Below are 57,671 nucleotides of genomic sequence, written 5' to 3'. Positions count from 1 at the left end.
CCAACGCTCGATCTGCTCCCACCACTTGCTCAGGGCGACATGGTCAGGCCGCTGCTCGCCCCCGCGGATCACCTCGATCATTTCCTGTAGCACCGGAGCCGCCTCGCCGACCACGGGGATGTCCACCCGGACCGTCTTGGAGATGGAAGCCGGATCCACGTCGACGTGGATGATCTTGGCATGCGGACAGAACTCAGCGATCTTGCCGGTGATGCGGTCGTCAAAGCGCGCGCCGGCCGCGAACAGCACGTCGCATTCGTGCATGGCCATGTTGGCTTCGTAGGTGCCGTGCATGCCGAGCATACCGACGAATTGCCTGTCCGTGCCCGGATAGGCGCCCAAGCCCATGAGGGTGTTGGTGATCGGATAACCCAGCAGGCGGGTCAATTCGGTCAGTTGTTGCGATGCCTCGCCCTGGACGATGCCACCGCCGCTGTAGATCATCGGGCGCTTGGCGCTCAACAGCAGATCCACCGCCTTCTTGATCTGCCAGCGATGGCCTTTGACCGAAGGATTGTAGGAGCGCAGGCTGACGGTCTTGGGGTATTCGTACGGAACCTTGATGTTGGGGTCGGTCAGGTTCTTGGGCAAGTCGACGACGACCGGCCCCGGCCGGCCCGAGGCCGCGATGTAGAACGCCTTCTTGATGGTTTCGGCCAGCTTGGCGACGTCCTTCACCAGAAAATTGTGCTTCACGCAGGGGCGTGTGATGCCGACGATGTCGGCCTCCTGGAAAGCGTCACTGCCGATGACGGGCAGCGGCACCTGGCCGGTGATGACCACCAGCGGAATGGAGTCCATATAAGCGGTGGCGATACCGGTCACGGCATTGGTCGCGCCCGGCCCCGAGGTGACCAGCACCACGCCGGGCTTGCCGGTGGCGCGGGCGTAGCCGTCGGCCGCATGGGTCGCACCCTGTTCGTGGCGCACGAGAATATGCTTGACGGCATCTTGCTTGAACAGGGCGTCGTAGATGTGCAGCACCGACCCGCCCGGGTAGCCGAAAATAAATTCAACGCCCTCGTCTTTCAGACACTGGACTAGGATTTCCGCGCCGCTGAGCTCCACGATTTTCACCCTGTAAAAACGAATCGGGGCGCTGTAGAAAACGCCCTCATCTTGGCTGACCGCACGGGTCAAAATGGCCGACAAAACTACTAGGCTTGTCGATTTCAGTCAATAGCGCCGACACGCTCCCCCCGGGACGACACAGAAATCCGGTGAAGTTATCGGACGAGTCCGGTATCGTAACCGTCCCGATCCCCGTATCGGTCCGACAACATCGAAAACATTGAAGTGGAGGATAATATGCTAGGTGGTCTGGTCGCCGTCGCCATCACGATATGGTTTTACAAAATCGCTGCATCCAAGGGCGTTCCAGCGGCCCAATGGGGCATCGCGGGCCTGATTTCGTTTTACGTGCCCAACTTCATCTGGAGCTTGCTGGTCGCCAAACCCTGGCTGGCCTCCCTCCACAACCAGGGAGCGGCATTCAAGTCCAGCCTGGTCGGTCATTCCTCCATTTTCGTTGGCGCCGCGGTCGCCTATGTCGTCTGGCTTGTATTCTTGCGCAACGCCAAGAGCGCCGAAACACCGTCGACCTGAAGCTTGCGCATAAAAAAACGCGCCGGGTCACGGCGCGTTTTCATGCGAGCTTAAAGCCTCGATTACAGCTTGTCGGCGTTCTGGCTCAGGTAAGACGCGATGCCTTCGGCATCGGCCTTGAGGCCAGCCTGGCCCTTGTTCCAGCCGGCGGGGCAAACTTCGCCATGCTCTTCGAAGAACTGCAGGGCGTCGACGATGCGGATCAGCTCATCGATGTTGCGGCCCAGCGGCAGATCGTTGACGACCTGATGGCGGACGACACCGGACTTGTCAATCAGGAAGGTGCCGCGATAAGCCACCGCCGCGCCTTCGACTTCCACGTCGTAAGCCTTGACGATTTCATGGCTGAGATCGGAAACCAGGGTGTACTTGACCGGGCCGATGCCGCCCTTGTCGACCGGCGTGTTGCGCCAGGCCACATGGGAGAACTGCGAATCGACCGACACGCCGATCACTTCCACGCCGCGCTTCTTGAATTCTTCGATGCGGTGATCCAGGGCGATCAGCTCGGTGGGGCAGACGAAGGTGAAATCCAGCGGATAGAAGACCACGGCGACATATTTGCCCTTGGTTTCCTTGGAAAGCCAGAAGCTGTCGACGATGGAGCCGTCTGCCAGAACGGCCGAGGCCTTGAAATCGGGTGCCTGCTTGCCAACTAAAACGCTCATTTAAATCTCCTGCTTGATAGTGCCAGACTGGGGTTGCCCTGACGCGCCGCGCGGCGCGCGCCCCGAAAAATCGGGGCCGGGAGAATTGAAACAGCGTCTTGGATTGTACACAAAAACACTCGGGAATAGACAAGGCCAAATTGCGCGCCCGGGCGCCGTCACCCCACGCGCGGAACGCCCTGGCCGCGCCCCATCGCGTAGCTCATCAGCAGCCTCTTTGCCGCGGGAAGATTGTCCAGCACCAGCATGCCCGCATTACGCAGCCCCGCAGCCCACGCGCCCTCCGTGGAGAAGACGCGAACCAGGCTGTCGGTCATCCGGATCACCGCGTCGAGATCGCTCCGGCGGGCACCGGCGTAACGATCGAGAAACTCTCTATCGCCGATATCCGCCGCAAACCCCAACTGCGCGTCGACATGCCCCGCCAACACGGCGACATCGCGCAAACCGAGATTGAAACCCTGCCCCGCCACCGGATGCAACTGGTGCATGGCATTGCCGATCAGGACCACGCGCTCGTCCACCATGCGCCCGGCCCGCACCAGTTTGAGAGGGAAGCATTGCCTCGGGGTAAGCGGCGAGAGTTCGCCCAGCCAATAACCGAAGGCGGCCTGCAGCCGGGCGATGAACGCCTGCTCCGGCTCGACCCGCAATGCCTCGGCCTCTTCCGGCGCCAGGCTCCAAACCACGGAACACCTGCGCTTGCCCACCGGCAGAAAAGCCAGCGGCCCGCTGCGGGTAAAACGTTCGTAAGCCACGCCGCGGTTGTTCCTCTCGGTCGCCACCTCGGTCACGAGCGCGGTCTGCCCGTAGTCGCGTACCGTCTGGGGAATTTCAAGCAAGGACCGGACCGTGGACAAACCGCCGTCGGCGGCGACCAGCAGACGGGCGGACCGGGTGTCGCTTATGCCATTCCGGTTGAGACTGACATGCGCCGCATCGGGACCGGCCTTGACGCCGACCACCCGGGCCGGACACAGCCACTCCACCGGACCCTCCTGGAGCAGTCGGGCGATTTCCGCTTCCAGCACCTTGGCCCGCACGACATAACCCAGTGCGGGCATGTCGACGCGATCCGCGCTCAGCCGAGTCTTGCCGAAATGCCCACGGTCCGACACATGGATGCGGGTAATGGGTGTCGCCTGCTCCGCCGCGCCGCGCCAAATCCCCAGTTGCTCGAGGATCTGGACGGAACCCCAGGACAGGGCGAGGGCACGTTCGCCAGCCGGCGCAGCAAGCCTCTGCGCTTCGGGCTGCGACTCGACGATGCCGATGCGCAGACCGGTATTGCGCAGGGCGAGAGCCAGACTTCCGCCGACCAGACCGCCACCGGCGATCAGCAGGTCGAAGTCGCCGCTCACATCTCCGCCCGCATCAGCGCTTCGATGTCTGCCACGCTCTTGGGTACCGCCGCGGTAAGCACTTCGCAGCCTTTTTCGGTCACGAGGACGTCGTCCTCGATGCGTATACCGATGCCGCGCCAATGTTCTTCCACGTCCGCGCAGGACTCGGAGACATACAGACCAGGCTCGACGGTCAGCACCATGCCGGGCTCCAGGACGCGCCAGTCGTCGCCGGCCTTGTAATCGCCCACGTCGTGCACATCCATGCCCAACCAGTGGCCGGTGCGGTGCATGTAGAACTTCTTGTAGGCTTCATCATGGATCAACTTGGCAACGCGCCCCCGCAGCAACCCCAACTTGACCAGTCCCTTGGTCAAGACCTGCACGGCCGCTTCGTGAGGCTCGTTCCAGCGCCTGCCGGGCCGGATGCTTGCGATGGCCGCCGCCTGCGCGTCGAGCACCAGCTCGTAAAGCTGCCGTTGCGGCGCGGTGAAGCGGCCGTTGACGGGGAATGTGCGGGTGATGTCGGCGGCATAGTTGTCGCATTCCGCGCCCGCGTCGATGAGCAGCAGATCGCCGTCCTGCAGCACGTCTTCGTTATGGATGTAGTGCAGGACACAAGCGTTGTTGCCGCCCGCGACGATGCTGGAATAAGCGGGCGAGCGGAGACCCTGGCGCGTGAATTCGTGCAGCAGCTCCGCCTCGATCTCGTACTCCCGCAAGCCCGGCCGGCAGATGCGCATGGCGCGGCGATGCGCGGCGGCCGAGACCTCCATCGCCCTGCGCATGCTGGCCAATTCGGCGGGACTCTTGAACAAGCGCATCTCGTGAACCAGGCCGTCGAGATCGATCAGGGCCGACGGCGGACGCACGCCCGCGCGGGCCCGTTCACGCAAAGCCGCCAGGATCGTGGAGATACGGGAGCGCAAGCCCTCGTCGCCCAGTGGGTAATAGAGGCGCTCCCGGCCGTCCATCAGGCTCGGGAGCACTTCGTCCAACTTGCCTATGGGATGGGCTTCGTCCGCGCCAAACTGCTCGCGCGCGCCGTCCAGGCCGGCGTGCCGGCCGGTCCAGATCGCCATGGTTTCGTCGTATTCCCGACAGAACAGGATGAACTCGCCCTGTTCGCGCCCCGGTATAAACACGGCGACGGCGTCCGGTTCGTTGAATCCGGTCAGATAATAAAAGTCGCTGTTCTGCCGGTAGGGATATTCGGCATCGCGGTTGCGCCTGGCCGCCGGTGCGGCGGCTATCAGGGCCAGGCTCCGTTTCTTCATGCGCCGCATTAAGTGCTTGCGGCGTTGCTTGAATTCGCTGGAAATCGTCATGGTCAATGCAGGATAGGGGAAGTGGCCTGGTTCAAATCCGCCCTCACCAGGTAAACGCCCATGCGGACGAATTCGGTGATCTCGGCGTAAGCCTGTTCGTCGGCCTCGCCAGAGACTTCGAAGTCCAGCCGCGTAACCTCCACCAGGTCACGCAACACCTCGCCCGCGTCCGCCGGCCACTCCGCGTTTCCGCGCGAGAACCCCACCCCGTACAAAAAGCCTCGACACCAGTCGCCCAATGCTTCGGCCCGCTCGCTCAGCTCGCTCTCTTCGTCGGGAAGCAATAGTTCAAAACTGTAATCGGCGTCGGCCAATTGAGTGCGGGTCTGCTCGCACAAGTCGCTCAAGAGCGCCAGCCCCCGGTCGTCCGGCCCCTTGCCCGCGCCGTCGCTGAACAACAAGGCCAACCATTGGTCGCAAAGCGCCCGCGCATCCACGCATAGCAAACCGGCCAATATGCCGTGTCCTTCCGCGACGCTCATGGGGGCGGAAGCCCGGGACATTGCGTCCTGCGCTTCTTCATACGATATATCGGAGATCATGGCTTGCCTTGTGACGCCGCTACGATTTTATTATCCTAACACCTTGGCATAATGACCCGAAAGCCAGTGTCTTGAGAGGACGGGAACCTTGAATTCCGAATACGCCGGCCTCGACACGGAGCTGATCCGGCTGCAAGAAAAAATCGAGGCGCTCGTGACACTCTGCGAGCAGCTTCGGAAAGAAAATGTCACCCTCAAAGCCCGTTTCGAGGATTGGTCCCAAGAACGCGCGCTGTCGGCGGAAAAGACCGCCCTCGCGAGAAACCGAATCGAAGCGATGATCACCCGCCTGAAATCGATGGGACAAGAACCATGAGTGAATCGCGCCCGCCCGTCAACGTCTTGATTTTGGGCAAGGAATATCCGGTTGTTTGCCCGGACAACGAAGAGCACGAGCTGCTGCTGGCCGCACGTTACCTGGATGGAAAAATGCGCAAAATCCGCGACACCGGCCGCGTGATCGGGACGGAGCGTATTGCGGTGATGGCGGCGCTCAACATCGCTCACGAACTCACCCAGTTGCGCCGCGAGAACAAGGAACTGGCCGGCGAACTGGGCAACCGGGTCTCGGCCATGCACGACCGCATAGACTCGGCCCTGAATGAGGAATAATCGTATGACGGGCATTTGCAGCCGGACGCCGAACGAGTAGAATTAAGCACGTATTCCCTGCAGCGCTCGAAGCACTCTGGGTTTTTTCTTGAGCCTAATTCTTAACCCCGGGAACGTTCCGGCCCGCGATGTGCGCAGGTCCGCTCCGCGCGGAAAGCCTTATTCGCGGCTTACCGTTCCCACCTGAACCAACGGTTCAAGGGCGAAAGTGTGTTACGGCGCAGGCGGGGAATACGTCTCCATTCGGCCTTTGGCGAACCCTCAGTGCAGCCGCACGGCGGGAATCCCATGCGCCCCGAAGGGCCTTGCGTCATATCGGCAGTGAGCACCCCGCACAGACAGCTTCATCCAGGCCTCCCCGGGGCCACGTTCGACGCCCGTAAGCGGGCTTTTTCCATATCTCCTACCGTACGCGCCTATGTCAGATAAAGAACCTGCGTATACGCTCGATAATCTGCCGGACGACATTCCCGCCAATCCCGGCTGGAAGCCCTTGGCCTGGTTTGCAGGCATCATCCTGCTCCTCATCGGACTGGGCGAAGTTCTGGTCGTGTTCGGTTGGGAACTGCTGGAACTGATAGGGGAAGGGATTTTTCTGGCGGTCGAAGGCAGCGAGGAGTTTCTCGAAGACGCGGTCGAGGGCTGGTTCGGCCTCGAACCCTGGGAAGCGGAGATGTACACGGCCTGGGTGACCTCCCCCATCAAGCTGGTGCTCGCGTTTTTCATACTGCGGGCAATCTGGCGCTGGAAAAAGCGCAAGGTGCTCCCCGCCGCCAAACGTTGGCTGGCGCGCCGCTGGCTCATCATCCGACTCTCCTGGCGCGGTCTGTGGTGGCCCTGGAAAGCCGGCGTGATGTCCTTGGGCGTCGGCCTGCTGTTCATCCTGATCTGAGCCTTAGTCGACGGGCGGAACACGCTGTTTCCGCATTATGCGCAAGCGGTTGACGGCCAGCGCGTTAAGGTTTTTTGCCGGCTTCCCGGCCATCAATTCCAGCGCCTCGTCTACCGTGGCCACCGAGTAAACTCCGAACTCCCCCCGCTTGGCGGCCTCGACCACCTCGACATCCAGCAAGAGGTTGGCCCGGTTGGCCTCGGGGATGATGACACCTTGCTCCCCGGTCAGTCCACGTGCCTGGCAAAGACGAAAGAAGCCCTCGATCTTTTCGTTGACACCGCCCACGGCCTGCACCTCGCCATGCTGATTGATGGAGCCGGTGACGGCCAAAGACTGGCGCAATGGCCTTCCGGTGAGCGCCGAAATCAGCGCCAGCACTTCCCCCAGCGATGCGCTGTCGCCGTCGATATAGCCATAGGACTGTTCCAGGGCGAGCGTGGCGCTGATCGCCAGGGGCAGGTTGCGGGCATACCGGTGGCTCAGATATCCGGCGAGTATCATCACGCCCTTGGAGTGGATGGCCTGACCCAGCGCCGCCTCGCGCTCGATGTCCAGCACACCGCGCCCGCCCGGTGAGACCGTTGCCGTGATGCGGGCCGGCGAGCCGAAACGGCTGTCGCCGACCTCCAGCACGGTCAGGCCATTGACGCGCCCAACCGCCACTCCCGCGGTATCGATCAGGATGACCCCGTCCAGCATGTCTTCCAGCAAGCGCCGGCCGATCCGGTCGAGGCGCTCGGCCTTGCCGCGCAAAGCATCCTCGACGTGGGCACGGCTGATCACCGGCTCGTCCTTGCCCGCGCGTATGATCTCTGCTTCACCGGCCAGCTCCAGCAGTTCGCCCACGCGGACCGACAAGCGCCCCCGATACTCGCCCAGGCGGGCCGAGTACTCGATCAACCGGGCGGCCGCCCCCGCGGTCAGCGGTCGGAATCCGCAGGTTTCCGACCGGCTGTGTATCAGCCGTATCATGGCCAGCACGGTTTGCTCGTCTCTGGGCAACCAGTCGTCGAAATCGGCCATCACCCGGAACAGTTCGGTGAATTCGTCGTCCAGCTCCTGCAGGAGGTAATAAAGCGAACGTTCGCCGATCAACACGATTTTCAAGTCCAACGGCACCGACTGCGGACTCAGCGTCATGGCCGCCCCGGCAGACTGATCCTGGCCAGGGTTTTCGATGCGTATGCTCCGGCTCGTCAGGGCTCTCTTGAGCGCAGGCCACACCTGCGGGTCACCTATCAGTTTGTCGACCTCCAGTATCAGATAGCCGCCGTTGGCGAGATGCAGCGCCCCCGGATAGATCAGCCGATGACGGGTGACCAGCACGCCCTGCTCGTTGAGATATTCGATGCGCCCGAACAGGTTCTGATAGGTCGGGTTGGCCTCGTGCACGACCGGCGCGCCGCCGGCGGGGTCGTGCGACACCAGGAGTTTGGGCGCGTAGGTCTCGATCAGCGCGGACCGCCGGGCCGCCTCTTCGTGGGTGCCCTGGGGATGATCCTCCAGCAAGGTGTCTCCGACCACCCGCAACAGGTTGTGGCGCAACGCCTCCAGATAAGCGATGACGCCGGCCCGCTCCGCGTATTTCGCGACCAGCGCGGCGAGCAGCGGTTCCACCGCGTGATCGAGGGTGTCCTGATTGAGCGTACGCAGACGCTGGACGGTTTCCCGTTTCCACTGGGGCAGCTCGAGCAGCACCTCACCCAGATATTTTTCCAACGCCCTGGCCTGCTTGAAAAAAAGATCCCGGATGTCCTCGGGAATTCCGGCGAACTCCTCTTCGCCGACCACGGCGCCATTGAGCATGGGCATGAAGGAGACCGTATCGCCTTCATGCAGGACCCCCACGCTTTTTTCCTGCGCGCGCTTGCGCACCTTGTCGATCGCTTTTTCGTAGCGCTGGTTGAATTCGCGCTCTATGGCCGCCTTGCGGCGCTGGTAACCGGGGTTTGCGACGACCGCCGGCAGGGTGGCCAGCAGGTTGTCCACCAGCGTTTCGAGATCGGCCAGCAAGGCCTTGCCGTCACCGGCAGGCAGGCAGAGCACTTGGGGTTCGCGCGGTTCGCCGAAATTGTTCACGTAAAGCCAATCGCACGGCGTGGCCTGCCGCGTGGCTTGATCGCGCAGGTAGCGCGTGGTGAGGGACAAGCGTCCCGAACCCGGCTCGCCCATGACGAAGATGTTGTAGCCCGGTCGGTTCATGCCGACGCCGAACGCCAATGCGCGCATCGCCCGCTCGTGCCCGAGCACGCCGGTGAACGGCTCCAGCTCCGCCGTGGTCTCGAAAGGGAGGTCGGCCGGGTCGACCGGGGCTGACAAGCATTCATGCGGCAGTGGGCATGCGACGGCGGACATGGTCGGGCTTCCTGTTGGTCTTAGGTTGGCGGCGCCGGAACGCTCTCCGCGGAGGACAAGCATGTTTTCCGGCTTATTCTAGGCCGCGGCCGCCTGCGCGTTGCGGCGTCGTTTACTCAGCTTGCCTCGCGCGGAAGCCCGCGTCCACCGTGCTTGACGACACTGGGCTGCCGTCTCATGATGAGACCTGAACGCGGGGCCTGATCTTCCCGAATGCCCGAACTAACCCGCGAGGCTGTTGGAAATCTCCCTGAGCCTTGGAGGCATTTATGAAACTCTCATATGCCCGCGTCATCGTTGCAATGCTCACCAGCCTGTTGCTGTGCGGTCTCGGGTTTCCCCGCATCGCCGGCGCCGCAGCGTCGGGATCGCGCATCTGGCAGAAGCTCCAGCAAAACGCGCTCCTCGACGCCTATTTTCCCGATGCCACCCGCGAAGTCGCCGAGCCTCTGGTGCGGGCCTCCGGGGGACAATGGCAGGGCGTGCAGATCAACGGGGCCTATCGGAGCGGATGGCTCAATCTTTACACCGTCGACGCCGACCGTCTGGAAAGCGACGCCGTGCTGGCCGACGCAGGCGTGGACAACTTCACCCGGGAAAACCTGCAGGGCGGGGCGCTGACCCAGGTCGACACCGGCATCGTTTTTCTGAATACCGCGGCCTGGAAACGCCTGGCCGCGGCGACCTACCTGACCCAGTACAAAATCCAGCCCGATCTCACCGCCGCGTTGGCCTATGTCGACGCCGTCGGACTGGCAGCGACCCGCAAGTATTGGGATGAAAGCACGCTGTCCCTGGACACCCCGCAAAATCAACGAGTCGGTTGGCTGCTGCGGGGCGCGGCGGCTTTCGTGCTGGCCCATGAAATGGGCCACATGCGCATCGACGACGTGGCATCGGACCCGGCGCCCGCAAAGCTCCCCTCCAACCTCACCCAGCGGCAAAAAGACGAGCGCAACGCCTGTCCGGAGGCCTTGTTGCCCGAATTCCGGCAACGCCAGCAGATCGAGCGGTCGGCCGATCTTGCCGCCGTCGGCCTATTGGGCAAACAGTGCTCGATCGGCAACGACGGGCAGCTGCGGCACGCAATCAACATGCTCGGCACCTCCTGGTACTTCCTGGCCGCGATGAGCGACAAGCTGCTGCAGATGGGGCGCAATTCCTCCAGCCCCACCATAGCCCGGGCCTTGCGCATGAAAATCGGGCCGGAACTCTATGAACGGGTCGTGGCGGCACGCGCGGCCGCCAATCCCAAGGGAGCCGTCAAGTCCGCCTACCCCTCCACGCATCCCCCCGATACGGAGCGCATGCGGGCGATCGAAACGGCGTTGCAATCCACGCCTTGCGGAGGCGGCAACCTGGACAGCAGCGGTGCACAAATGCTGGAAATGTTCAGGCTGCAAATGTGCCGCAGTTTGATCGGACAGGGGGACGAACAGTGAACGCCGACACGCGGGTACCCGCCGGGCTGGGCAAGCGACGGGCGGGGCCAACCGGCGCATACCGGAACGACAAGGTTTTGCTGACCGGCTTGCAGATCGGCCTGCTGGCGCTCATGGCCTTGTACCAAGCCCGGGCTCGCGCCGAGGACAGCGCGCGCTTCGACACGAGTTTTAAACGCCAGTATGAGCAAGTGAGGTCTTTGGCGCCCGACATCATCGTTCTTGAATTGCGGGACCGCATCGAATTGGTCGCCAGCCGCGGAAGCCAGGTGAACGCGGCCTCCTATGAACGGCGCGTGCGGGGTTTCGAGTCGGCCTTGCTGCGCAATCTCGACGCGCCCGTGTGTAAGAGCGCCTCGCCGGCGGGAACGCCCTCCCCCGCCATCATCGCTGAAAACGTCAAGCTCGCCGCGAATTCGCAGAGTTTGCGCACGAGCGACGAGGATGTCGCGGAGTTGAGCGCCCTGACCCAGGGCTTGATCGACGGCCTGACACTCTCACGCTGGTGCCGGCTCAAATCGCTGGACGAGATACGGTGAAGGCGCTCGTACGGGGGGTGACATGCGGCCTGGTGGTCGCGTGCTGCTCCCGGGTCTCCCTCGCGGATGCGCCCGGAAAGCTCTCCGTCGAGCAAGCCTATCTTGAGATCGGCCGCTCGGGCGAACTCAGAGATATCCAGATCGACGGGAATATCGACCTGGCGCGCCTGCAGCCGCCGGCGGGTGTCACTCGCATCATCCTGCAAGGCGTGCAGGTGTCGGGAAAGCTCCATGTCAGCGGCGACGGGCCTAAAGCGGCGCTGTGGATCGATCACGCGACCCTGCAATCCATCGACCTGTCGCATGGCCATCTGCAGTCCTCACTCGAGATCGAAAACAGCACCGTCGACGGTGTCGCTCGCTTCGAGGGCGCCCGCTTCGATGGCCCATTTGCCTTGCATTCGTGCGTTTTCAACAACAAGGCCGTTTTTCGCAAGGCCCATTTTTCCGGACCGGTGGAAATCGTCGCCAGCCAATTCCACGAGCCGGCCGGGCTGAAGGGCGGCGTGAGCTTCAGCGATACCCGCTTCGCGGCGCCCGCCCGCTTCGATCGCAGTCACTACTACACCGACCTGCGCTTCGACACCAGCCGTTTCGACGCCGACGCCGCTTTCCTGAGACTAACGGTCGACGGCCATGCCAGTTGGCGCAATGTCATATTCGCCGACGATGCGGAATTCCGCTTCTGTCGTTTGGGTGAGGCCGATTTCGGCGACGACGAACAAATGTCCGTTTTCAAGCACATGGCCGATTTCAGAGGTTGCGTCATGCGCTCGATACGCCTGGATTACGCCGAAATAGCGGGCGACGCCCTCCTGGTCGACATGCGCGTCTCGCCCGGCAACCTCAGTTTGCGTCAGGCCTCGCTGCGAGGCGACCGTACGGACTTCAAGGGCTTGCAGGTGGCGGGTCTGATCTACCTGCAACAGGCCTATATCCCCAATCTGCATTTTCTATGGGTTGAAATCCGGGACGCGCTGCTGCGCGGCAGCCCAAGCAGCGATGTGCTGCGCTCCTTAAAACATCGGCTGGAAGCCTTGGGTGACGAGGACGGTGCGAGAGAGGTCGGTGCCGCACTGGAAAGCCATGTGATCGAGGAAAAGCTCGCACGCATGGATGTGGCCCTATCGGACAGGCTGACCCTATGGCTGGAAAAAGCCGTCTGGGGCTGGCCGACCGGCTATGGCACACGCCTGGATCGCATCCTCGGACTCGCCCTGGCATCCTGGCTCAGCCTCTCGCTGCCGCTCGCATTCGGTCGCGGCCTGCGGGTGGCCCGGCTGCGCAACGATGCCGACCTGGCGATGCCACGGCATAGTCCGGCGCCGCGCGACGCCTTGATGAAATCCACCCCCTCGACGATAGGCCGCTACCTGGCGTCTTATGCCTACGGGTTCGGACTGATGTTCGCCATGCCCAACCTGCGCTTGCGGCCCACCGAGCCTCTGCCGGCCTTTATGGGCTTCTATCTCGTCTTTTTGCGCTTACTCGGCGCCGTGCTGCTGGCACTGACCGGTCTCACGCTCGCCAAGGTGAGCCCCATCATCCAGGCTTTGCTGGGCAAAATCGTACACTGAACACGCCTCGAGCTCTGACCGGTCGCTCACCTCGGAGACAGCGCTTCCTCAAGGCGCCGAACGGCGCCTGACAACGAGCGGAGAATTGCTTTAGAACCGGTACACCAGTTTCACGCGGAAGGTGCGACCGTCCTGGGGTACCGTGATTGCGCCCAGGGAGTCGCCGAACAAGTCGTCGGGAGAGAGTTCGCGGCGCAGGTCGCCGAACAAATCGTACACCGTCGCCGACAGATCGAGATTGCGTAGCGGCTGATACGACAGACTCAGATTGACGCGTGTATAAGCGGGCACGCCGGCCGATGCCGACTCCCGCCGGGATACCATCTGCAATTCCGCCCCACCGTGCCACTGATCGCTGAAGAGCGGAGCCATGGCGTTCAACTGCAATAAATGGCGCGGCGCGTTGGCGATGGCCTGCCCGCTTTCCGTTTCCGCGAAATAAAGGCCGTAACTGCCGCGCACCATGGCGCCGTTACTCCACTGCCGCCGCAGTTCGAGCTCGCCCCCGTATCCGCGCTCGGCTTCGTGGTTGACGACCTGGAAGTAGTTCGCGTCGACCGTCCGTTTGCGAAAAAGGTCGTGCATATGCAAGTAGTAGGCGCTCGCCGTCACCTGCCAGGCGCGAGCGATGGTCTGCTCCCAACTCAGCTCCCAGGTTTCGATCTGTTCGGCTTTTAAGTTCGGGCTGGCCAGCCTGCCGGTGGTCGACAGGCCGCCAAATTCGTCGTAAACGGGCGGGAAGCCGTAGTACAGATGCGACACATTGGGGGCGCGGAAGGCCTGGCTGTATTGCGCCTTGATCACGGTGTCGCCGAAGGGACGATAATTCACGCCCAGGCGTGGACTGAACTGGCTGGCGGATATCAGCGAGTTATTGTCGAAGCGCCCTCCCAGACTCACGCTCAACTCGTCCCACAGGTGGTAATCGTCCTGCAGATAGACACCGATGCGCTGGCTGTCGCGCTTGTCGTCCAGATAGGTGGCCGCCGGGGATAGGTCGAAATTCCTCTGGGCCTGCAGCCAGTTCTCCTGTATCTCCAAACCGCCGACGACCGTATGCCGGTCGATCTGGCGGGAAACCAATCGCAGCTCCAGCCCCGTCCACCAGCTATGCGCCAAATCCAGGTTGGTGACCTCGCCGTATCGATACACGCCCTTGTAATCGTTGTCGCCGTAAAAGAATCTTCCGGTGAAATCCAGCTTCGGGGTCAAGGCGGCCTGATACTGGGCGTTCACGAAAGCTTCACTGTCCTGATAGCTGTTGGCCGGATCGTCGAAATTGGTGCCGAAAGCCCCGCCGGGCAATCCCTTGTAACGTCGCCCGTATCCGCCCTCGACGCTGAAACCGCCGTAACTCGCCTTGGCGAAAAACTGCTTGCCGTGCTCGTCGTTGGTCCCGGAAGTCCTGCCTGGACCCGATGCGTCATCGAACTCGGGATAGCGCAAGGTCGGTCCCGCACTGTTCAAATCGGTTCCGGAAAGCAGAAACTCCAGGCCGCTGCCCAGCTTGCGGCCGTAACTGAAACGGCCTTTGTAGGTATCGAAGCTGCCGTAAGAACCGGCCAGTTCGCCACCGCGGTAGTCCGCGCCGCTCCGGGTAATGATGTTGATCACGGCGAAAAACGCGTTGTTGCCGTAAATGGACGAACCCGGACCGCGCAGGACTTCCACCCGCTCGATCAGGTCCACATCCACCGGAAACTCGGTCCCGGTGAATCCCTGATCGTAGATCGCGTCGTTGATGCGGTTGCCATCCACCATCACCAGCATGCGCCCGTTGTAATCGCCGGACTGGTCGAAACCGCGGATGCCCACGTTCTCGTACATGCGGTCGGAAGACACGAAAAACCCGCGCACGCTGCGCAGCACATCGCCGAGCGTGCGATGGCCGAATTGTTTGATCTGGTCCTTGCCGACCACGGTCAAGGACGTGGCGATATCCGACGATTTCTGGCGATATTTGGACGCGGTTTCGACCTCCACTTCCAGGCTCATGAGCTGCTCCAGGCTCATATCGCTGAGCTCGACCACGTCGGCGGCGGCTATAGGCCGGGCCAGACACAAGAAAGGCAACATCCACGCCGGCAGACGAGCGCTGCGGGATGCGTGCAGGCGTACGATCGGACTCAAGGGCAACCTACCAGCGGTGAAGCCGCTAACGCGGCAATATGATCAAGCCTTGATGAAGTGCTCGCGGTAGTATTTCAGCTCGGCGATGGATTCGAGGATGTCGTCCAGCGCGAGATGGGAGTTTTTCTTCTTGAACCCCTCCTTCAGCGTCGGGGTCCAGCGTTCGGCCAATTCCTTGAGGGTGGAGACGTCGAGGTTGCGGTAGTGGAAATAGGCTTCCAGCTTGGGCATGCAGCGATAGAGGAAACGCCGGTCCTGACAAATGCTGTTGCCGGCCATGGGCGAGCCGCGTTGCGGCACCCACTGCGAGACGAATTCCAGGGTCAGGCGCTCGGCCTCAGCCTCGTCTATCCGGCTGTCGCGCACCCGCTGGACGAGGCCGGATTCGCCGTGCTGCTTACGGTTCCAGTCGTCCATGCGGCCCAACACCTCTTCCGGCTGATGGATGGCGAGCACCGGTCCTTCGGCCAGCACGTTCAGATCCTTGTCGGTAATGACCGTCGCGATCTCGATGATCGAGTCGTTTTGCGGGTCCAGACCGGTCATCTCCAGGTCTATCCAGATCAGATTTTGCGGATCTTGTGCCATGTTTTGCGCCGAGTTGATTGGGTTGTCAGGCATTTTAGCAAAGGCTAAGCTGTACCGCCGTTTGCCCCACCCCCCGGAAGCCGCCGCCCATGAACGCGTTCACCCTGATCTTCCTGTTCGCCTTAGCCCTGTCGTTTGCCGTCGAGTTCTGGCTGGCGCGGCGCCAGTTTGCCCATGTGCTGGCGCATCGAGACCAAGTGCCCGAGGCCTTCCGGGCCAATATCGCCCTGGAGGCCCACCAGAAAGCGGCCGACTACACCCTGGCCAAGGGCAAACTGGGCGAGATCGACCGCGCCATCGGCGCGGCCTTGCTGCTGCTCTTCACCCTGGGCGGGGGCATCGACCTGATCGCGGGGCTTTGGCAGAAACTGGATATCCCGGCGATCTGGACCGGGGTCGGCGTGATACTCTCCACCCTGATACTGATGCAGCTGCTGGAACTCCCGCTCGCCGTTTACCGGACCTTCGTGATCGAGCAGCGCTTCGGCTTCAACCGCAATACCCCCCGGCAATTCGTCACCGACCTGCTGCTGCAGAGCGCGCTCAGCGTGGCCATAGGCGGACCGCTGCTGGCCTTGATCCTGTGGGTGATGGACGGTGTCGGAACCTATTGGTGGGTGCTGGCCTGGGCCATCCTGCAGGGATTCTCCGTGCTGTTGAGCTGGGCCTACCCCACCTTCATCGCCCCGCTGTTCAACAAGTTCAGCCCACTGGAAGACCAGACCCTGCGCCAGCGTATCGAAGCCTTGCTGGCCCGCTGCGGCTTCCACAGCAAGGGCATCTTCGTGATGGACGGCTCGCGCCGCTCCGGCCACGGCAACGCTTATTTCACCGGCCTGGGCAGCAACAAGCGCATCGTTTTCTTCGACACCCTGGTCGAATCGCTCAGCCACGACGAGCTGGAAGCGGTACTGGCCCATGAACTGGGCCATTTCAAGCGCAAACACGTGCTGAAGATGCTGATCGCCAGCGCCACCATCACCCTGCTGGGTTTGGCGCTGCTGGGCTGGCTGATGGGCAAGGCCTGGTTCTACGATGGCCTGGGCGTAAGCGCGCACGGCAACGCCACGGCGCTGTTGCTGTTCATGCTGATTTCGTCGCCCTTCACCTTGTTCCTGCAACCGGTGATTGCCTATTTTCAGCGCAAGCACGAGTTCGAGGCCGACGATTTCGCCGCCGCCCAGGCCCGCCCGGGCGACCTCATCAGCGCGCTGGTCAAGCTCTACCGGGAAAACGCCAGCACGCTGACACCCGACCCCCTCTATTCGGCCTTCCATTACAGCCATCCGCCGGCCGCCATCCGCATCGCCCATCTCGCGGCAAAAGCTTCGTAGTCGGGCATGAAGGGAGGTCGACGTCCGGGCCGGCCGCACCGGCAAGGGACACCGGACAACGTCGACCGCGCGGACCTGCGCCGCGGTCTGATCGTCAGCCATCTGGGCAAGGGATTGGCGGTGGAGACGGAAAGCGGCGACATCGTCTTGTGCCATACCCGCAGCCGCCGGCTGGGCGAGGCCACGGTCGGCGACCGGGTCTTGTGGATGCCCTGCGAAGGCGAGCAGGGCCGGGTGGAAGAAATCCTGCCGCGCACCTCGCTGCTGGTCCGGCCCGGCTATGCCGGCCGGCTGCGCCATGTCGCCGCCAACCTGGACCGGGTGCTGGTCGTCACGGCCCCCGCTCCAGAACCGGACTGGCTGCTGGTCGACCAGTATCTGGCCGTCTGCGAGCACCGCGGCATCGCTGCCGAACTGGTGTTCAACAAGATCGACCTGGTCTCCGACGCCGCCGCTCTGGATGCCGAGCTCGCCGAATACCGGCGCATCGGTTACACCACCCACACCCTGAGTGCGCGCACACGGCAAGGCCTGGACGAATTGCGCGCCTCGCTGCGAGACCATTGCGTGATGCTGGCGGGCCAATCGGGTGTGGGCAAATCCTCGCTGACCAATGCCCTCCTGCCGGACAAAAACCTGCGGGTCGGCGAGATCTCGGAGAAGAGCGGCCTGGGCCGGCACACCACCACGGCGGCGACGCTATACCATCTGCCGGAAGGCGGCGACTTGATCGACAGCCCCGGTGTGGCCGTATTCGGCCTGGCGGAAATTTCCGGCCGCGGCTTGGCTGACGGCTATCGTGAATTTCGGCCGCTCATCCCGAACTGCCGTTTCAACGACTGCCGCCATATGCAGGACAAAGGCTGCGCCGTGCGCGCGGCCGCCGAATCCGGCGGCATCCCCGCCGCGCGCTATCAACGCTATCTGAAGTTATTGGAGAAACTGGCGAATCAGACGCCGGAAGCCTGGATGGCGGACTGAATTTCGCTCGAACGACGGCCTGGGGCCTCGGGCATGAACTTTTCCATGAGGACGCGGTCACACGGGCTGCGTCGGGAACGGCGCACGCTACTCATGACACTCCCTGAATGAGTAGCTCCACCTAACCCGGCTCCCCCTGCCGGGTCTCTTCGGCCTCGAAGTTATCCGCGTCTGGGACTTCGAGGTCTTTTTCCAGGCCCAGCCAGCGATCGAGCACCGTGTGAGCCTCGTCCACGCCCAGCCGGGTGAACGCCGAGAACAATTGCAGCGTGACCGGCACGTCGAACGCCTCCCTGGCCAACTGCGACTGAACCTTGAGCAGCACGCCCTTGGCGGCGCCGTAGCCGAGCTTGTCCGCCTTGGTCAGCGCGATGTGCAGCGGATGGCCGGCATGCCGGCACCAATCGATCATCAAGTAATCGAACGGGCTGAATGGGTGACGGATGTCCATCAGCAGGAATACGCCGCCCAGCGACCGACGCAGCAGAAAATAGTCCTCCATGGCCTGACGCCAGCGCTTCTGGATGGCTTCCGGCACCTTGGCATAACCGTAACCGGGCAGGTCGACCAACCGGCGTTGCTCATCGACGGCGAAAAAATTGAGCATCTGGGTGCGCCCCGGCGTCTTGCTGATGCGCGCCAGGCTTTTCTGCTGGCAGATAACATTGATCGCGCTCGACTTGCCGGCGTTGGAACGCCCGGCGAAAGCGACCTCATATCCACTGTCTTCGGGCGTTTGGTGGAGTTCGGGGGCACTCAGCAGATAGCGGGTTCGGTGATAAAGTGGATTCATGTAGGGGAGCGGGTGGCGGATTGACATTTCTAGTGTACCCGTATTTGATTGCGCGGCCGAAAAACGGGGCCGCCCGCCAGGGAATCCGCACCGTTCAATGCCAATTTCATAACTAGAGGCTCCACAGGTATGACCCATTCCAGACTCATCCTCCCCAGCTTATTCGCCTTGCTGGCCTGTTTCGGCGCGGCACACGCCGAAGGCGATGCCAATGTAGGCAAACAGAAATCCGAATCCTGTGCCGGTTGCCACGGCGAAGACGGCAACGCCGCCGCCCCGATCTTTCCCAAGCTGGCCGGCCAGCACGCGGCTTATCTGGGCCGGCAGCTCGCCGATTTCAAATCGCACAAGCGGGTCGATCCCGCCATGAACGCCATGGCCGCCTCCTTGAGCGAAGCCGACATCGCCGATATCGCCGCCTGGTATCGCATACAGAAGATCAAACCGGAACAGACCGAGAAAAACGAACTCGGCGAAAAAATATTTCGCACCGGATTGGCCGACAAGAGCATACCCGCCTGCGCCGGCTGCCATGGCCCGTCCGGTTCCGGCAACCGCGAGGCCGGCATACCCGCTCTGAGCAGCCAATACGCCGCTTATCTCGGCAAGACCTTGAACGACTACAAGAGCGGCGAGCGCGGCAACGACGCGAATGCGATCATGCGCACGATCGCCCAACGCCTGAGTGAAAAGGAAATCGACGCGGTTTCCGAGTTCGCAGCCGGTTTACATTGATACCCGTCATACATCGTCAAGGAGTCCACCTATGATCAAGGCCTTATTCGCACTGCTATTCGTCTCCCTGTTCCAGACCTCGGCCCTGGCCGCCGAAACCGGCAAAGCCGGTGGCGCGCCCGAAGGCGAAGGTTATGAATTGGTCAGTCCGCCGCAACCGACCGGCGATCCGAGCAAAGTCGAGGTGATCGAATTCTTCTGGTACGGCTGCCCGCATTGCTACCACTTCGAACCCGAACTCAATGCCTGGCTCAAGACCAAGCCGGCCAACGTGGTATTCATACGCCAGCCCGCCGTATTCAATGCCCATTGGGCCGCCCATGCCAAGGCCTATTTCACCGCCGAAGCCCTGGGCGTAGTGGACAAGCTGCACGCCGATTTTTACGACGCCATCCAGAACAAGAAGAGGACTCTGGAAAGCGAGGACGATCTGGCCAAGTTCTTCGCCGAACACGGCGTCAAGGAAGAAGACTTCCACAAGGCCTACAAATCCTTCGCGGTCCACACCAAACTGGGTCAGGCCGAGGGACTGGCCGCCCATTATGGCGTGACCGGCACCCCGGCCCTGATCGTCAACGGCAAATACCGCATCGGCGGCGCCCAGGCCAAAACCTTCGCCAATATGATCGCCGTCACCCGGAAACTGATCGAAAAAGAAAGCGCCGCGGCCAAATAAGCGCCTTTCCGATTGAATCCGCTCTGGGCAGGGCCATGATGATTTGATATGTTGATGAATAGCGAAGATCCGAGTGTGTCGACGGCCAGGGAAATCCGCGCAGACATCCCATTTCCCGAGAGCCGACCGCGCCGCTCCACCCTGCGCATCGCCAGCTTCAACATACAGACTGGCATCACCACCGCCAGCTTTCGGGACTATCTCACCGGCAGCTGGCGGCACCTGCTTCCGACCTCGCACCGGCAACCCAACCTGGACCGAATCGCCCGTCTCCTGCGGCCCTTCGACCTGGTCGGGCTGCAGGAAGTGGACGGCGGGGGAACGCGCAGCCGCCGTATCGTCCAAACCCGCTACCTGGCCGAAGCCGCCGGCTTCGACTACTGGCACAATCAGGTGAACCGCCGCTTCGGCAGCATCGCCCTGCACAGCAACGGCCTGCTCGCCCGCATCCCCCCCACCAGCGTTTACGACTACAAACTGCCCGGGCTCCCCGGCCGCGGCGCATTTTTGGCCCGCTTCGGTGAAAACGAGCGGAATGCCTTGTATTTGTGCGTGCTCCATCTGGCGCTCAGCCGGAACGGCAGACTCAAGCAGCTCGCCTTTGTTGGCGAACTGATCCGCGGGCTCCCCCACGTCGTCCTCATGGGCGACCTCAACTGCGAACCGCATAGCCCGGAAATGAAACTGCTACTGCAGCGTACGGATTTCTGTGACCCGGTCTGCGAGCTCAAGACTTATCCGAGTTGGCGGCCGCACAAGATGCTGGACCATATACTGGTGACGCCCGCGCTGAAGGTGGAACATCTGCGCGCACTCGATTTCGCCTGCTCCGATCACCTGCCCATCGCCATGGACGTGTGCCTGCCGCCCCCCCTGACGTCCTTGCTCGAATCGGACCTCCCCGCATGAAAGAAAAAGGCCATCTGCATAACCCGCAAGCCGAGATGGTGCGGGAGCTGGAACGTCTCAGAGGCACCGAGAAACTGCTCACCCGCGCACTGACCCGGCTGACCATCTCGGCCAGCGGCCTGCATACGTCTCTCGATCCCCTGCTGACGCAGTTGCTCAGCTTGCTGCGCAAAGGCGACAGCATGGCCGTCATCCAGGCCGAAGTGGAGCAGGTGTCGGATGCCTTGTTCCGCGTCGCCGTCGCGGAACTCGAAAAGCGCAAGAAGGAAACCGCACGGCGGGCCAAGCAGGACGATACCGCCGGCCCCGACGACCGATTCACGCTCCTGTTCAGCTTCATCAAATCGCGGCTGATAAGCGGAGAGGAAATCGCCGCGCTGGACGCCCTGCTGGAGATCTTCCGAAACGAAGGCGAACACACGGAAAGCGAGCTGTTCGACGCGCTCGAACTCTGTCTGAATAACCTGCTCGATGCCCGTCCCCAAAGTTCCGCCCGGGCAAATGACGACAAGGCCGGCGTACTCACGCGCCTCTTCGCCTGTGCGGACAAAATCGGCCAGGGCGTCATAGACCTTCCCACCATCCAGGCCAATCTGCTGGCATTGCTGGAGAGTGTGGAAACCCCGCTCTCGCTGCAGGCGAAAGCCAGGATCCTGAACGCCAAGCTCAAGACCCCGCTCAATGTCGAAGCCTTGCTGATGGCATTTCAGGAAGCCGTCAGCTTTCTGACCAATGTCCGGCAGATCGCGCAAAGCGAAGAGAAATACCTGGAAGACTTTCTCAACGAGCTGACCGGTAAGCTTGCGGAGCTGGAACGGCAAACCGTCGGCGTCCAGCAGCTTACCCAGGCCAGGGAAGCGGGCGCCGCGGAATTGCGCGCCACGTTCGAAGATCATGTCGAAGACCTTAAACTCAGCGCCAGCAACGCCACGGATCTCGAATCGCTGAAAACCGCCCTCAGCCAGCGTCTGGAGTCAATTTCCAGCTTCCTGAATTCCGAACGGGAGGGGGAGCAGAAGCGCCACCGGGAAACCGAGGAACGGATAGCCTTGCTGTCCACGCGCCTGCAGGAGATGGAAGAGGAAACCGCCCAACTGCGTAGCAAGCTGCGCGTGCAACACAATATGGCCGTGCGCGACCCGCTGACGGGACTGCCCAACAGGCTGGCCTACGACGAGCGGATCACCCTGGAAATGAAACGGTTCAAACGTTTCGCCACGCCTTTCAGCCTGCTCGTATGGGACGTGGATCATTTCAAGAGGATCAACGACCGTTTTGGCCACAAGGCGGGTGACAAGGCGCTGGCGACCATCGCGGAAAAACTGTCGGCGCAGATACGCGAAACCGATTTCGTCGGGCGTTTCGGAGGCGAGGAATTCGTCATGATACTGGCGGGAAGCAGCCGCGAGGAGGCCCGCAGGGTAGCCGACAATATCCGCAGCGAAATTGAGTGCTGCGGCTTCAATTCCCATGGCAGACCGGTGGCCATAACGATTTCCTGCGGCATCTCGCAGTTCCTCGAAGGCGACAGCCCGGACCAGTTGTTTGAACGCGCAGACCAGGCACTTTATCGCGCCAAGCGTGAAGGGCGGAACCGCTGCGTGGTCGCTCAGTAAGCGAGCGCTTCGAGCGACAAACCATGGCTCCTTACGTTGTCTCTTTCGAATTAAAGCAATCCAGTAAAGACTCAGCCAAAAACCCAGGGATGATTTGAACCGGGTAGAGCGCACGTCGGCACACGGATTAGTCCGCAATAACCACTCCACGAGTCTTGACTGAAATGTCCAATAGCTTAAGCGACGCCTTCAACGTCTATTTCGACATGGTTCATGCCGATAACGAACTCTTAAAACGCGAGGCGTACCGGCTCCGCTATCAAGTCTATTGCCTGGAAACGAGATTCCTCCCCGACGAATATCCTGATGGATTGGAAAAAGACTCGTTCGACGACTCCTCGGCCCACTGTCTCATCAGACATCGGCGCTCGGAGGAGTTTGCCGCGACCGTGCGATTAATACTGCCGCACCCGACTCAACCGGAAACCCTCTTCCCCATAGAAACACATTGCATCATCGACCGCCTGGACGTCATTCGTGGCGTTCCCCGGACGAAACTCGCTGAGGTCTCGCGCTTTTGCGTTTCGAAAAGTTTCAAACGCCGGCAGGGCGAATCCGGCACGACAACCGGCGTCAGCGCGGATACGGCCGATGCCGCCACCAGCGCCGATGAGAAACGGACGTTTCCGCATATCACCCTGGCGCTGATCGCTTGTTTGGTCCGCATGAGCTGCCATCATGGAATGACTCATTGGTACGCCGTGATGGAACCGGCGCTCATCCGCTTTCTAACTCATTTCGGCATCTATTTTTCACCCATAGGCCCGCTTTCCGACTACCACGGCAAACGGCAGCCTTGCATAATCGAAGTCAAGTTTCTGCTCGACGGCGTCGCCAAAAAAAACCCCGACCTCTGGGCCTTTCTTACCGACAACGGCAGGTTTACGCTCCAGTGAACCGGGCCAAATAGTCGAATAGACCGACGTTCAGCCTCGCTGCGGTGACCAATAAGCCGCCTAAGCCAACACGGGGCCCGGCGGCCGTCACCCCGAATCGCGCAGCCGGCGACCGCAGCGTCCTAAGCTCACCCCCAAGGTGCAACCCCGAACCAGGCACGGTGGAAATGCATGACCGCCGCCCACAACACCACACCCAAGGTCAACTGCCACCACTTGAACTCCCGCCAAACCAAGCGATTGCGCCCCGCCAGGATGGCTTGAAACGGCCACAGCGAAGTCGCTTCGGCATAGCGCGACCAATGTTGGCCACAGGCCTGACGCCGCTTGGCGTCGATGGAAAACATGCCGCCCACCACGAGCACCAGCAGGGAGCCGAACAGGATGAGCGCGGCGAGATCGCCGTTGACCACCAGATGGCTGAAGGCCCAGATCGCCACGCCCCAGAGAAAGGGGTGACGGGTGATGCGCAGGACGCCAGCCGCCGCACCGTCCTCTTGCAACAGCTTTTCGCCGTCCACCGCCGTGGGATTCGGCGTGGTCACGCCCAGCACCACCAGCAGAAATGCCAGCAGCACCAGCGGCGCGGCGACCGGCTTGAGCCCGCTCAACTGGCCCCAGGTCTCCACATAAGGCGCGGCGCGGTAGGCATGGGCCAGCCAGTACAATCCGAGCACGGACAGCGTGGAGAACGTTATCCGGTAGCCTTTTGCTCCCAGCACCTCGATGCTGCGTACCCGCAAGGAACTTCCGGCGATGCCAAAGTGCAGGCCTAGAAAAAACAGGGCGGCGAATATCAATTGGATCATGGCTCAGACTCCCTGAGAGGTTTACAGCTATCGGTTTTCCAGCAATCGGGGTATCAGCTCGGCCAGGTTGCATGGCCGGGTGCGGTAATCGAGCTGGGCCTGGATGAGCTTGTCCCAGGCCGTGCGGCAGGCGCCGGACGAGCCGGGCAGGCAGAACACATAGGTACCATTGGCCACGCCGGCCACGGCCCGCGACTGTATGGTCGAGGTGCCGATCTCCTCGTAGGACACGGCCCGGAAAACTTCGCCGAAACCATCCAGGGTCTTGTCGAGCAATGCGACGACCGCCTCCGGCGTCCCGTCGCGTCCGGTAACCCCGGTTCCCCCGGTGCTGATGACCACCTGCACCTCAGGCTCGGCGATCCATTGAGACACCACCGCCCGTATCCGATAGATATCGTCGGGCACGATGCGCTTGTCGGCCAGCGTGTGGCCCGCGGCGGACAGCCGCTCGACCAGGGCGCGGCCCGAGGTGTCGTCCGCCTCGGTGCGGGTATCGGATACCGTCAGCACGGCGATGTTCAGCGGGATAAAATCTCGGGTGGGGGCGTTCATGGCGGGCCGCCGATAAAGTAGCGAGTATCGGGTCATTTAATCAGGCTGTCCGTATGCCCGCAACGTCGGCCGAGCGAACTTCGCGATACACCTCCGCGGCCTGCCTGCCGCGCGCAGGAACGAGCACCGGGCGGCGAATCTGCTCCGTACTGACTTGGCGCTTGTTGCAATGAGGTTTCAATGCCAACAATATGGGCGGCCATTGAACCCGCGCATGAAACGGAACCCGCGGTGTCGGGCGAGGCGTTCCCGTCATGGACTTCTATAACAAGGACTTGGCTCAAGCAAGCTCGGCCCCAGTCCTGGCACAATCAATGCGTATACCCGGCAGTCATGCCGGGTGGTATCGACCGGAAGGAAATTCAACTAATTTTGAGCATATTGTTTTTCCAGGGCGTTCCCATGCCTTGACAGCTAGACTCCGGCCCACCGGAGCATCACAACCCAAGAGACGACTCAGTCCGAGGAGGTAATATGCAAGGTTTCTTCAACCCATCGCGCCGCCGTTTTCTAACCCAGACCGGTCTCGGCGCGCTGGCCTATGCCGGCCTGCCATCCTGGCTGCGGGCCATGGAGGGCATGGGCGAGATGCCCAAGGGCACGCCCCACAAGGCATCGCCCGACTTCAACCCGGACGTGGAGTTCGAGCTGATCTGTCGCAACGAGCAAGTCTCCATCCTCCCCGGCCAGCCCACACGCGTACAGCAATACCTGGGCAAACTGATCAAGGGGCCGGAACATAGCCTCACCACGATACCCGGCTCCTACCTGGGGCCCCTGATGCGCTTTCAATATGGACAAAAGGTCCGCGTCCATCTGCGCAACGAACTGGACGAGCCCACCATCACCCACTGGCACGGCCTGACGGTGCCGGCCCTGATGGACGGCCATCCCATGTATGCGCTCGACAAGGGCCAGACCTTCGTTTACGAATTCGAGATCCGCAATCGGGCGAGCATGATCTTGTATCACCCGCATACCCACGGCATCACCGGCAAACAGGTCTATCACGGGCTGGCCGGCGCCATGCTGATCAACGACACCGAGGAACAGGCCCTGAACCTGCCCGCCGGCGAATACGAAATCCCCATCGTCATCCAGGACCGCAGCTTCGACGCGGGAAACCAATTGGTCTACGTACGCCACATGCACGACCGCATGACCGGATTTCACGGCGACCGCATCCTGGTCAACGGCCGGCCCGATTTCAACCTCGACGTCGCCAGCCGCGCCTACCGGCTGCGCGTCCTCAACGGCTCCAACGCGCGGATCTATAAGCTGGCCTGGGACGACGGCTCGCCCGTGGTCGTCATCGGCGTCGACGGCGGATTGCTGGAAACCCCGGTGCACAAGCCTTATGTCATGCTCGCGCCGGGCGAGCGGCTCGACGTCTGGGCCGATTTCTCAGGCCGCAATGTGGGCTCGCAACTGGTCATGCGCAGCCGCCCATTCTCCGGCGTGCTGCCGAAAATGGGCATGAGCGGCATGCAGCATGGAGAGTCCAAAGAAGGCGGGCATGGCATGGGTGGTGGCATGGGCATGATGGGAGGAATGCACGGCGGCGGCATGATGGGCCAGACGTTGCCGGTCGGCAGCGATTACCCCATCTTCACGGTGCACGTCACCCGCAAGGCAAGCGATAGCCCCAGCCTGCCGACGCACTTGTCCAAGATCACCCGTTACGAAATCGAAAACACCGCCAATCCGAACAAGCCCGTGGCCCTGGGGATTTCCGAGGCGCCCGGCGCGATGCTGCTCAACGGACGCCCCTACGCGCCGAACGACTTCCAGCCCGGCGAGCGTATCCCCTACGACAGCGTGCAATTGGTGGAAATCTTCCATGCCCATGGCGGCGCCGGCGGACATGGCGGCCAAGCCGGCGAGGGAGCACCGGCGGGGCACGGCGAGTCCGGCAAATCCACCGAATCGCAGGGTGGCGGTATGCAGCACGGCATGATGGGCGGAGGCATGGGTGGCATGGGTATGATGGGAGGCATGCAACACGGCGGCGGCGGAAAATCCCCGGAAGGCGGTCACGCCATGGGGGGCATGGGCATGATGGGTGGAATGGGCCACGGCGGTGGTGACAACAAGCCGCAAGCAGGCGCGCATGGGGAGGAAGCCAAGGCACCGGAAAGCGGCGGCCACAGCATGGGCGGTGGTGGCATGGGTGGCATGGGTGGCATGGGTGGCATGGGTGGCATGGGCATGATGATGTCCATGGCGCATCCCATCCACATACACGAACAGCCTTTCCAGATCGTCAGCCGCACCATAGGCGCCGAAGAAGCCGAGGACTACGCCACCGTGCGCGACGGCTTCATCGATAGCGGCTGGAAAGACACCGTCCTGGTCATGCCTGGCGAAAAGGTGCGCATCATCAAGCCGTTCAAGGAACACAAGGGCGTGTTCATGGTGCACTGCCACAACCTCGAACACGAGGACATGGGCATGATGCGGGAATTCCTCGTCGAATAAATCCGCCCGCCCTTTTCCGGCGTCACCCGGCGCCGGAAAAGGGCATACGTCCGCGACGCGTGCAGACCCTTGCGTGCCGCCGCGGGTTGAACCGCCGAACTCGCGTGACTGACGGCGGCGAGAATACTCCCCTTGAGCGGGCCCCCTCCCAATGTCCCGATCCAGCTATCCTTGGATTAGCGGCCCGGGCTTTAGTCTTGCCAGACGAGCCTTCGAAAGTCCAAACTCCCGCGACGGCCGGGCCAAGCCCTGCATATCGCAAGCGCGTTTCGCCAATGTTTCACTTTTGTTTCAATCCGGGTCTTGCAGAGTCAGTCGCGAGCATCCGATGAAACATCCGAGGGAGCGCTAATACCCAAACAGCCTGTTGTGACTTGATATTCAGTGGGATCGAGTAGCCATGGAGCCATGGCACGATCCTTGTTAATTAGCAATTACTGATATTCACAGCGCAGGAGCTTTCCATGCCGTACTCGCCCCAGACCCTGGACAATCCCCGAACCCGCCACGGCTTAGCGAGGAAAATCCGCCCAGCCCTGCTGATCCCCGCCCTGTGGCTGTCCACGCTGGCTATCCCGGCCGGCGCCGTCGAACCCACCGCGCCCGAGCGCCTGGACGAGGTGGCGAAACGCGGCGCCCAAGTCATGCCCTTCGACCTGGAAAAGACCTCGCACATTTTCACCGCCACCCCGACGGGCGGCGTGCAACGGGTCGTTGCCAAGGACGCTAACGACAGCGAGCAAATCCGGCATATCCGCGCACACCTGTCCGAAATCGCCGCGCGCTTCGCCCAAGGTGATTTTTCCGGCCCGCAAGCCATACATGGGGCTGACATGCCGGGCCTCGCGGTCCTGAAATCCAGGGCCGCGGAGATCCGCTTCCGCTATCGTGAACTGCCGGACGGTGCGCAGATCCATTATTCGGCCGACGATCCGGCACTGGTGGGCGCGATCCACCATTATTTCTCGGCACAACTGCACGACCACGGCAGGCACGCGATGGAGGGCCACGGACGCCATCACGCCGAATAGCGGGAGCGGCCAAGCCACCCCGAAGGTGAGTTCCGACTAACCCGCAGGCCCAGTCCTTTCCCAACCCCACAACGAGTACGTTCGAGGAGTAACATCATGGCCAAGATCGTCATCATCGGCGCCGGCATCGGCGGCATCCCCATGGCCTTCGAAATGAAGGAAAACGCCCGCAAGCAGGACGAAGTGGTTGTCATCGCCGACACCCCCACCTTTCACTTCGTGCCGTCCAACCCCTGGGTGGCGGTGAACTGGCGCAAGCCGTCCGACATCAAGGTGGAACTGGCGCCGGTATTCAAGAAGAAGGGCATAGGATTCATCCAGCAAAAGGCGGCGCGCGTGCACCCCGCCGAAAACCGGGTCGAACTGGCCGACGGCGGTTCGGTGGATTACGACTACCTCGTCATCGCCACCGGCCCCAAACTGGCCTTCGACGAGATTCCGGGCTTAGGGCCCGAGGGTCACACCTCTTCGGTCTGCCACGTCGACCATGCCGGCCCGGTGGGCGAGGCATGGGAGAATTTCTGCCAGGATCCCGGCCCTATCGTCATCGGCGCGGTGCAGGGCGCCTCCTGCTTCGGCCCGGCCTACGAATACCTGTTCATCGCCGAAACCGATCTGCGCAAGCGTAAGATCCGCGACAAGGTGAAGATGACTTATGTTACCTCCGAGCCCTATATCGGCCATCTGGGCCTGGGTGGCGTGGGCGATACCAAGAGCCTGCTGGAAAGCGAATTGCGCGACAAGCACGTCGACTGGATCTGCAACGCCAAGGTCGATCGCGTCGAAGACGGGAAACTGTACGTCACCGAAGTCGACGAAAACGGCCAGGAGAAAAAGAAACACGAACTGCCCTTCAAGCACAGCATGATGCTGCCGGCCTTCAAGGGCGTGGACGCGGTGTTCGGTGTCGAGAAGCTGGTGAATCCGCGCGGCTTCATCCTGGTCGATGAGCACCAGCGCAATCCGACCTACAAGAACGTTTATGCGATCGGCGTATGCATCGCCATCGCCCCGCAGGAACAGACCCCGGTGCCGACCGGCGTGCCCAAGACCGGCTACATGATCGAATCCATGGTCACCGCCGCGGCGCACAACATCCGCGAGGAACTGGACGGCAAGGAACCGAGCCACAAGGCGACCTGGAACGCCCTGTGCCTGGCCGATTTCGGCGACAAGGGCGTGGCCTTCCTGGCCATGCCGCAGATCCCGCCGCGCAACGTGCAATGGTCGTCCGAAGGTAAATGGGTGCACTGGGCCAAGATAGCCTACGAGAAATATTTCATGCGCAAGGTGCGCAAGGGCATCAGCGAACCCACCTACGAGCGGCTCACGCTGAAAGCCATGGGCATCATGCGCCTGAAAAAATAGGCGGGGTTCAGCGCATGGGCACGCGGGTGGGGCACGCCGGCAGACGGCATAGCCCCACCAGGTGCCACCCGACATGACGTCTTCAGGTGATCCCGATGAAACGCGTACTCGCCCTGTTTTTCCTGCTTGCCGCCGGTCTGGCGCATGGAGCGGCGCCGAGCCCGGCGGCACCCGAGACCTTGGACCTGCCGCAACTGCTGGATTTGGCCTACGCCCAAAATCCGGACATGCAGGCTGCGGCCGAGCGCATTGGCCAATCCCAGGCGCAGGTCGCGGAAGCCCTCGCGGCCTTCTATCCCAAGCTGACCGGCCGCCTCGGCTACAGCTATTCCAACGATCCGGCGATGGCCTTCTCCGCCATCGTCTCTCAGCGCCGCTTCAACAACGGCCATTTTGAAAACATCAACAATCCCGGCTTCGTGGAAAACTTCCGCCCCGAACTGGTCGGCACTCTGTCGCTGTTCCGCGGCGGACAGGACTATTACCGCAAGAAGGCCGCCGAACTGGGCGTGGAAGCCGCCGAACTGCAACGCGCGGCCCTGCGCAACGATCTTGCGGCTGCGGTGACGGCGGCCTATTACGCGGCTCTGGCCGCCCCGCAACACGTTGAAGTCGCTCGCCGCTCTCTTGCGGCGGTGGAAAATGAACTCGGCCACGCGCGCCATGAATATCAGGCGGGCGCCCGGCTCAAGGCGGACGTGCTTTCGCTGGAAGTCCGCCGGAGCGAAGCCAGGGAGGCGGAATTGCACGCCGAAAATGCCGTGGAACTCACCCGCTCCGCCCTCAAGCGGCTGGTGGGTCTGGGGGCTGCCGACCGTCTGGCGGTTCGGGAAAACGCTACGCCCGCGCCTTCCGAAATCAAGGACGAACTCGCCGAATTGATCGCCGAAGGCCTGGCCCGGCGACCGGAGATGCAAGCCGCCTCCCGCGTGGTGGAGATGCGCGAAAAGGAGGTGCGCGCCGAAAAAGGCGGTCATCTGCCGCGCATCAATGCCTACGCTGCCTACGGCTTGAACGAACGTTCACCCGAATTCGATTTCCGGCACGACAACCTGACCTTGGGCGTGAATGCCGAGGTGGATCTCTTCTCCGGCGGCGCGGTCAGCGCCCGCATTTCCGGCTCTGAACGCAAGCTGGCCGAAGCCCGGGCCGCGCAGGAGAAGGCGCGGCTGGCGATCGAAGACGAAATCCAGCAGGCGCGCGCCAATTTTCAGGAAGCCGAGGCCCGGCGTGAAGTCGCGGAAAATGCCGCCCAGGCCGCCGCCGAGGCCCTGCGACTGGTCAACGAGGAATACCGGGCCGGAGCAGCTACGGTCACCCGTTTCCTGGAAGCCGAAGCCGACCGCGCCCGCAGCGAAACCCGTGCCGTCACCGCCCGCTACGACATCCAGGTCGCCAAGGCGAATCTGCAGAAAGCGGTCGGCTATTGGAAATGACCCACCGTTGGGGCTCGCAAGCTCACCCCAGCCTACCTGAAGAAAAACCATGAGCACGGAACACAACAAAAACCTGGCGATACAATCCCTCGCCGCCGTCACGGGCCTGATCCTTCTTTTGGTCTGGATGGAAGGCGGCTTCCGCAGCAAGACGCCGCCCGGCAATGCGCAAGCCGCCGAGGGAGCACCGGCGCCCACGGGCTCCCGTGTCAAAGCCACGCTGCGCACCGTCGAGGAAATCCGCGACTGGCCTGCCACGGTCAGCGCACGCTCGGTCGCCCAACTCTCGCCCAAAATCCCGGCCCGCATACTCGAAATTCCGGTCAATGCGGGTGATACGATCAAGGCCGGCCAGATCGTGGCCAGGCTGGACGCCGCCGAATCGCAGGCCCGCGTGAATCAGGCGCGCTCGACTCTCGTCGCGGCCGAAGCGGAAGCCGCCAGGGCCCACGCCGATGCCCGCCGCGTGCAGGAGCTGTACGGCAAGGAAGCCGCCACCGCGCGCCAGCAGGAAACCGCACAGGCCCAGGCGCGCGCGGCCGGCGCCCAGGTCGCCGCGGCCCGCGCGGCCATCGCCGAAGCCCAGGCGCAGGCGGACGAAGCCGTCATCCGTGCGCCTTTCGACGGCACGGTAGTACGGCGCGAGCTGGAACCCGGCGATCTGGCCGCGCCCGGCAAGCCGGTGCTGACCGTGCAGACCCGCCAGCGCCTGCGTCTCGAAGTCGCCGTTCCGGCATCCTGTGCGAGCGGACTGAGCGTCGGCACGTCGTTAACCGCGCGCGTGGGCAGCGCAGCCTACGAAGTCCGGGTGGAAGAAATCGCCCCCGCCGCCGATCCCCAATCGCACACCGTGCTCATCAAGACCGGTCTGGACGGCGTCGCGGAAGTCCAGCCGGGCAGCTTTGCCTGGCTGAGACAGGCCTGCGGCGCATATCAAGCCTTGACGATACCGGCTAACGCGGTAGACCGATCAGGCCAGTTGGAATCGGTCCGCGTGTGGGCGAACGGCAAAGCGATGCTGCGCCATGTGCGCACCGGCAAGCCCCATGATGGCCAGGTGGAGATCCTGTCGGGCTTGAACGAAGGCGACGAAGTGCTGGTGGGAGGCGCACGATGACCGAGGCCGTCAAACGCGGATACACCGCGGAAATCGTCCGCATCTTCGTCACCTCCAAGCTTTCGCTGCTGCTGCTGATCGCCTCGCTGCTGGCCGGCCTGGCGGCGCTGCTGCTCACGCCGCGCGAGGAAGAACCGCAAATCATCGTGCCGGTCGCCGACGTCCTGGTCCGCATGCCGGGCGCCTCGGCCGAAGAAGTGGAGAAGCTCGCCGCCACCCCGCTGGAAAGCCGGCTGCGCGAAGTGGACGGGGTGGAATACGTCTATTCCGCCACGCGCGAGGGCGAGGCCCTGGTCACGGTGCGCTTCTACGTCGGCGAGGACCGCGAGGACAGCCTGGTCAAGGTCTGGAACAAGCTGATGTCCAACCAAGACATCATCCCGCCCGGCGTGACGGGCTGGACCGTCAAGCCGGTGGAGATCGACGACGTCCCCATCGTGACCCTGACGCTGTCCTCGGCCGATCCGGTCTACGACGCGGCCGCGCTGCGCCGGCTGGCCGACGAGTTGAAGGACAAGCTGGGCGGCGTCCATGACACCGGCAAGATCAGCGTGGTCGGCGGCGAAACCCGGCGTGTACGGGTTTATCCGGACCCTGCCAAGCTGGCCGCCCACGACCTGAGCCTGGACGAACTGCTGAGCGCCCTGAAAACCGCCAACGTCAGCCTGCAGGCCGGACGCTACGAGACCTCCAACCAAATCGTGCAACTGGACGCGGGACCGTCTTTCAGCCGGCCGGAAGAAGTGGCGGACACCGTCGTTCACACCCATGGCGGCCGCCCCGTGTATCTGCGTGACGTAGCCGAGGTGCGCGACGCGGCGGCCGAAACCGAGACTTATACCCGCATCGGCTTCGGACCCGCCGCAGCGGAAAGCAAGACCCTGCTCCCTCGCCCCCAGCCCCTCTCCCAGAGGGAGAGGGGAGCCGAAGAGGTAGGATGGGCAAAGCGCAGCGTGCCCATCGAAGCGGGCAAGGAACGCCAGGCCGTCACCCTCGCCGTCGCCAAGCGCAAGGGCGCCAACGCGGTCGCCGTGGCGGAAGAAACCATCGCCACCGTGCAGGGGCTGTACGGCCAACTGATCCCGGAAGACGTGGCGGTCACAGTCACCCGCGACTACGGCGAAACCGCCAACCACAAGGTCAACGAACTGGTGAAGCATCTGGGCATCGCCATCGCGACCATCATCGTGTTGCTGGCGCTGGCACTGGGCCCGAAAGAATCTCTCATCGTCGCGCTGGCGGTGCCCATGACCCTGGGCGTCACCCTGCTGTTCGACCTGGTATTCGGCTACACCATCAACCGCGTCACCCTGTTCGCGCTCATCCTGTCGCTGGGCCTGCTGGTGGACGACCCCATCGTCGACGTGGAGAACATCTACCGCCACTTCAAGCTGCGCAAGGAGCCGCCGCTGGAGGCCACCTTGACCGCCGTAGACGAAGTCCGGCCGCCCACCATCTTCGCCACCTTCACGGTCATCGTCTCCTTCCTGCCGCTGTTCTACATCACCGGCATGATGGGCCCCTACATGGCGCCCATGGCCTTCAACGTGCCCATCGCCATGCTGATGTCGCTGCTGGTGGCCTTCACCGTCACGCCCTGGGCCAGCTATTACCTACTCAAGAGCGAGTACGGCAAAGGGGACGAGCGGCCCTTCGATGTGAAGACGAGCGGCATTTACCGCTTCTACGACTGGGCCTTGGGCGGACTGCTGCGAAATCCAGGCCGGGGCAAGCTGTTTCTGTGGGGCGTGGTGATCGCATTCGCGGCATCGGCCATGCTCGCCGTCACCCGCGCGGTGCCGCTGAAGCTGCTGCCCTTCGACAACAAGAACGAGTTGCAGCTGGTGATCGACCTGCCGCGCGGCAGCACGCTGGAAGCCACCGACGCCACAGCCCGCGAGCTCGGCGCCTATCTCGCCACGGTCAACGAAGTGACCGATTACGAAAGCTATGTCGGCCTCGCCTCGCCCATGGACTTCAACGGCATGGTGCGGCATTACTATCTGCGCGCCGGCGGTCATGCGGGCGAGATTCGCATCAATCTTTTACCGAAGGAGCGACGCGAGCAGCAATCGCACCAGATCGCCCTGCGGATCAGGCCCGACATCGAAGCCATCGCCCAGAGGCACGGGGCGAACGTGAAGATCGTGGAAACTCCGCCCGGCCCGCCGGTGCTTTCGACCTTCGTGGCCGAAGTCTACGGCCCGCTGGATCGGGACTACGACGAGCTGGCCAAGGTGACCGAAGGCGTGCGCGCGGACATCGCCGCCATCGCCGGCGTGAAGGACGTGGACGATCTGGTCGATGAGCCGCAACGCAAAATCCACTTCCGTCTCAACCGGACCAAGGCCGCGCTGCTGGGCGTCAGCGTGAATCACGTCGCCGAAACCCTGCAACTGGCCCTGAGCGGCGGGACGGCGGGCACCGTGCATATCCCCAGCGAACGCCAGCCTCTGGAAATCACCGTACGCCTGACCCGCGCCGACCGATCGAGCATGGCCGGATTGCTGGCCTTGCGCGTCAAGGGCGCGGACGGCTCGCTGATCCCCTTGAGCGAACTGGGCGAGATCGCCGAGGAACAGGTCGACCGCACCATCTACCACAAGAACCTCAAGCGCCTGAATTATGTGACCGCCGAGATGGTGGGCCGCAGCCCGGTGGAAGCGGTGTTCGACTGGTGGGACATAGAGGAAGCCAAGCCGCTGCCGGAAGGCTACTCGGTGGACCTGGCCGGCGAGGGCGAATGGAAGATCACCGTGGACGTGTTCCGCGACCTGGGGCTGGCTTTCGGCGCGGCCCTGTTGATGATTTACGTGCTGCTGGTGGCTCAGACCGGCTCGCTGGGGATGCCGCTCATCATCATGGTGGCGATCCCTCTCACCATCATAGGCATCATGCCCGGCTTCTGGCTGCTGAACCTGTTCACCAGCCCGGTATCCGGCTATGACAATCCCATCCTGTTCACCGCCACCGGCATGATAGGCATGATCGCTCTGGCCGGTATCGTGGTGCGCAATTCCATCATCCTCATCGATTTCATCGAGCGGTTGCGGGAACAGGGCATGGAATTGATCGAGGCCTTGATCGAAGCCGGCGCGACCCGCTTGCGGCCCATCTTCCTCACCGCGGGCGCGGCGATGTTCGGCTCCTTCGTCATCACCCTGGACCCGATCTTCTCCGGCCTGGCCTGGAGCTTCATCTTCGGCATCTTCGCCTCCACCGCATTCTCGCTGCTGGTGGTGCCGCTGGTGTACTACCTGATCAACCGGCCCAAGCCGCGCTGACAAAAGCTCAGCGGCGGCGGCCGCCCAGCAGCGAACCGAACAGGCCACGGGTAATCTCACGCGCCGCCGTGCGGGCGGCGGTTTTCAGCAAGCTATCCACCACGCCTTCGCGCCGTCCGCCGCGCGGTCCGGTCGAACCGAGCAGCACGTCGCCTAAGCCTTCCAGCAGGCCCCCGCCGCCGACGGGCGCCTGGGGCGGGTTGGGGTGTTCGTAGGCCGCTGGTTCCGCTGCCTCCACCCTGGCCTTGAGCTTTTCGAACGCGGATTCGCGATCCACGATCTGCTCGTACACGCCGGCCACCAGGGACGAGGCGATCAGCGCCTTGCGATCCTCGGGTGTGATGGGGCCGACCTGGCTGGCCGGCGGGCGGATGTAGGCTCGCTCGGTGATGCCGGGCACGCCTTTTTCGTCGAGCAGGGAGACGAGCGCCTCGCCCACACCCAGCTCCATAATGGCTTTTTCCGCATCGAGCGCGGGATTGGCGCGCATGGTTTCGGCAACCGATTTCACCGCTTTCTGGTCGCGCGGCGTGAACGCACGCAAGGCGTGCTGTATGCGGTTGCCCAACTGGCCCAGGATTTTCTCCGGTATATCCAAAGGATTTTGGGTGACGAAATAAATGCCGACCCCCTTGGAGCGGATCAGCCTGACGACTTGTTCGACCTTTTCCAGTAAGGCGCCTGGCGCTTCGTTGAACAAGAGATGGGCCTCGTCGAAGAAAAAAACCAGTTTGGGTTTATCCCGGTCGCCGACTTCCGGCAGATTCTCGAACAACTCCGCCAGCAGCCACAGCAGAAAACTGGCGTACAGCCTGGGGTTGTTCATCAGTTGGTCGGCGGCCAGGATGTTGACCACCCCCCGCCCTTGGCCATCGGTCTGCATCAGGTCTTCGATGTTGAGCATGGGCTCGCCGAAAAAGCGGTCCCCGCCCTGCTCCTCGATTTGCAGCAAGCCGCGCTGTATGGCGCCCACCGAAGCCGCCGAGATATTGCCGTATTCGGTCTTGAAGCGGGCCGCGTTGTCGCCGAGGAATTGCAGCACCGCGCGCAAATCCTTCAAATCGAGCAGCAGCAGGCCGTTGTCGTCGGCGATCTTGAAAGCCAGGCTCAGCACCCCTTCCTGGGTTTCGTTGAGATTCAACAGGCGCGAGAGCAGCAACGGCCCCAGGTCGGAGATGGTGGCCCGTACCGGATGGCCTTGTTCGCCCCATACATCCCACAACGTCACGGGGCAGGCCTTCCAAACCGGCTCGTCCATGCCCAATTGGGCCAGCCTTTCCTTCAGTTTGGGCGTGAGGCTCCCGGCCTGGCTGATGCCGGTCAGATCGCCTTTGACATCGGCCAGGAAGACCGGCACTCCGATGGCAGAAAATCGCTCCGCCAACACCTGCAGGGTGACGGTTTTTCCGGTGCCGGTGGCACCGGTGATGCAGCCGTGGCGATTGGCCAGGGCCGGCAACAGGGCGAGGGTTTTGTCGCCGGATAGGGCGATGGTGAGCGGCTCGGCCATGGCAAGGACTCCTCTTTTGCGATCCGAAGCGTTCAGCCGGGCCGAAACCGGGCCCGATCGCTTCCGACTCTACCCCTCTCGCCCGTGGAAACCAAGCGGCATAGGCCTCGGGGCGAGGCAGTTTGGGAGGCTAGTTGTCGATATCCGGCAGCAGATCGGAGAAGAAGTCGGTGTGCGGGCTCTTGCGCTGACGCGCCGCGGTCAGCGCGACCTTCAGTTCTTCCTTGAGTTTCTCGTCGGACAGGCGTTGCGTGGCGCGAACCGGCGCCAACTCGGCCTTTTCCAGATAAGGCAGGGCCTTGTCGTACTCGTCCTCGTGCAGCCAGAAATCGCCGAGGAAGTAATTGCTGTCCAGCGAATCGGGAAACATCCGGTGGGCCGCCTCCAGATATTGCAGGGCCAACTTGTCGTCGCCGAATGAGATCGGCCAACCGGGCAGACGGTGATAGAGATTGCCCAGCGTGATATAGGCCGTAGCGTGCATGGCCCGTGGATCGAAATCGATGGATGCAATCAGCAATGCGCGCGCCTCGTTGATCCGGCTCAGCGAGCTGAAGCCCCAATCCGAAGCCGCCAGGGTGCATAGCACCACGGCCTCCAGTATCAAGGGCTCCGCACGCTGGGGATAGCGCGCCTTGAACTCGCGGATGCGCGGCAACAAGGCGTTGAACTTTTCAGTCTGCTGGCGAGCGGGGAGACGGTAGAAGGCCTCGGCCCACTCATTCTCCAACACTTGAAGCGCCTCTTCGGCGGTCGTTTCGGCGACGGCGCCCGTGGAAAGACAAAAACACACCATGGCGGCGAGCAGATGGACAAAAAAATTCAAGCGGGGAAATCTCCGGGCAGGGAAACGCGGGCGCAGGATAAAACGGACGCCATGATGGATTCAATGGCGCAGGCGTCGGACCGGCGTAGCAGCCGGGCCATCCTCGTGCAAATGCAGACATCGCACCAGTCCGATCTGAGTGCACCCGGAGCGCCTTCTTGGATGTACGAAAATGTCGGAAGCGGTCTAGACTCATACAGGCACGCTCGGTCCGGAGGACAACATGGACGTCAATAGGAAAATAACCATACTGATCGTCGACGACGCGCCCGAGAACCTCGACGTATTGAGTGAACTGCTGAGGCCATATTACCGGGTGCTTGCGGCAACTTCGGGCAAAGGCTGCCTGAACGTGGCGCGCAGCCAGCCCAAGCCTGATCTGATCCTGCTGGACGTGATGATGCCGGACATGGACGGCTATTCAGTCCTATTCCGCCTGCGCGAAAACCCCGCCACCCGGGATATCCCGGTGATCTTTCTCACCGCCCTGGCCGACACGGAAGACGAGGAACGCGGGCTCGAAATCGGCGCGGCCGATTATATCGGCAAGCCGATCAAACCCGCCCTGGTATTGGCCCGCGTGCGCACGCAGCTCGAAGCGAAGCAGGCACGCGACTGGCTGAAAGACCAGAATGCCGCGCTCGAAGCCGAAATCGTCCGCCGCATGGCCGAAAACGACGTCGTCCAACTGGTGAGCATCCGGGCGCTGGCCCGCCTGGCGGAGATCCGTGACCCGGAAACCGGCAATCACATCCTGCGCACCCAGGGCTATGTGCAACGGCTGGCCACCCGGCTGCGGGAGCACCCCCGCTTCGCCGCCACCCTCAACGATCGCTACATCGATTTGCTCACGCGCTCGGCTCCCTTGCACGACATCGGGAAGGTCGGCATACCCGACCACATCCTGCTCAAGCCCGGCCCGCTAACCCCGGCCGAGTGGGAAATCATGAAAACGCACGCCCAACTGGGAGCGGATGCCATTGAGCAGGCCGAACGCGACATCGAGATGAACCTCGAGTTTCTCACCGTCGCCAAGGAGATCACGCGCTGGCATCACGAAAAATGGGACGGCAGCGGCTATCCGGACGGTTTGGCGGGCAATGCCATCCCGGTTTCGGCGCGCATCATGGCGCTCGCCGACGTATTCGACGCCCTGATATCGCAGCGAGTCTACAAACCGGCCTTATCCCCTCAGCAGGCGCGCGAAATCGTAGCGAACGGCCGTGGCCGGCATTTCGACCCCGACATGGTCGATGCGTTTCTCGCTGACTTCGGCGCCTATTGCGAAATCGCCGACCGGCATCGCGATCCGGAGCCCGGAGTCCCCGCTTGAGCCGCCACCGGTGCCGGCTTCGCAGCGATTAAACGCATCGCCCGCCGCCGTGCCGCCGCAGCCCCATTCTCGCAAGCACTCGCCGAAGCGCGTCGGCACCCGGCGGATTTTACTCGCCGTTGTCGTCTGCGCCCTGATTGCGGCTGGTTGGTCCTGGCGGACGGGCACCCCGATACGCACGCTCTACACGGTTCCCAGTCACATCGTGCTCGCCAGCCTGCTCAAAGGCTGGTTTTACGTGGGCATCATCGCACTGCTGCTCTATAGGCTGATGCGCCACTGGGTACAAGGCCACCCCGCCCCATCGGCCGCCCCGCCGCGAGGTTTGCCCTTCGTATTGCTCGCCGTGGTCGTCTTCGCCCTGTCGGGCTTCGCTATCGGCCACACATTGATGGACCGTAAAGAGACTGAAGTCGCCAGGCTGCAAGCCATCGCCGATCTGAAAGCCAGGCTGATCGCAGACTGGCTAACCGAAAGGCAGAACGATGCGGCGTTCGTCCAGACGAGCGATTTTTTCTCTGAACAGTACCGCCTCTGGCAAGAAGCTGGCGATACGCATGCCGGCGAACGACTGACGGCCCGTCTGGAACAATTGGGAATGAGCAACGGATTTGCCGCCATTACCCTGCTCGGTCCCCAAGGCGAACGCTTGTGGGGCTCCTCCATGGCGCCTCCCACCCTCGCTCCCGAGGTAAGGGCAGCCGCCGTCGCGGCCCATGAGTCCGTGCGCCTCCCCCCTACCGGGACGAGGTGGGCCAGCCACGCATGGACTTCGTCACACCGCTCAAAGCACCCGCCGACTCCGAGCCCGTCGTCGTCCTGCACGTAAACCCGTCGGCATGGCTTTTTCCTACCCTGAAAACCTGGCCCGCCCCCAGCGCCAGCGGAGAAACCCTGCTTTTCCGCCGCGACGGCGACCAGATTCTGTATCTCAACGACTTGCGGTTCCGTGCCGACGCGGCCGTCAAGCTACGCCTCCCGGTGTCCAGCCCGGACCTGATCGCCGCCCACGTACTTCGGGGCGAGATCCAGCCAGGCAGGGCCGTGGAAGGGCTGGATTACCGGGGTGTTCCGACCCTGGGGATGATACGGGCGATAGACGGCACCGACTGGTATCTTCTGGCCAAGCTCGACCAGGCCGAAATCTATGCCGAGATAGCCGAAAGCACCGTCTGGATCGGGAGCGCCGGCCTGCTAACCCTGCTATCGGCCATGGCCGGGTGGCGCCTGCTGCACCAGCGCCGGCAACTGGAATCGGCAACCAGCCAGCAGGAATTACAGGCGGAACGCCTGCGCGTCCTGAATCTTTTGACCGCAATCACCGACGGCTCGAACGATGCGATCTTCGCCAAGGACCTGGAGAGCCGCTATATCCTGATCAACCCCGCCACTAGCCGCGCCATAGGCAAACCGGCGAACGAAGTGCTGGGGCTCGACGACTTCGCGGTTTTCCCTGCCGAACAGGCTCGGCGATTGATCGCGCTCGACCGCCAGGTCATAGACGAAAACCGCATGCTCGCTTATGAGGAAACCCTGGATACGGCGGAGGGGAAACGGATTTTCATGACCACCAAAGGGCCATTGCGCGATGCCGACGGCAAGGTCATCGGCACCTTCGGCATCGCCCGCGACATCACGGAACAGAAATGGGCCGAAGCCGCCTTGCGCGGGAGCGAAAGCCGCTTCCGCGCCCTGGTGGAGCAGTCGCTGGCCGGCATCTATATCATTCAAGGGGGGCGATTCCGCTATGTGAGTCCCGGATTCGCCGCCATTTTCGGCTATGAATCGGCGGATGCCTTGATCGACAGAGTCCCCGTCCTGAATCTCGTCAGCCCGGAAGACCGGAAAAAAGTGATGGAGAACATAAGGAAGCGACTCGATCACGAACTCGTCGACCTGCGCTATGTCTTTACCGGGCTGCGGCACGACGGCAGCCGCATCGACGTCGAGGTGCACGGGCGGGCATTCGAATATCGGGAACGTCCCGCCGTCATCGGCTTCCTCCTGGACGTCTCCGAACGCCGACAAGCCGAAGAGCAGTTGCGCAAGCTCGCCCTGGCCGTGGAGCAGAGCCCGGAGAGCATCGTCATCACCAACCTCGACGCCAATATCGAATACGTGAATGAGGCCTTCCTCAATACCACGGGTTACCGCCGCGAGGATGTGATCGGGCGTAACCCCAGAGTTCTGAAATCCGACAAGACGCCGCCGCAAACCTTTCACCAATTGTGGGAAAACTTGCGCCGGGGGGTAGCCTGGAGCGGAGAATTCACCAACCAGCGCAAAGACGGCAGCGAATATATCGAGTTCGCCATCATCACGCCCCTGCGCCAGGCCGACGGACGCATCACCCATTACGTGGCGGTCAAGGAGGACATCACCGAAAAAAAACGCGTTGCCGAAGAACTGGCACAGTATCGTCACCACCTCGAAGAACTGGTGAACCTGCGCACCAGCGAACTGATGGCCGCCAAGACCCAGGCGGAAGGCGCCAACCTGGCGAAGAGTGCGTTCCTGGCCAATATGAGTCACGAGATACGCACGCCCATGAACGCCATCCTCGGCCTGACCCATCTGTTGCAACGGGACGGCGTGACCGCGACGCAGGCCGAGCGCCTGGACAAAATCGACGGCTCCGCCCGCCATCTGCTGTCCATCATCAACGACATCCTCGACCTGTCCAAGATCGAGGCCGGCAAACTGCAACTGGAGCAAAATGATTTCTCGCTGGCCTCCATCATGGATCATGTGCATTCGATGATACTCGACGCGGCCTTGGCCAAAGGACTCCGTGTCTGGAGGATGGACGACGACGGAGTCCCCCCGTGGCTGCGCGGCGACGCCACCCGGCTGCGCCAGGCTTTGCTCAACTACGCCAGCAATGCGGTCAAATTCACCCCGGAAGGCTCCATCATCCTGCGCGCCCGACTGCTGGCCGAGGAGGGCGACGAATTGTTGATGCGCTTCGAGGTGACAGACACCGGTATCGGCGTGGCCCCCAAAACCCTGGCCCGGCTGTTCCAGGCATTCGAACAGGCGGACACATCGACCACCCGCAAATACGGCGGCACCGGGCTCGGACTGGCGATCACCCGGCGCCTGGCACTGATGATGGGAGGCGATGCCGGCGCCGACAGCACCCCCGGAGAAGGCAGCACATTTTGGTTCACCGCCCGGCTACGGCGGGGACGCGGCATCGTCCCCGCCGCACCTTGCGGCTGCGCCGATGCCGAAATGGAATTGCGCCGAAATCCGCGACATGCGCGCCTCCTGCTGGCGGAAGACAATGACATCAACCGGGAAGTGGCGCTGGAACTTCTGCACGGCCTGGGCTTGAGCGTGGACACGGCGACAAACGGACTCGAGGCCTTGCAGAAAGCGCAAACCCAGGCGTACGACCTGATCCTCATGGACATGCAAATGCCCATCATGGGCGGCCTCGATGCGACGCGCGCCATACGCGCCCTGCCCGGGAAAGCGTCCATTCCCATCGTCGCGATGACCGCCAATGTTTTCGACGAGGATCGTCGGGACTGCGTATCGGCCGGGATGAACGACTTCATCGCCAAACCGGTCGATCTGGACACGCTCTGCACCACCTTGTGTCGCTGGCTACCGCATGGAGACGAGGCCTCGCCGCACGCCGCGAGGACCGCCACCGAACGGGCCAGCCAGCCGGACACCCGCGCGTCGGAAGCCGTTCTCGGACCGCTGGTCAACCTACCCGGCCTCGACGTGGCGCGCGGCCTGGCCGCACTCAACGGCAAGGCCGCCCTTTATCTGGAACTGCTGCACCATTTTGTCGAAACCCATGCCGGCGACATCGCCCGACTCCGCGCCTGCGTGGCCGACGGCGACCACATCGACGCGCGGCATCTGGCGCACACGCTCAAAGGCAGCGCGGCGACCTTGGGCATCAAACCCCTCGCTGAAATCGCCGGGCGCCTGGAAATCACGTTCAAATCCGGCCGCGAGACGGCCTCCGACCCGAACACGACGGCCGACGACCTGGACGCCATGGATCGGGAACTGGGCATGCTGGCCGCGACCCTTCCACCCTTGCCGCCCGACGGTCCCGCCTCGATCCCGATGCCGGACCCCGAACACCTGAACAGCGTGCTGGACGAGCTCGACGAGTTGCTGGCGCGGAGCGACACTGCCGCGATCGTGCTGTTCCGCGATCGAATCGAGCCACTGCTGCCCGTGCTGGCTCGGCACGGCGAGACCCTCGCGCGACAGATCAAGCTGTTCGATTTCGAAGCCGCACAGGAAACCTTGCACAAGTTGCGCGAATCGACCAAGAGCGTATTGACCTGAAAACCCATTCTAAGCGGCCGGCAGCACGCGCGCGACGGGAAAGCGATCGCCCGACTCATGCCATAGCGTCGGCGATGCGCCGCAAGGCCGGGGTCTCCACGCCCACCCGCTCGGCCTGCCGCAAGGCCCGCCGAAGACGCAGCGCGGCGCTGCGGCCCATGCAAATATGCCCGGGATCTCCGTCGAAACCTTCGAGCATGCCGGCCATCAATCTGGCGCGGGGGAGCGGGGTTTCCATCAAATGCGCCTGGATATCCATAATTTCCCCGGCGACCTTCTCGGCCAGTTCGCGATGATGTTCCCATAACTCGCCGACCGAAGCGCCGGACGGCATCACGATGCCCACGATGTTGATGGTGAGTATGTAAAGACTCTTACGCGCCAGCTCGTAGAGCAGCGCCTCGGGCGGAACCTCAAAGCACGGCACCTCGACCGCCTGCAAGGCTCGAAGCACCAGATCGGCACGGGGGCCGCACAGCGGAGTCGGCAACACGTTCACAAACGGCCGGTTCTTTTTTTTATCGAACCATACGACGATGACGGTGGGATCGGCGATGCCGCGGGACAACCAGTCGCTGGGCAGCAATTCGTTCTGCAACAACCCCAGCCGGTCGCGCCAGACCTCGGGGAGTCCTTCGAGCACCGAATGCAACTCGTGTTCTCCGACGGCGACCAGCACCAATTCCGGGTTCCGAATCTCGGCGGCCAGTTCCTCGGCGTCCATACCCCGTAACAACGGGTAAACCGGATGCCCGATCTTCAAGAATCCGCGGGCGAACAAGTCGCCCATCTCTCCCATCCCGATGACGACGACAGGTTTTTTCATCGCAAAATAGCCTCGCTCATGGCAAAGTCCTCACCCCAGACGCACCTGTTCCGACCAACATGACCGAACATTTTCCCCAGGCCGAAATCCTATCGCAGGGCGAAGAAGTTGTGTCCGGTTCGGTGGTCGACACCAACGCGGCCTGGCTGGCCCAGGAACTGGTCGGCCTGGGCTTCGATGTGACACGCCACACCATCGTGGGCGACCGGCTCGGCGACCTTGCGGGATTGCTGAGCGAAATCGCCGACCGGGCCGATTGCTGCGTGTGCACCGGCGGCCTGGGACCGACCGTGGATGATCTGACCGCGGCGGCCGTGGCGCAGGCTTTCGGGCTCCCGCTCCGCCTCGATGACGAAGCCTGGAGGGCCATACAAGCCTGGTACGCCAGCCGCAACAGCGTGGCTCCGGAGACCAACCGCAAGCAGGCTTTGCTGCCGGCCGGCTCCCAGCGATTGGACAACCGTTGGGGCACGGCGCCGGGCTTCGCTCTGGCGCACGGGCGCTGCCGATTCTATTTTCTCCCCGGCGTGCCCATGGAAATGCGGGAAATCTTCGGCGCGGAAGTACGCCCCCGGCTTACGCAGCGCTTTGCTTTCCGGCCACCCCGTAGCATCGTGCTCCGCACGGTGGGTGTCGGCGAATCGATGTTGCAGGCGCGCATGGATCAGGTTTCCTTGCCGGTAAACGCCGAATTGGGCTTTTGCGTCGTCGGGCCGGAAGTCCATGTAAAACTGCGCCTGCCCACCGAAATCGACCTCACCGCGGTCGAGGCCTTGCTGCGAAACATCCGCGGAGCGCTGGGCGACGGCGTCTTCAGCATCGACGGTCTGGGTGACGAGGGCGGCGATCTGGCCACCGTGATCGGCCGCATGCTGTCGCGGCGCAACGCCAGCCTGGCCATCGCGGAAACCGTCAGCGCCGGCCAGCTGGCGCACCTTTGCGCCGGACTTACGGGTCTGCGGGAATGCCGGGTTTACCCGGACACTGAGGCCATGACCCGGGCACTCGCCCTGGATACGTTCGACTCCGCCGTGTCCGGGGCGGCGGCGGCCGCACAACGCCTCCGCGAACAAACCGGTGCGGACTATGTGCTCGTCCAGTTCGAGTCCGCCGGCTTACACCTCGCCTTGCTTACGCCGACCGGCCTGTTCGGTTTCGACCGCCCGCTGGAGCGCGAACCCTATCGCCGCCACCTGATCGCTGCCGCCTTTACCCTGGATAAGCTGCGCCGCCATCTCGCGTCACTCGGATAATGCCTTGAGCCGGCGTGGGAATTGCGCGCCGCCGCGCGACTTATCCACCGCCCGTCTTACCTAGCCGAAATCCAGCGCAAATCGGCCCTCAATTCAGCAATAACACGCACCATGCCAAGAAAGCTAAAAATAGTGCTTATTTATCATTCGCTTATAAAATAAAGCACTGAATAATGGAATGATCGGCAAATTTTGGCCAGTTCAGGAAAAGACTGGGCCGTGCTGGGCTCGCAACTTTTTTCACAAACTTATCCACAGGTTTATCCTCCGATTTTGTGGAGAAAATCCGGAATAGCCGGGACCGACAGCGGTTATCCGCCCACCAAGTTGCAGGCTCAAAAAATAGCGATTCTACTTATGTTGAAATGGCCATACCGCTTAGGTATGCTAGCCATACTGCATCCGTGGATCGTTGCGGTCGAGTCAGAGTGCCTTTGCGCCAAACAAAGACTCCCCTGCCCCTACCATCACCGTTTCCTTGCAGTGAAAAAGTCGTCGGCTCATTTAGGGGCGGCGGGTAGTTTTTACAGTTAGTGAGTATTTCGAGCATGTCACAAGAGCAAAGAGGAACCGTTAAGTGGTTCAATGAAACAAAGGGCTACGGTTTCATCCAGCGCGACCAAGGTAGCGATTTGTTTGTTCATTTCCGTTCCATCAACGGGAGTGGTTTCAAAACCTTGAAGGAAGGCCAAGCGGTCAGCTTCATTGAAGTCCAGGGTCAAAAAGGCCCGCAGGCTGACAACGTAACCATCCTGTAACGCGCGCTCCGGCGTGCGTGCCGAAAAGCAGGCCCCCAAAGGCCTGCTTTTTTATTTCATCTATCCCGCGCAACTTACCGGACCGACCTTCCCAGCGCAGCGACGCGCTACCGTTCCACCCTAGAGTTACCCCACCTGATGCAAGACACCCAAACTACCCCCGCCAGCTTCTCCGAACTGGCTATCGCCGCGCCCATCCTGCAGGCCATTGCCGAAGTCGGCTACGAAACGCCCTCGCCGATCCAGGCGGCGAGCATCCCCTTTCTGCTCGCCGGCCACGACCTGCTCGGCCAGGCACAAACCGGTACCGGTAAAACCGCTGCGTTCGCCTTGCCCGTATTGAACGGCATCGATTTGACCCGCCGCGAGCCACAAGCCCTGGTGCTGACTCCCACGCGGGAACTCGCCCTCCAGGTCGCCGAGGCCTTCCAGAGTTATGCCCGGCATCTGCCCGACTTCCATATCCTGCCGATTTACGGCGGGCAGTCGATGGAAACCCAGTTGCGCCAGCTCAAGCGCGGAGTCCATGTCATCGTCGGCACACCCGGCCGCATCATGGATCATCTGCGGCGCCAGACCCTTTCGCTGGACAGCCTGCACACCCTGGTGCTGGACGAGGCCGACGAGATGCTCAAGATGGGCTTCATCGAAGACGTGGAATGGATACTGGAACACACGCCCGCCGAGCGGCAGGTCGCCCTGTTTTCCGCGACCATGCCGGAAGCCATCCGCAAGGTGGCCCGCAAGCATCTGCGCGACCCCAAGGAAGTGAGCATCCAGGCCAAAACGGCGACGGTGGAGGCCATCAGCCAGCGCTATTGGCCGGTTTCCGGCGTGCACAAGCTGGACGCGCTGACCCGTATTTTGGAAGTGGAAGACTTCGACGCCATGATCATCTTCGTGCGCACCAAGGTGGCGACCGAGGAATTGGCTGAAAAGCTGGAGGCCCGCGGCTATGCGGCGTCGGCCCTGAACGGCGACATGAGTCAGGCCTTGCGGGAAAAGACCGTCGAGAGGCTGAAGAAAAAATCGCTCGACATCGTGGTAGCTACCGACGTGGCGGCGCGCGGCCTGGACGTGGAACGTATCAGCCATGTGGTCAACTACGACATCCCGTACGACACCGAAGCCTACATCCACCGCATCGGCCGTACCGGACGCGCCGGGCGCAAGGGTAACGCTATCCTGTTCGTCGCACCGCGTGAGCGCCGTATGCTGTTAGCCATCGAAAAGGCCACGCGCCACCGCATTCGGGAAATGCGCTTGCCGACGCGGGAAGACATCGCCGAACGCCGGGTCGAACAGTTCAAGCAGTTGGTGATGAGCACGCTGGAAGGTGAAGAGCTCAGCTTCTACCGCCAGTTCGTACAGCAACTGGGCAAGGAACAGAGCCTGTCGCCGCTGGACATCGCTTCGGCCCTGACTTTCCTGGCCCAAAAGGACCGCCCCCTGGTACCGGCGGAGAAAGAAAAGCCCACTTCCGAAGAAAAGTCCGGCGACCGATACGAAGCACGCGCTGTCCGCGATCGCGGCGAGGAACGGCCACGCCGAGAAAAGGGCCGGCCGCGTGATGACGGCGGTGCGCTTTACCGGATCGAGGTCGGCCGGGCGGATGGCGTCAATCCCAAGGACATCGTCGGGGCCATCGCCAACGAAGCCGGCATACCGGGCAAGGACATCGGCCATATCAAGCTGCAGGACACCTACAGCACTGTCAGCCTGCCGCCCAATTTGCCTGCGGCCGTGCTGAAACGGTTGGAACGGACCTTCATCATGGGCAAGGCGATCAGGATACGCCCCTGGAGCGAAGAACCGCCGACCGGTGCCCGGCCGATCCGGAAAAGAAAACCGGCGCCGAGAACCGGCGATTGAGACCGAGACCAGCGCTTCGATCCGGATCGATGATCGTGCGGGCGAGACCTATCCCTATCGTCCGCCCGTCGTTTCGGCTATCGGGGCATCAGGCTCCGGCGCCTAGGCCGGATCGGGGACGAGCGGAAAATGACTCCGTCGCATGCTGTGATAGAATGCGCAAAAATTTTTCCGATGCCCAAAATATAAGGCGGCGCCCCGAGGTTAGTGCCCGCACCAGACCGCCGAACCGACGTACAAGCCCGATCTCAAATCAAAAACGGTAAGGAACGATACACCATGAAACTCAATCTGCTGCTGGCAAAAGTGTTGCAATTCGTGACCTTTGTCTTTTTCACCATCGCCGTGCTCGTCTATTTCGGCCTGCTGCTGATGCTGGCACTCGCCGTGTTGTGGTATGTGACCCGCATCCTCACGCTGTTCGGTCTGCCGGCCCTGCTGGCCGTACTGGCCGGCATCGCCGCCCTGACCTACGTGTCCCTGGCTGTTTCGCGCCAGCCGCGGCTTTACCGTCTGCTGTGGGATCTGGGCCTCGAACTGATTACCCTGGGTAAAACTCAGATCAAGCGTTTCGATCCCCTGATCGAAGAAGCACGCGGGGATGTCGCCGGCAGCAGCGCCGCCTAAACGGACCTTGTGCTCCGTAGCAAAAAAACCCGCTTCGGCGGGTTTTTTTGTCCCCAGCCACAGAAGCCGGCCGAAGAGCTTAGTCGCGGCCTAGCCTGGACGATACCGTAGCGCAGCCCCCACTGGGCATCGCCGCCGCCGCACTCGGAAAACAACGGCCGCGAAACGCCCGGGTGAAGATCACGATCTCAAGCGACTCGACGCCTTATAGCCTACCGGCTGTCTTATGCTCTATCCTTGCGGGATTTCGAGATACCGAGCGAACTAATGAATAAGGGCGTCCTATTTGTGGTGTCCGCGCCGTCCGGCGCGGGCAAAACCAGTCTGGTCAGAGAATTGCGTGCAAGCCTGGAAGGCTTCACCGTTTCGGTTTCCCACACCACCCGCCCGGTACGCGCCGGTGAACGGCATGGTCAGGACTACTTCTTCATCGACCATGCCGGCTTCGAGCGTATGATCGACGAAGGCGCCTTCCTGGAACACGCCAAGGTGTTCGACAACTATTACGGTACCGCGCGCGCGACGGTGGAAACCGCGCTAACCGAAGGTCACGACGTCCTGCTGGAAATCGACTGGCAGGGCGCCAGGCAAATCAAGGCGCTGATGCCGGAAACCGTAGGCATCTTCATCCTGCCGCCCTCGCGCGAGGCATTGGAAAGCCGGTTACGGGGACGGGGACAGGACGACGAAAGCACCATCGCCCGCCGCATGCGTGACGCCATCGCCGAAATGTCGCATTACAACGAATACGATTACCTCATAATCAACGACCATTTCGAAACGGCACTGGAGGAACTACGTGCCGTGGTCATAGCCCAGCGACTGCAGGCACACAGGCAATCCGCTCGCTGGAGCGGATTGATCGCCAATTTGCTTGGCTGATTGCCTTACGTCTTTTTCCCGCCCCCGGCAAACAGTCGATAAGCCGGGTTGTCAGTCTCTTCCCGGTAGGCATAGCCGAGCTCTTCGAGAAACGCGCGGAAATCGCGCCGCTCGGTCTTGGGCACCTGGATGCCCATCAATACCCGGCCGAAGGCGGCGCCGTGGTTGCGGTAATGGAACAGGCTGATGTTCCAGCGTCCGCCCAGTCCCGAGAGGAATTTGAGCAACGCGCCGGGACGCTCGGGAAACTCGAAGCTGTAGACGATCTCGTCGAGCAGCTTGGGCGGATGGCCGCCGACCATGTAGCGGATGTGCTCGACCGCCACTTCGTTCCCGCTCATGTCCGTGACCTCGAACCCTTCCGTGCGCAATTCCTTGATCAAGGCCTCCCCGTCGCGCCGGCCGTCGGCGATCTGCACCCCGACAAAGACCTGAGCGTCCGCCGCATCGTAATAGCGGTAGTTGAACTCGGTGATGTTGCGCCGTCCCAGCGCGCTGCAAAAGGCATGAAAGCTTCCCGGCCGCTCGGGTATGCTCACCGCCAGCAGCAGTTCCTGCTGTTCGCCGACCTGGGCGCGTTCGGCCACATGGCGCAGGCGGTCGAAATTGATATTGGCCCCGCTATCGATGGCGATCAGGCACTGCCCCTGCAAATTCTCCCTTTCCACGTATTTTTTCAGTCCGGCGACGGAAAGCGCCCCGGCCGGCTCGGCGATGGAGCGGGTGTCGTCGAAGATGTCCTTGATCGCCGCGCAGATTTCGTCGGTGCTGACCGTCACCACCTCGTCAACGTATTGATGGGCCAGATGGAAAGTCTCCTTGCCGATCTGCTTGACCGCCACCCCGTCGGCGAACAGGCCGACCTGCTTCAAGGTCACCCTGCGCTTGGCCTTTAGCGCCTTGTGCAGGCAATCCGAGTCGTCGGGCTCCACGCCGATGACCTTGATCTCGGGACGCACGAACTTGACGTAGGCCGCCACGCCGGCGATCAAACCGCCGCCGCCCACGGGAACGAAGATCGCGTGGATGCCGTCGCGCTGCTGGCGCAGGATTTCCATGGCAATGGTGCCCTGCCCGGCGATAACCTCCGGATCGTCGTAAGGGTGCACGAAAGTCAGCTTTTGCTCCTCCGCCAGTGTATAGGCGTGTTCGCAGGCCTCGTCGTAGGAGTCGCCGTGCAGCACGGTTTCCCCGCCCAGGCTCTGCACCGCCTGGACCTTGATGGCCGGGGTGGTGCACGGCATGACGATCAGCGCGCGTATGCCCAACTGGCGCGCCGATAGCGCCACGCCCTGGGCGTGATTGCCGGCCGAGGCCGCGATCACGCCGGCCCGCCGTTCTTCCGGACTGAGCGAGGCGATCTTGTTGTAGGCGCCGCGGATCTTGAAGGAAAACACCGGCTGCAAATCTTCACGCTTGATGTAGACGGCGTTGCCGAGCCGGCGCGACAGATTGCGCGCGTGATCCAGCGGGGTTTCTATGGCCACGTCGTAGACGCGGGCGCGCAATATGCGCTCGATATATTTTTGTATCATTCGTTCTCTCGGATAGGGGCGCATGACAGGCCCGGCGCGGCCGGAGTATCATCCCGGCGCTTAACAAACCGCTGATAGGACTAAAGATGACGCAAGACGAACTCAAGAAAAAAGTCGCGGAAGCCGCCTTGGACTACGTGAAGGGAGTCTCTATTTTGGGCGTGGGCACGGGTTCGACCGTGAACCATTTTATTGATTTGCTGGCCGACCTGAAAGGCGACATCGAAGGCGCCGTATCCAGCTCGATCAACAGCTCCGAAAGGCTGAAGAAGATCGGCATCCCGGTCCTCGAATTGAACGACGCCGGCGATCTCGACGTTTACATCGACGGGGCGGACGAAGTGAACCCGGCTTTTCAAATGATCAAGGGCGGCGGCGCCGCGCTGACCCGCGAGAAGATCATTGCCGGCGCCAGCCGCAAGTTCGTCTGCATCGTCGACCAGAGCAAATATGTCGACGTGCTGGGCAAGTTTCCCCTGCCGGTCGAAGTCATCCCGATGGCGCGCAGCTACGTCGCCCGCGAAATCGTCAAGCTCGGCGGCCAGCCTCAATGGCGCGAAGGCTGCGTCACCGACAACGGCGGCCAGATCCTGGACGTGTACAACCTGAGCATCGTCAATCCGCCGGAACTGGAGCGCACCCTCAACAACATACCGGGCGTGATCACCGTCGGCATATTCGCCCTGCGGCCGGCCGACGTCGTCCTGCTGGGCTCGGAAACCGGCGTCCGAACCCTGAAGCCCTGACGTCCGCCGCCCTGCCGTTCATTCGCAGATCGGCAGGGCGCCCGGCCCCAAGGTGCAGTTGCTCTGCCCGCCACTTTTTTCGCCCCCACTCAAGGCTCTGGCTGCAAAATCGAACAACTCGTCTTCGCTCATGCCGCCCTGGCGGCGCGCGAGTGTTTCGCCCTTGTTCAATATCAACATAAGCGGTAGGCCGGTGACCGTGTGAGCCTGCCTAGCCGCGAGACTCGCGTCGTAATCGACTCTCACGACCTTCAAGCGGCCGGCATAGCGACGCGCCAGACGACTCAAAGGCGCATCCAGTTCTTGGCAGTAAGCGCACCAACTCGCCCAAAACTCGACCAGCACGGGAACCGGGCTGATCCGCACCAAGCTTTCCAACTCGCCTGCTTCGACGAAAGCGATGCCGTGGCTCACCCTGGCGCTGCGATGAGCGCTTACGGCAAGATAGGCCAGCGCGAACATACCGACGAAAACAATGCTGGCGGGCACGCGGCGGGGCTTGCGCAACGGGGTGCTCAAAGCCAGGTTTTCGACTGCGCGATATGCTGGGCGTAATAGTCCGACCTGTGCATGGGGCCGGCCAGCAGCAATCCAGCGACGAATCCGCCGATATGCGCCCAGAAAGCCACCCCGCCCCCCGGCCCCTGCAGCGCGGGCAGGGCACCCAGGAGCTGGATGAAGAACCAGTATCCCAGCATCACGAAGGCCGGCAGGGCGATGGTGGTGAAAAATATCCCTAAGAACACGAAGTTCACCACGTAGGCGCGTGGATACAACTTCGCATAAGCGCCCAATACCCCGCCTATGGCTCCCGAAGCGCCGACCATAGGAATCAACGCGCCCGGCTGGGTCATTATCTGCAACGCCGCGGCCGCCAGTCCGCACAGCAAATAAAACGCGATGAAGCGCCCGGGCCCCATGGCGTCTTCGACATTGTCGCCGAACACCCATAAGAACCACATATTGCCAATCAGGTGAAACCAGCCGGCATGCAGAAACATGTGGGTGATCAAGGAAGGCGCCCATCCTTCTCCCAGTTCACAGCCGACATCGCCGCTCAGCGGTATCACGGTGCCGATCGAGGCAAGGTCCAGCAACTCCCCCGGTATCAAGCCGTAGGAACAAAGCGACTGCGCCAGAGGCAGCCCACTGCCCCAGCCTTGCACGAATATCCAGGCCGCGACGTTCAAGCCAATCAAGGCCAAGGTGGCAACCGGTCTGCGTACGGTTGGATTAACGTCCCGTATGGGAAATAACATGGCGAAGCTCCTGCATAAGGTTGCCTGCATGGTAGAGACAGCTAAAACACCGAACAAGTGCCCAAACCATTAACATGTCACGATACATGATCCACTGGATACGCCGTCCACCCAGCCCATGACGACGCCTTGCATATCCTGACAATGCCTATTACGCATCGCGCTACTAGCATTTCGCAACGGTAGCTTGTTCGTGAGCGCTTAATTCCTTAAAATGATTAGATAGTACCCGTATGGCCCCGTCAGTACAGCCACGCATTCCTAATCGTGACGCTGCGTTGTGGTAGCTGAGGCAGCAGCAGGCGCGGGTACAAGGCTTTCGGGCCGTCTGATGGCGAGGTTATACAGATACGGTTTGAACAAGTTTTGGATTTTGCCGGTGTAGCTCAGTTGGTAGAGCAGCGCATTCGTAATGCGAAGGTCGTAGGTTCGACTCCTATCTCCGGCACCACTCAATGTGAAAAGGGTAGCCCCGCGGGGCTACCCTTTTTGCTTTCTTGGCCCCGGGCCGACTGCCGGCCTGTGGTGGCACACCAACAAACGCCCGCCGTCGCATAGAGCTCCTCACACGCTGAAGATCGGCAGTATCCGACGCGAGGCGACCCTCGCCGACCTGATTGAGGGTTTCGAGGAGGGCAATGCGGCTTCTTAGCGTCGGGCCGCACAATCTCATCCGCCCTCGGCAGCCTGTCGAGCACCGGTTTTCGGCACGTTCAAGCCGACTACGGCCGGTGAGCGCTCGGCCATTTCGGAAAAGATGGTAAGTGTGGAGGTTTTTGCCGAGAGTGATGCAATAAAAAACCCCCGTCTTGATTTTAAGAGCGGGGGTTTAGGGGTTAGGTGCCTGGCAGTTCCCTACTTTCGCATGGGGGTCCACACTATCATCGGCGCTAAGCGGTTTCACTTCCGAGGTCGGGATGGGATCGGGTGGTTCCCGCTCGCTCTGGCCACCAGGCAAAACTGGTTAAGCTTTTGGAGCTTTTGTTGTTCATCGGCAAGGCCTTAGGCCTTGTCGATGTCTTGGAAAACGTACACTTCGCGGATGTCAGACACCCTGTTGGCTTTCACCAAACTGTTTGGGTGTTATATGGTCAAGCCACACGGGCAATTAGTATTGGTTAGCTTCACGCATTACTGCGCTTCCACACCCAACCTATCAACCTGGTGGTCTACCAGGGCCCTTCAGGGGACTCGAGGTCCCAGGGAGATCTTATCTTGGGAGGGGCTTCCCGCTTAGATGCTTTCAGCGGTTATCCTGTCCGAACATAGCTACCCGGCAATGCTTCTGGCGAAACAACCGGAACACCAGAGGTTCGTTCACTCCGGTCCTCTCGTACTAGGAGCAACTTCCCTCAAATCTCCAACGCCCACGGCAGATAGGGACCGAACTGTCTCACGACGTTCTAAACCCAGCTCGCGTACCACTTTAAATGGCGAACAGCCATACCCTTGGGACCGACTACAGCCCCAGGATGTGATGAGCCGACATCGAGGTGCCAAACACCGCCGTCGATATGAACTCTTGGGCGGTATCAGCCTGTTATCCCCGGAGTACCTTTTATCCGTTGAGCGATGGCCCTTCCATACAGAACCACCGGATCACTAAGACCTACTTTCGTACCTGCTCGACGTGTTTGTCTCGCAGTCAAGCGCGCTTTTGCCTTTACACTCTGTGCGTGATTTCCGACCACGCTGAGCGCACCTTCGTGCTCCTCCGTTACTCTTTGGGAGGAGACCGCCCCAGTCAAACTACCCACCATGCACGGTCCCCGATCCGGATTACGGACCTGGGTTAGAACTCCAAATAGACCAGGGTGGTATTTCAAGGTTGGCTCCACGCAAACTGGCGTCTGCGCTTCAAAGCCTCCCACCTATCCTACACAAGTCGATTCAAAGTCCAGTGCAAAGCTATAGTAAAGGTTCACGGGGTCTTTCCGTCTAGCCGCGGGTACACTGCATCTTCACAGCGATTTCAATTTCACTGAGTCTCGGGTGGAGACAGTGTGGCCATCGTTACGCCATTCGTGCAGGTCGGAACTTACCCGACAAGGAATTTCGCTACCTTAGGACCGTTATAGTTACGGCCGCCGTTTACCGGGGCTTCGATCAAGAGCTTCGCCTTGCGGCTGACCCCATCAATTAACCTTCCGGCACCGGGCAGGCGTCACACCCTATACGTCCACTTTCGTGTTTGCAGAGTGCTGTGTTTTTAATAAACAGTCGCAGCCACCGTTTCACTGCAACCTCGTTGGGCTCCATGAGCAAGTCACTTCACCTACTTGAGGCATACCTTCTCCCGAAGTTACGGTATCATTTTGCCTAGTTCCTTCACCCGAGTTCTCTCAAGCGCCTTAGAATTTTCATCCTGCCCACCTGTGTCGGTTTTGGTACGGCCTCTTACAACCTGAAGCTTAGAGGTTTTTCTTGGAAGCCTGGCATCAATCACTTCTGCTCTTACGAGCTCGTCATCACGTCTCGACATTAGGGTTCCGGATTTGCCTAAAACCCCTGCCTACACGCTTAAACCGGGACTACCAACACCCGGCTGACCTAGCCTTCTCCGTCACCCCATCGCAGTTGTAACAGGTACAGGAATATTAACCTGTTTTCCATCGACTACGCCTTTCGGCCTCGCCTTAGGAGCCGACTAACCCTGCGCCGATTAACGTTGCGCAGGAAACCTTGGGCTTTCGGCGTGCGGGTTTTTCACCCGCATTATCGTTACTTATGTCAGCATTCGCACTTCCGATACCTCCAGCCAACCTTACGGTTGACCTTCTCAGGCGTACGGAACGCTCCTCTACCACTTGACGCTGAGCGTCAAATCCGCAGCTTCGGTACATGGCTTGAGCCCCGTTGAATCTTCCGCGCAGGCCGACTCGACCAGTGAGCTATTACGCTTTCTTTAAAGGATGGCTGCTTCTAAGCCAACCTTCTGGCTGTCTGTGCCTTCCCACATCGTTTTCCACTGAGCCATGATTTTGGGACCTTAGCTGGCGGTCTGGGTTGTTTCCCTTTTCACGACGAACGTTATCACCCGCCGTGTGTCTCCCGTGCTTGCACTTCTCGGTATTCGGAGTTTGCAACGGTTTGGTAAGTCGGGATGACCCCCTAGCCGTAACAGTGCTCTACCCCCGAGAGTGATACACGAGGCGCTACCTAAATAGCTTTCGAGGAGAACCAGCTATCTCCGAGCTTGATTAGCCTTTCACTCCGATCCACAACTCATCCGAATCTTTTTCAACAGATCCCGGTTCGGGCCTCCAGTGCGTTTTACCGCACCTTCACCCTGGTCATGGATAGATCGCCCGGTTTCGGGTCTACTCCCAGCGACTGAATCGCCCTATTCAGACTCGCTTTCGCTACGCCTCCCCTAGTCGGTTAAGCTCGCCACTGAAAGTAAGTCGCTGACCCATTATACAAAAGGTACGCAGTCACCTAACAAAGTAGGCTCCCACTGCTTGTACGCATACGGTTTCAGGTTCTATTTCACTCCGCTCACCGCGGTTCTTTTCGCCTTTCCCTCACGGTACTGGTTCACTATCGGTCGGTAAGGAGTATTTAGCCTTGGAGGATGGTCCCCCCATGTTCAGACAAGGTTTCACGTGCCTCGCCTTACTCGATTTCACATTAGTAAGATTTTCGTGTACGGGGCTATCACCCACTATGGCGCGACTTTCCAGACGCTTCCACTAATCTTACTGATGCTTAAGGGCTGCTCCCCGTTCGCTCGCCACTACTTGGGGAATCTCGGTTGATTTCTTTTCCTCGAGGTACTTAGATGTTTCAGTTCCCTCGGTTCGCTTCCAGCAGCTATGTATTCACTGCAGGATACCTGTCTTATGACAGGTGGGTTTCCCCATTCGGACATCTCCGGGTCACAGGTTGTTTGCCACCTCACCGAAGCTTTTCGCAGGCTGCCACGTCCTTCATCGCCTCTTACCGCCTAGGCATCCACCGTATGCGCTTATTCACTTGACCATATAACCCCAAAAAGTTTGAAGTCATACAGCAATGCTGACATCTCGCGTGTTATGCTTTCGCTCCAATGGCTCAAGGCCATCTTCACTGAGCATTACAGTGTACGTTTTCCAAATTGTTAAAGAACAGTCATCCACAAATGATGACTCGCAAGCATTACTCGGTTCATACTGCTTGCGGCTCATCAATCGCCGATCACTTGAGTTATGGTGGAGTCAGGGAGGATCGAACTCCCGACCTCCTGCGTGCAAGGCAGGCGCTCTCCCAGCTGAGCTATGACCCCTCAATGGTGGGTCTGGGAGGA

General features: G+C 61.8%; 46 protein-coding genes, 3 tRNA genes, 2 rRNA genes and 1 other RNA gene (2 of these 52 running past the window's edge). 31 read left to right on the top strand and 21 right to left on the bottom strand.

Annotated elements, in window-relative coordinates:
* Window positions 1-1,068, bottom strand: the 5' portion of a protein-coding gene (locus JWZ97_RS15930; protein WP_371822525.1) for an acetolactate synthase 3 large subunit. The gene continues 663 nt to the left of window position 1, outside the view; only the first 1,068 of its 1,731 coding nucleotides appear in the window; it begins with the start codon at window positions 1,066-1,068; the stop codon falls past the left edge of the window.
* Between the two features lie 240 nt (window positions 1,069-1,308).
* Here JWZ97_RS15930 and JWZ97_RS15925 point away from each other — a divergent pair, with 240 nt between their 5' ends.
* The gene (locus JWZ97_RS15925; protein WP_205431171.1) at window positions 1,309-1,605 is read left to right on the top strand and encodes a hypothetical protein; all 297 of its coding nucleotides are present in this window, start codon (window positions 1,309-1,311) and stop codon (window positions 1,603-1,605) included.
* A gap of 62 nt (window positions 1,606-1,667) precedes the next feature.
* Here the strand turns inward: JWZ97_RS15925 and JWZ97_RS15920 are convergent, their stop codons facing one another.
* The 4 genes from JWZ97_RS15920 to JWZ97_RS15905 all read right to left on the bottom strand — a co-directional run bounded on the left by JWZ97_RS15920 (window position 1,668) and on the right by JWZ97_RS15905 (window position 5,486).
* Window positions 1,668-2,273 (bottom strand): peroxiredoxin, encoded by a 606-nt coding sequence (locus JWZ97_RS15920; RefSeq protein ID WP_205431170.1) that lies wholly within the window; start codon window positions 2,271-2,273, stop codon window positions 1,668-1,670.
* Between the two features lie 158 nt (window positions 2,274-2,431).
* Entirely contained in the window at window positions 2,432-3,634 is a 1,203-nt protein-coding gene (ubiH, locus tag JWZ97_RS15915; protein WP_205431169.1) for a 2-octaprenyl-6-methoxyphenyl hydroxylase, read from the bottom strand.
* The gene (gene pepP, locus JWZ97_RS15910) at window positions 3,631-4,944 is read right to left on the bottom strand and encodes a Xaa-Pro aminopeptidase (RefSeq protein WP_205431168.1); all 1,314 of its coding nucleotides are present in this window, start codon (window positions 4,942-4,944) and stop codon (window positions 3,631-3,633) included. The genes ubiH and pepP overlap by 4 nt, the downstream gene beginning before the upstream one ends.
* A 2-nt stretch (window positions 4,945-4,946) precedes the next feature.
* The gene (locus tag JWZ97_RS15905) at window positions 4,947-5,486 is read right to left on the bottom strand and encodes a UPF0149 family protein (RefSeq protein ID WP_205431167.1); all 540 of its coding nucleotides are present in this window, start codon (window positions 5,484-5,486) and stop codon (window positions 4,947-4,949) included.
* Window positions 5,487-5,574: 88 nt separating this feature from the next.
* Here JWZ97_RS15905 and JWZ97_RS15900 point away from each other — a divergent pair, with 88 nt between their 5' ends.
* From JWZ97_RS15900 to JWZ97_RS15885, 4 genes are all read left to right on the top strand, one after another.
* Complete coding sequence (locus JWZ97_RS15900; protein WP_205431166.1) at window positions 5,575-5,802, top strand: TIGR02449 family protein; 228 nt, start codon at window positions 5,575-5,577, stop codon at window positions 5,800-5,802.
* Window positions 5,799-6,098: a cell division protein ZapA gene (locus JWZ97_RS15895; protein ID WP_205431164.1), complete on the top strand. Its 300-nt coding sequence runs from the start codon at window positions 5,799-5,801 to the stop codon at window positions 6,096-6,098. The genes JWZ97_RS15900 and JWZ97_RS15895 overlap by 4 nt, the downstream gene beginning before the upstream one ends.
* Before the next feature lie 51 nt (window positions 6,099-6,149).
* A non-coding RNA gene (gene ssrS, locus JWZ97_RS15890) (6S RNA) lies at window positions 6,150-6,333 on the top strand.
* A 183-nt stretch (window positions 6,334-6,516) separates the two neighbouring features.
* A complete protein-coding gene (locus tag JWZ97_RS15885) occupies window positions 6,517-6,990 on the top strand; it encodes a hypothetical protein (RefSeq protein ID WP_205431163.1) in 474 nt (157 codons plus the stop codon).
* A 3-nt stretch (window positions 6,991-6,993) separates the two neighbouring features.
* Here the strand turns inward: JWZ97_RS15885 and JWZ97_RS15880 are convergent, their stop codons facing one another.
* Window positions 6,994-9,348: a Lon protease family protein gene (locus JWZ97_RS15880; protein WP_205431161.1), complete on the bottom strand. Its 2,355-nt coding sequence runs from the start codon at window positions 9,346-9,348 to the stop codon at window positions 6,994-6,996.
* 269 nt (window positions 9,349-9,617) lie between these two features.
* On the opposite strand from JWZ97_RS15880, the gene JWZ97_RS15875 reads away from it, so the two are divergent.
* From JWZ97_RS15875 to JWZ97_RS15865, 3 genes are read left to right on the top strand one after another with little or no spacing between them, the layout of a single operon-like run.
* Complete coding sequence (locus tag JWZ97_RS15875) at window positions 9,618-10,790, top strand: hypothetical protein (protein WP_205431159.1); 1,173 nt, start codon at window positions 9,618-9,620, stop codon at window positions 10,788-10,790.
* Window positions 10,787-11,329: a hypothetical protein gene (locus tag JWZ97_RS15870; protein WP_205431158.1), complete on the top strand. Its 543-nt coding sequence runs from the start codon at window positions 10,787-10,789 to the stop codon at window positions 11,327-11,329. The genes JWZ97_RS15875 and JWZ97_RS15870 overlap by 4 nt, the downstream gene beginning before the upstream one ends.
* On the top strand, window positions 11,326-12,906 hold the full coding sequence (locus JWZ97_RS15865; RefSeq protein ID WP_205431157.1) for a pentapeptide repeat-containing protein: 1,581 nt from the start codon (window positions 11,326-11,328) through the stop codon (window positions 12,904-12,906). Before JWZ97_RS15870 ends, JWZ97_RS15865 begins: the two co-directional genes overlap by 4 nt.
* A 90-nt stretch (window positions 12,907-12,996) precedes the next feature.
* Here the strand turns inward: JWZ97_RS15865 and JWZ97_RS20265 are convergent, their stop codons facing one another.
* Both JWZ97_RS20265 and orn read right to left on the bottom strand, forming a co-directional pair.
* Window positions 12,997-15,036 (bottom strand): TonB-dependent siderophore receptor, encoded by a 2,040-nt coding sequence (locus JWZ97_RS20265; protein ID WP_205431156.1) that lies wholly within the window; start codon window positions 15,034-15,036, stop codon window positions 12,997-12,999.
* A 42-nt stretch (window positions 15,037-15,078) separates the two neighbouring features.
* On the bottom strand, window positions 15,079-15,624 hold the full coding sequence (orn, locus tag JWZ97_RS15855; RefSeq protein WP_205431154.1) for an oligoribonuclease: 546 nt from the start codon (window positions 15,622-15,624) through the stop codon (window positions 15,079-15,081).
* A gap of 89 nt (window positions 15,625-15,713) precedes the next feature.
* Here orn and JWZ97_RS15850 point away from each other — a divergent pair, with 89 nt between their 5' ends.
* Window positions 15,714-16,958: a M48 family metallopeptidase gene (locus tag JWZ97_RS15850; RefSeq protein WP_205431153.1), complete on the top strand. Its 1,245-nt coding sequence runs from the start codon at window positions 15,714-15,716 to the stop codon at window positions 16,956-16,958.
* Between the two features lie 6 nt (window positions 16,959-16,964).
* Window positions 16,965-17,939, top strand: coding sequence for a ribosome small subunit-dependent GTPase A (rsgA, locus tag JWZ97_RS15845; protein ID WP_205431151.1), 975 nt, complete (start codon window positions 16,965-16,967; stop codon window positions 17,937-17,939).
* 121 nt (window positions 17,940-18,060) lie between these two features.
* Here rsgA and yihA read toward each other — a convergent pair whose 3' ends face one another.
* Window positions 18,061-18,732 carry a ribosome biogenesis GTP-binding protein YihA/YsxC gene (yihA, locus tag JWZ97_RS15840; protein ID WP_240342376.1) on the bottom strand — a complete coding sequence of 224 codons (672 nt, stop codon included), beginning with the start codon at window positions 18,730-18,732 and terminating at the stop codon, window positions 18,061-18,063.
* A 129-nt stretch (window positions 18,733-18,861) separates the two neighbouring features.
* Between yihA and JWZ97_RS15835 the strand changes: the two genes are divergently transcribed.
* The 5 genes from JWZ97_RS15835 to JWZ97_RS15815 all read left to right on the top strand — a co-directional run bounded on the left by JWZ97_RS15835 (window position 18,862) and on the right by JWZ97_RS15815 (window position 23,564).
* Window positions 18,862-19,467: a cytochrome c gene (locus tag JWZ97_RS15835; RefSeq protein WP_205431148.1), complete on the top strand. Its 606-nt coding sequence runs from the start codon at window positions 18,862-18,864 to the stop codon at window positions 19,465-19,467.
* A 31-nt stretch (window positions 19,468-19,498) separates the two neighbouring features.
* Window positions 19,499-20,143, top strand: coding sequence for a thiol:disulfide interchange protein DsbA/DsbL (locus tag JWZ97_RS15830; RefSeq protein WP_205431146.1), 645 nt, complete (start codon window positions 19,499-19,501; stop codon window positions 20,141-20,143).
* 54 nt (window positions 20,144-20,197) lie between these two features.
* Entirely contained in the window at window positions 20,198-21,052 is an 855-nt protein-coding gene (locus tag JWZ97_RS15825) for an endonuclease/exonuclease/phosphatase family protein (protein ID WP_205431145.1), read from the top strand.
* Window positions 21,049-22,668 carry a GGDEF domain-containing protein gene (locus tag JWZ97_RS15820; RefSeq protein WP_205431143.1) on the top strand — a complete coding sequence of 540 codons (1,620 nt, stop codon included), beginning with the start codon at window positions 21,049-21,051 and terminating at the stop codon, window positions 22,666-22,668. The genes JWZ97_RS15825 and JWZ97_RS15820 overlap by 4 nt, the downstream gene beginning before the upstream one ends.
* Window positions 22,669-22,832: 164 nt before the next feature.
* The gene (locus tag JWZ97_RS15815; RefSeq protein WP_205431141.1) at window positions 22,833-23,564 is read left to right on the top strand and encodes a PEP-CTERM/exosortase system-associated acyltransferase; all 732 of its coding nucleotides are present in this window, start codon (window positions 22,833-22,835) and stop codon (window positions 23,562-23,564) included.
* A 128-nt stretch (window positions 23,565-23,692) separates the two neighbouring features.
* On the opposite strand, the gene JWZ97_RS15810 is transcribed toward JWZ97_RS15815, so the two are convergent.
* Together JWZ97_RS15810 and moaB are read right to left on the bottom strand one after the other, a co-directional pair.
* Entirely contained in the window at window positions 23,693-24,373 is a 681-nt protein-coding gene (locus JWZ97_RS15810) for an NnrU family protein (RefSeq protein ID WP_205431139.1), read from the bottom strand.
* 27 nt (window positions 24,374-24,400) lie between these two features.
* On the bottom strand, window positions 24,401-24,928 hold the full coding sequence (gene moaB, locus JWZ97_RS15805; protein ID WP_205431137.1) for a molybdenum cofactor biosynthesis protein B: 528 nt from the start codon (window positions 24,926-24,928) through the stop codon (window positions 24,401-24,403).
* Window positions 24,929-25,402: 474 nt separating this feature from the next.
* Between moaB and JWZ97_RS15800 the strand changes: the two genes are divergently transcribed.
* The 6 genes from JWZ97_RS15800 (at window position 25,403) to JWZ97_RS15775 (ending at window position 35,642) form a co-directional block, all read left to right on the top strand.
* Window positions 25,403-27,406, top strand: coding sequence for a multicopper oxidase family protein (locus JWZ97_RS15800; protein ID WP_205431135.1), 2,004 nt, complete (start codon window positions 25,403-25,405; stop codon window positions 27,404-27,406).
* Window positions 27,407-27,870: 464 nt separating this feature from the next.
* Entirely contained in the window at window positions 27,871-28,437 is a 567-nt protein-coding gene (locus JWZ97_RS15795; RefSeq protein ID WP_240342375.1) for an aspartate carbamoyltransferase, read from the top strand.
* Between the two features lie 96 nt (window positions 28,438-28,533).
* Window positions 28,534-29,805, top strand: a complete 1,272-nt coding sequence (locus tag JWZ97_RS15790; protein WP_205431131.1) for an NAD(P)/FAD-dependent oxidoreductase — start codon at window positions 28,534-28,536, stop codon at window positions 29,803-29,805.
* A gap of 95 nt (window positions 29,806-29,900) precedes the next feature.
* Window positions 29,901-31,241, top strand: coding sequence for a TolC family protein (locus JWZ97_RS15785; RefSeq protein WP_205431130.1), 1,341 nt, complete (start codon window positions 29,901-29,903; stop codon window positions 31,239-31,241).
* A 49-nt stretch (window positions 31,242-31,290) separates the two neighbouring features.
* Window positions 31,291-32,358 carry an efflux RND transporter periplasmic adaptor subunit gene (locus JWZ97_RS15780; RefSeq protein ID WP_205431129.1) on the top strand — a complete coding sequence of 356 codons (1,068 nt, stop codon included), beginning with the start codon at window positions 31,291-31,293 and terminating at the stop codon, window positions 32,356-32,358.
* Complete coding sequence (locus JWZ97_RS15775; protein WP_205431128.1) at window positions 32,355-35,642, top strand: efflux RND transporter permease subunit; 3,288 nt, start codon at window positions 32,355-32,357, stop codon at window positions 35,640-35,642. The genes JWZ97_RS15780 and JWZ97_RS15775 overlap by 4 nt, the downstream gene beginning before the upstream one ends.
* A 7-nt stretch (window positions 35,643-35,649) precedes the next feature.
* On the opposite strand, the gene JWZ97_RS15770 is transcribed toward JWZ97_RS15775, so the two are convergent.
* Entirely contained in the window at window positions 35,650-37,152 is a 1,503-nt protein-coding gene (locus JWZ97_RS15770; RefSeq protein WP_205431127.1) for a helicase HerA-like domain-containing protein, read from the bottom strand.
* 130 nt (window positions 37,153-37,282) lie between these two features.
* The gene (locus JWZ97_RS15765; RefSeq protein ID WP_205431126.1) at window positions 37,283-37,978 is read right to left on the bottom strand and encodes a hypothetical protein; all 696 of its coding nucleotides are present in this window, start codon (window positions 37,976-37,978) and stop codon (window positions 37,283-37,285) included.
* A gap of 223 nt (window positions 37,979-38,201) precedes the next feature.
* Here JWZ97_RS15765 and JWZ97_RS15760 point away from each other — a divergent pair, with 223 nt between their 5' ends.
* Genes JWZ97_RS15760 through JWZ97_RS15750 form a run of 3 tightly spaced genes read left to right on the top strand, consistent with a single transcriptional unit; the run spans window position 38,202 to window position 43,628 of the window.
* The gene (locus JWZ97_RS15760) at window positions 38,202-39,311 is read left to right on the top strand and encodes a two-component system response regulator (RefSeq protein WP_205431124.1); all 1,110 of its coding nucleotides are present in this window, start codon (window positions 38,202-38,204) and stop codon (window positions 39,309-39,311) included.
* Between the two features lie 49 nt (window positions 39,312-39,360).
* Complete coding sequence (locus JWZ97_RS15755) at window positions 39,361-40,140, top strand: hypothetical protein (protein ID WP_205431122.1); 780 nt, start codon at window positions 39,361-39,363, stop codon at window positions 40,138-40,140.
* A complete protein-coding gene (locus JWZ97_RS15750) occupies window positions 40,077-43,628 on the top strand; it encodes a PAS domain S-box protein (protein ID WP_205431120.1) in 3,552 nt (1,183 codons plus the stop codon). The genes JWZ97_RS15755 and JWZ97_RS15750 overlap by 64 nt, the downstream gene beginning before the upstream one ends.
* A 55-nt stretch (window positions 43,629-43,683) precedes the next feature.
* Here JWZ97_RS15750 and JWZ97_RS15745 read toward each other — a convergent pair whose 3' ends face one another.
* Window positions 43,684-44,454 carry a hypothetical protein gene (locus JWZ97_RS15745; RefSeq protein ID WP_205431118.1) on the bottom strand — a complete coding sequence of 257 codons (771 nt, stop codon included), beginning with the start codon at window positions 44,452-44,454 and terminating at the stop codon, window positions 43,684-43,686.
* A 59-nt stretch (window positions 44,455-44,513) separates the two neighbouring features.
* Here JWZ97_RS15745 and JWZ97_RS15740 point away from each other — a divergent pair, with 59 nt between their 5' ends.
* The 5 genes from JWZ97_RS15740 to gmk all read left to right on the top strand — a co-directional run bounded on the left by JWZ97_RS15740 (window position 44,514) and on the right by gmk (window position 49,846).
* On the top strand, window positions 44,514-45,707 hold the full coding sequence (locus JWZ97_RS15740; RefSeq protein ID WP_205431117.1) for a competence/damage-inducible protein A: 1,194 nt from the start codon (window positions 44,514-44,516) through the stop codon (window positions 45,705-45,707).
* Between the two features lie 548 nt (window positions 45,708-46,255).
* Window positions 46,256-46,465, top strand: a complete 210-nt coding sequence (locus JWZ97_RS15735) for a cold-shock protein (protein ID WP_205431115.1) — start codon at window positions 46,256-46,258, stop codon at window positions 46,463-46,465.
* Between the two features lie 138 nt (window positions 46,466-46,603).
* Window positions 46,604-48,337: a DEAD/DEAH box helicase gene (locus JWZ97_RS15730; protein WP_205431113.1), complete on the top strand. Its 1,734-nt coding sequence runs from the start codon at window positions 46,604-46,606 to the stop codon at window positions 48,335-48,337.
* 279 nt (window positions 48,338-48,616) lie between these two features.
* Window positions 48,617-48,964 carry a hypothetical protein gene (locus JWZ97_RS15725; protein ID WP_205431111.1) on the top strand — a complete coding sequence of 116 codons (348 nt, stop codon included), beginning with the start codon at window positions 48,617-48,619 and terminating at the stop codon, window positions 48,962-48,964.
* A gap of 267 nt (window positions 48,965-49,231) precedes the next feature.
* Window positions 49,232-49,846 carry a guanylate kinase gene (gene gmk, locus JWZ97_RS15720; protein ID WP_205431109.1) on the top strand — a complete coding sequence of 205 codons (615 nt, stop codon included), beginning with the start codon at window positions 49,232-49,234 and terminating at the stop codon, window positions 49,844-49,846.
* A 5-nt stretch (window positions 49,847-49,851) separates the two neighbouring features.
* Here the strand turns inward: gmk and ilvA are convergent, their stop codons facing one another.
* The gene (gene ilvA / locus JWZ97_RS15715; protein WP_205431107.1) at window positions 49,852-51,381 is read right to left on the bottom strand and encodes a threonine ammonia-lyase, biosynthetic; all 1,530 of its coding nucleotides are present in this window, start codon (window positions 51,379-51,381) and stop codon (window positions 49,852-49,854) included.
* Between the two features lie 86 nt (window positions 51,382-51,467).
* Between ilvA and rpiA the strand changes: the two genes are divergently transcribed.
* Window positions 51,468-52,127, top strand: coding sequence for a ribose-5-phosphate isomerase RpiA (rpiA, locus tag JWZ97_RS15710; protein WP_205431106.1), 660 nt, complete (start codon window positions 51,468-51,470; stop codon window positions 52,125-52,127).
* Window positions 52,128-52,145: 18 nt separating this feature from the next.
* Here the strand turns inward: rpiA and JWZ97_RS15705 are convergent, their stop codons facing one another.
* Both JWZ97_RS15705 and JWZ97_RS15700 read right to left on the bottom strand, forming a co-directional pair.
* Window positions 52,146-52,646: a co-chaperone YbbN gene (locus JWZ97_RS15705; RefSeq protein ID WP_205431104.1), complete on the bottom strand. Its 501-nt coding sequence runs from the start codon at window positions 52,644-52,646 to the stop codon at window positions 52,146-52,148.
* On the bottom strand, window positions 52,643-53,386 hold the full coding sequence (locus tag JWZ97_RS15700; RefSeq protein ID WP_205431102.1) for a rhomboid family intramembrane serine protease: 744 nt from the start codon (window positions 53,384-53,386) through the stop codon (window positions 52,643-52,645). The genes JWZ97_RS15705 and JWZ97_RS15700 overlap by 4 nt, the downstream gene beginning before the upstream one ends.
* Window positions 53,387-53,761: 375 nt before the next feature.
* On the opposite strand from JWZ97_RS15700, the gene JWZ97_RS15695 reads away from it, so the two are divergent.
* Window positions 53,762-53,837 (top strand) — tRNA-Thr (locus JWZ97_RS15695).
* A gap of 391 nt (window positions 53,838-54,228) precedes the next feature.
* Here JWZ97_RS15695 and rrf read toward each other — a convergent pair.
* The 4 genes from rrf to JWZ97_RS15675 all read right to left on the bottom strand — a co-directional run.
* Window positions 54,229-54,341, bottom strand: a 5S ribosomal RNA gene (gene rrf, locus JWZ97_RS15690).
* A 132-nt stretch (window positions 54,342-54,473) separates the two neighbouring features.
* Window positions 54,474-57,367: ribosomal RNA gene (locus JWZ97_RS15685) — 23S ribosomal RNA — on the bottom strand.
* Window positions 57,368-57,574: 207 nt separating this feature from the next.
* A tRNA-Ala gene (locus tag JWZ97_RS15680) sits at window positions 57,575-57,650 on the bottom strand.
* Between the two features lie 4 nt (window positions 57,651-57,654).
* Window positions 57,655-57,671 (bottom strand) — tRNA-Ile (locus JWZ97_RS15675) (it continues 60 nt past the right edge of the window).

Source organism: Methylococcus sp. EFPC2 (genome assembly GCF_016925495.1).
Classification (GTDB): domain Bacteria; phylum Pseudomonadota; class Gammaproteobacteria; order Methylococcales; family Methylococcaceae; genus EFPC2.
The sequence above is the reverse complement of the archived record's forward strand: the minus strand, read 5'-3'. Positions and strand labels throughout refer to the sequence as shown.

What these genes read in the sequence shown, in the direction of transcription:
- JWZ97_RS15850 (WP_205431153.1), top strand. Translation starts at nt 15,714, where the DNA reads ATGAACGCGTTCACCCTGATCTTCCTGTTCGCCTTAGCCCTGTCGTTT.
- JWZ97_RS15760 (WP_205431124.1), top strand. Translation starts at nt 38,202, where the DNA reads ATGGACGTCAATAGGAAAATAACCATACTGATCGTCGACGACGCGCCC.
- gmk (WP_205431109.1), top strand. Translation starts at nt 49,232, where the DNA reads ATGAATAAGGGCGTCCTATTTGTGGTGTCCGCGCCGTCCGGCGCGGGC.
- pepP (WP_205431168.1), bottom strand. Translation starts at nt 4,944, where the DNA reads ATGACGATTTCCAGCGAATTCAAGCAACGCCGCAAGCACTTAATGCGG.
- JWZ97_RS15825 (WP_205431145.1), top strand. Translation starts at nt 20,198, where the DNA reads ATGAATAGCGAAGATCCGAGTGTGTCGACGGCCAGGGAAATCCGCGCA.
- yihA (WP_240342376.1), bottom strand. Translation starts at nt 18,732, where the DNA reads ATGAATCCACTTTATCACCGAACCCGCTATCTGCTGAGTGCCCCCGAA.
- JWZ97_RS15740 (WP_205431117.1), top strand. Translation starts at nt 44,514, where the DNA reads ATGACCGAACATTTTCCCCAGGCCGAAATCCTATCGCAGGGCGAAGAA.
- JWZ97_RS15880 (WP_205431161.1), bottom strand. Translation starts at nt 9,348, where the DNA reads ATGTCCGCCGTCGCATGCCCACTGCCGCATGAATGCTTGTCAGCCCCG.
- moaB (WP_205431137.1), bottom strand. Translation starts at nt 24,928, where the DNA reads ATGAACGCCCCCACCCGAGATTTTATCCCGCTGAACATCGCCGTGCTG.
- JWZ97_RS15700 (WP_205431102.1), bottom strand. Translation starts at nt 53,386, where the DNA reads ATGTTATTTCCCATACGGGACGTTAATCCAACCGTACGCAGACCGGTT.
- JWZ97_RS15895 (WP_205431164.1), top strand. Translation starts at nt 5,799, where the DNA reads ATGAGTGAATCGCGCCCGCCCGTCAACGTCTTGATTTTGGGCAAGGAA.
- JWZ97_RS15730 (WP_205431113.1), top strand. Translation starts at nt 46,604, where the DNA reads ATGCAAGACACCCAAACTACCCCCGCCAGCTTCTCCGAACTGGCTATC.
- JWZ97_RS15885 (WP_205431163.1), top strand. Translation starts at nt 6,517, where the DNA reads ATGTCAGATAAAGAACCTGCGTATACGCTCGATAATCTGCCGGACGAC.
- JWZ97_RS15780 (WP_205431129.1), top strand. Translation starts at nt 31,291, where the DNA reads ATGAGCACGGAACACAACAAAAACCTGGCGATACAATCCCTCGCCGCC.
- JWZ97_RS15770 (WP_205431127.1), bottom strand. Translation starts at nt 37,152, where the DNA reads ATGGCCGAGCCGCTCACCATCGCCCTATCCGGCGACAAAACCCTCGCC.
- JWZ97_RS15725 (WP_205431111.1), top strand. Translation starts at nt 48,617, where the DNA reads ATGAAACTCAATCTGCTGCTGGCAAAAGTGTTGCAATTCGTGACCTTT.
- JWZ97_RS15775 (WP_205431128.1), top strand. Translation starts at nt 32,355, where the DNA reads ATGACCGAGGCCGTCAAACGCGGATACACCGCGGAAATCGTCCGCATC.
- JWZ97_RS15790 (WP_205431131.1), top strand. Translation starts at nt 28,534, where the DNA reads ATGGCCAAGATCGTCATCATCGGCGCCGGCATCGGCGGCATCCCCATG.
- JWZ97_RS15800 (WP_205431135.1), top strand. Translation starts at nt 25,403, where the DNA reads ATGCAAGGTTTCTTCAACCCATCGCGCCGCCGTTTTCTAACCCAGACC.
- JWZ97_RS15820 (WP_205431143.1), top strand. Translation starts at nt 21,049, where the DNA reads ATGAAAGAAAAAGGCCATCTGCATAACCCGCAAGCCGAGATGGTGCGG.
- JWZ97_RS15785 (WP_205431130.1), top strand. Translation starts at nt 29,901, where the DNA reads ATGAAACGCGTACTCGCCCTGTTTTTCCTGCTTGCCGCCGGTCTGGCG.
- JWZ97_RS15875 (WP_205431159.1), top strand. Translation starts at nt 9,618, where the DNA reads ATGAAACTCTCATATGCCCGCGTCATCGTTGCAATGCTCACCAGCCTG.
- JWZ97_RS15745 (WP_205431118.1), bottom strand. Translation starts at nt 44,454, where the DNA reads ATGAAAAAACCTGTCGTCGTCATCGGGATGGGAGAGATGGGCGACTTG.
- JWZ97_RS15815 (WP_205431141.1), top strand. Translation starts at nt 22,833, where the DNA reads ATGTCCAATAGCTTAAGCGACGCCTTCAACGTCTATTTCGACATGGTT.
- JWZ97_RS15925 (WP_205431171.1), top strand. Translation starts at nt 1,309, where the DNA reads ATGCTAGGTGGTCTGGTCGCCGTCGCCATCACGATATGGTTTTACAAA.
- JWZ97_RS15810 (WP_205431139.1), bottom strand. Translation starts at nt 24,373, where the DNA reads ATGATCCAATTGATATTCGCCGCCCTGTTTTTTCTAGGCCTGCACTTT.
- orn (WP_205431154.1), bottom strand. Translation starts at nt 15,624, where the DNA reads ATGGCACAAGATCCGCAAAATCTGATCTGGATAGACCTGGAGATGACC.
- JWZ97_RS15750 (WP_205431120.1), top strand. Translation starts at nt 40,077, where the DNA reads ATGGACTTCGTCACACCGCTCAAAGCACCCGCCGACTCCGAGCCCGTC.
- JWZ97_RS15735 (WP_205431115.1), top strand. Translation starts at nt 46,256, where the DNA reads ATGTCACAAGAGCAAAGAGGAACCGTTAAGTGGTTCAATGAAACAAAG.
- rpiA (WP_205431106.1), top strand. Translation starts at nt 51,468, where the DNA reads ATGACGCAAGACGAACTCAAGAAAAAAGTCGCGGAAGCCGCCTTGGAC.
- ilvA (WP_205431107.1), bottom strand. Translation starts at nt 51,381, where the DNA reads ATGATACAAAAATATATCGAGCGCATATTGCGCGCCCGCGTCTACGAC.
- JWZ97_RS15830 (WP_205431146.1), top strand. Translation starts at nt 19,499, where the DNA reads ATGATCAAGGCCTTATTCGCACTGCTATTCGTCTCCCTGTTCCAGACC.
- rsgA (WP_205431151.1), top strand. Translation starts at nt 16,965, where the DNA reads ATGAAGGGAGGTCGACGTCCGGGCCGGCCGCACCGGCAAGGGACACCG.
- JWZ97_RS15905 (WP_205431167.1), bottom strand. Translation starts at nt 5,486, where the DNA reads ATGATCTCCGATATATCGTATGAAGAAGCGCAGGACGCAATGTCCCGG.
- JWZ97_RS15835 (WP_205431148.1), top strand. Translation starts at nt 18,862, where the DNA reads ATGACCCATTCCAGACTCATCCTCCCCAGCTTATTCGCCTTGCTGGCC.
- JWZ97_RS15920 (WP_205431170.1), bottom strand. Translation starts at nt 2,273, where the DNA reads ATGAGCGTTTTAGTTGGCAAGCAGGCACCCGATTTCAAGGCCTCGGCC.
- JWZ97_RS15795 (WP_240342375.1), top strand. Translation starts at nt 27,871, where the DNA reads ATGCCGTACTCGCCCCAGACCCTGGACAATCCCCGAACCCGCCACGGC.